The organism is Pelotomaculum propionicicum (assembly GCF_004369225.1).
In the GTDB taxonomy this organism is placed as follows: domain Bacteria; phylum Bacillota; class Desulfotomaculia; order Desulfotomaculales; family Pelotomaculaceae; genus Pelotomaculum_B; species Pelotomaculum_B propionicicum.
Genome location: NZ_QFFZ01000022.1, coordinates 1 through 56,418 on the forward strand (window position 1 = coordinate 1; position 56,418 = coordinate 56,418).

56 protein-coding genes, 2 tRNA genes and 1 pseudogene are annotated in these 56,418 nt (G+C 49.1%); 17 read left to right on the forward strand and 42 right to left on the reverse strand.

All coding sequences use genetic code 11. The features are described from left to right. Positions 1–213: pseudogene (locus tag Pmgp_RS10660) on the reverse strand (hypothetical protein); the annotation flags it as partial. A 337-nt stretch (positions 214–550) separates the two neighbouring features. Between Pmgp_RS10660 and Pmgp_RS10665 the strand changes: the two are divergent. Continuing rightward, positions 551–637: transfer RNA gene (locus Pmgp_RS10665), tRNA-Leu, on the forward strand. A gap of 159 nt (positions 638–796) precedes the next feature. On the opposite strand, the gene Pmgp_RS10670 is transcribed toward Pmgp_RS10665, so the two are convergent. The 4 genes from Pmgp_RS10670 to Pmgp_RS10690 all read right to left on the reverse strand — a co-directional run bounded on the left by Pmgp_RS10670 (position 797) and on the right by Pmgp_RS10690 (position 2,899). After that, entirely contained in the window at positions 797–1,333 is a 537-nt protein-coding gene (locus Pmgp_RS10670; RefSeq protein WP_134214022.1) for a permease, read from the reverse strand. Beyond that, positions 1,320–1,811: a permease gene (locus tag Pmgp_RS10675; RefSeq protein WP_134213970.1), complete on the reverse strand. Its 492-nt coding sequence runs from the start codon at positions 1,809–1,811 to the stop codon at positions 1,320–1,322. Before Pmgp_RS10675 ends, Pmgp_RS10670 begins: the two co-directional genes overlap by 14 nt. Before the next feature lie 219 nt (positions 1,812–2,030). Further along, the gene (locus Pmgp_RS10685) at positions 2,031–2,378 is read right to left on the reverse strand and encodes an ArsR/SmtB family transcription factor (protein ID WP_134213972.1); all 348 of its coding nucleotides are present in this window, start codon (positions 2,376–2,378) and stop codon (positions 2,031–2,033) included. 338 nt (positions 2,379–2,716) lie between these two features. Further along, complete coding sequence (locus tag Pmgp_RS10690; protein ID WP_134213973.1) at positions 2,717–2,899, reverse strand: hypothetical protein; 183 nt, start codon at positions 2,897–2,899, stop codon at positions 2,717–2,719. A 146-nt stretch (positions 2,900–3,045) separates the two neighbouring features. Here Pmgp_RS10690 and Pmgp_RS10695 point away from each other — a divergent pair, with 146 nt between their 5' ends. The 4 genes from Pmgp_RS10695 to Pmgp_RS10710 all read left to right on the forward strand — a co-directional run bounded on the left by Pmgp_RS10695 (position 3,046) and on the right by Pmgp_RS10710 (position 6,099). Next, a complete protein-coding gene (locus Pmgp_RS10695) occupies positions 3,046–3,192 on the forward strand; it encodes a DUF1540 domain-containing protein (protein WP_134213974.1) in 147 nt (48 codons plus the stop codon). Between the two features lie 98 nt (positions 3,193–3,290). After that, positions 3,291–4,271, forward strand: a complete 981-nt coding sequence (locus Pmgp_RS10700) for a patatin-like phospholipase family protein (protein WP_134213975.1) — start codon at positions 3,291–3,293, stop codon at positions 4,269–4,271. 147 nt (positions 4,272–4,418) lie between these two features. After that, entirely contained in the window at positions 4,419–4,724 is a 306-nt protein-coding gene (locus Pmgp_RS10705) for an ACT domain-containing protein (RefSeq protein ID WP_134213976.1), read from the forward strand. 16 nt (positions 4,725–4,740) lie between these two features. Then, positions 4,741–6,099 carry a PFL family protein gene (locus Pmgp_RS10710; protein ID WP_134213977.1) on the forward strand — a complete coding sequence of 453 codons (1,359 nt, stop codon included), beginning with the start codon at positions 4,741–4,743 and terminating at the stop codon, positions 6,097–6,099. A 402-nt stretch (positions 6,100–6,501) separates the two neighbouring features. Here Pmgp_RS10710 and Pmgp_RS10715 read toward each other — a convergent pair whose 3' ends face one another. The 20 genes from Pmgp_RS10715 to Pmgp_RS10810 form a co-directional block, all read right to left on the reverse strand. Further along, positions 6,502–6,906 (reverse strand): secondary thiamine-phosphate synthase enzyme YjbQ, encoded by a 405-nt coding sequence (locus tag Pmgp_RS10715; protein WP_134213978.1) that lies wholly within the window; start codon positions 6,904–6,906, stop codon positions 6,502–6,504. A 128-nt stretch (positions 6,907–7,034) separates the two neighbouring features. Beyond that, positions 7,035–8,435 (reverse strand): [FeFe] hydrogenase H-cluster radical SAM maturase HydG, encoded by a 1,401-nt coding sequence (hydG, locus tag Pmgp_RS10720; protein WP_134213979.1) that lies wholly within the window; start codon positions 8,433–8,435, stop codon positions 7,035–7,037. A gap of 125 nt (positions 8,436–8,560) precedes the next feature. Beyond that, positions 8,561–9,655 carry a [FeFe] hydrogenase H-cluster radical SAM maturase HydE gene (gene hydE, locus Pmgp_RS10725; protein WP_134213980.1) on the reverse strand — a complete coding sequence of 365 codons (1,095 nt, stop codon included), beginning with the start codon at positions 9,653–9,655 and terminating at the stop codon, positions 8,561–8,563. 65 nt (positions 9,656–9,720) lie between these two features. Beyond that, positions 9,721–10,965 (reverse strand): [FeFe] hydrogenase H-cluster maturation GTPase HydF, encoded by a 1,245-nt coding sequence (gene hydF / locus Pmgp_RS10730; RefSeq protein WP_192902894.1) that lies wholly within the window; start codon positions 10,963–10,965, stop codon positions 9,721–9,723. Beyond that, positions 10,962–12,389 carry an aspartate ammonia-lyase gene (locus Pmgp_RS10735; protein ID WP_134213981.1) on the reverse strand — a complete coding sequence of 476 codons (1,428 nt, stop codon included), beginning with the start codon at positions 12,387–12,389 and terminating at the stop codon, positions 10,962–10,964. The genes hydF and Pmgp_RS10735 overlap by 4 nt, the downstream gene beginning before the upstream one ends. Before the next feature lie 30 nt (positions 12,390–12,419). Next, positions 12,420–12,668: a TM1266 family iron-only hydrogenase system putative regulator gene (locus tag Pmgp_RS10740; RefSeq protein WP_134213982.1), complete on the reverse strand. Its 249-nt coding sequence runs from the start codon at positions 12,666–12,668 to the stop codon at positions 12,420–12,422. A 321-nt stretch (positions 12,669–12,989) separates the two neighbouring features. Beyond that, on the reverse strand, positions 12,990–14,711 hold the full coding sequence (locus tag Pmgp_RS10745) for an NADH-dependent [FeFe] hydrogenase, group A6 (RefSeq protein ID WP_243119810.1): 1,722 nt from the start codon (positions 14,709–14,711) through the stop codon (positions 12,990–12,992). A gap of 70 nt (positions 14,712–14,781) precedes the next feature. After that, positions 14,782–16,422, reverse strand: coding sequence for an NADH-quinone oxidoreductase subunit NuoF (gene nuoF, locus Pmgp_RS10750; RefSeq protein ID WP_282432901.1), 1,641 nt, complete (start codon positions 16,420–16,422; stop codon positions 14,782–14,784). A 190-nt stretch (positions 16,423–16,612) separates the two neighbouring features. Then, positions 16,613–17,098, reverse strand: coding sequence for an NADH-quinone oxidoreductase subunit NuoE family protein (locus tag Pmgp_RS10755; protein WP_134213984.1), 486 nt, complete (start codon positions 17,096–17,098; stop codon positions 16,613–16,615). 354 nt (positions 17,099–17,452) lie between these two features. Then, on the reverse strand, positions 17,453–18,748 hold the full coding sequence (gene hemL / locus Pmgp_RS10760) for a glutamate-1-semialdehyde 2,1-aminomutase (RefSeq protein ID WP_134213985.1): 1,296 nt from the start codon (positions 18,746–18,748) through the stop codon (positions 17,453–17,455). Between the two features lie 39 nt (positions 18,749–18,787). Then, entirely contained in the window at positions 18,788–19,255 is a 468-nt protein-coding gene (gene ahbB / locus Pmgp_RS10765) for a siroheme decarboxylase subunit beta (RefSeq protein ID WP_134213986.1), read from the reverse strand. Between the two features lie 9 nt (positions 19,256–19,264). Then, complete coding sequence (ahbA, locus tag Pmgp_RS10770) at positions 19,265–19,720, reverse strand: siroheme decarboxylase subunit alpha (RefSeq protein ID WP_134213987.1); 456 nt, start codon at positions 19,718–19,720, stop codon at positions 19,265–19,267. Positions 19,721–19,725: 5 nt separating this feature from the next. Beyond that, positions 19,726–20,718 (reverse strand): putative heme d1 biosynthesis radical SAM protein NirJ2, encoded by a 993-nt coding sequence (gene nirJ2, locus Pmgp_RS10775; RefSeq protein WP_134213988.1) that lies wholly within the window; start codon positions 20,716–20,718, stop codon positions 19,726–19,728. A 166-nt stretch (positions 20,719–20,884) separates the two neighbouring features. Further along, the gene (gene hemB / locus Pmgp_RS10780) at positions 20,885–21,856 is read right to left on the reverse strand and encodes a porphobilinogen synthase (protein WP_134213989.1); all 972 of its coding nucleotides are present in this window, start codon (positions 21,854–21,856) and stop codon (positions 20,885–20,887) included. A gap of 237 nt (positions 21,857–22,093) precedes the next feature. After that, on the reverse strand, positions 22,094–23,269 hold the full coding sequence (gene nirJ1, locus Pmgp_RS10785; RefSeq protein WP_134213990.1) for a putative heme d1 biosynthesis radical SAM protein NirJ1: 1,176 nt from the start codon (positions 23,267–23,269) through the stop codon (positions 22,094–22,096). Positions 23,270–23,333: 64 nt separating this feature from the next. Beyond that, positions 23,334–24,881, reverse strand: coding sequence for a uroporphyrinogen-III C-methyltransferase (cobA, locus tag Pmgp_RS10790; protein ID WP_134213991.1), 1,548 nt, complete (start codon positions 24,879–24,881; stop codon positions 23,334–23,336). 4 nt (positions 24,882–24,885) lie between these two features. Next, complete coding sequence (gene hemC / locus Pmgp_RS10795; protein ID WP_134213992.1) at positions 24,886–25,812, reverse strand: hydroxymethylbilane synthase; 927 nt, start codon at positions 25,810–25,812, stop codon at positions 24,886–24,888. A 48-nt stretch (positions 25,813–25,860) separates the two neighbouring features. After that, on the reverse strand, positions 25,861–27,183 hold the full coding sequence (gene hemA, locus Pmgp_RS10800; RefSeq protein ID WP_134213993.1) for a glutamyl-tRNA reductase: 1,323 nt from the start codon (positions 27,181–27,183) through the stop codon (positions 25,861–25,863). Next, positions 27,158–27,799: a precorrin-2 dehydrogenase/sirohydrochlorin ferrochelatase family protein gene (locus tag Pmgp_RS10805; RefSeq protein WP_134213994.1), complete on the reverse strand. Its 642-nt coding sequence runs from the start codon at positions 27,797–27,799 to the stop codon at positions 27,158–27,160. Before Pmgp_RS10805 ends, hemA begins: the two co-directional genes overlap by 26 nt. Positions 27,800–27,814: 15 nt before the next feature. Continuing rightward, positions 27,815–28,780, reverse strand: coding sequence for a polyprenyl synthetase family protein (locus Pmgp_RS10810; protein WP_134213995.1), 966 nt, complete (start codon positions 28,778–28,780; stop codon positions 27,815–27,817). Between the two features lie 270 nt (positions 28,781–29,050). Between Pmgp_RS10810 and Pmgp_RS19505 the strand changes: the two genes are divergently transcribed. Then, positions 29,051–29,146: transfer RNA gene (locus tag Pmgp_RS19505), tRNA-Sec, on the forward strand. A 5-nt stretch (positions 29,147–29,151) separates the two neighbouring features. Here the strand turns inward: Pmgp_RS19505 and Pmgp_RS10815 are convergent. Beyond that, a complete protein-coding gene (locus Pmgp_RS10815; RefSeq protein ID WP_134213996.1) occupies positions 29,152–29,826 on the reverse strand; it encodes a protein-L-isoaspartate(D-aspartate) O-methyltransferase in 675 nt (224 codons plus the stop codon). 154 nt (positions 29,827–29,980) lie between these two features. Between Pmgp_RS10815 and Pmgp_RS10820 the strand changes: the two genes are divergently transcribed. The 5 genes from Pmgp_RS10820 to Pmgp_RS10835 all read left to right on the forward strand — a co-directional run bounded on the left by Pmgp_RS10820 (position 29,981) and on the right by Pmgp_RS10835 (position 32,084). Continuing rightward, positions 29,981–30,139: a DUF1540 domain-containing protein gene (locus Pmgp_RS10820; protein WP_345789143.1), complete on the forward strand. Its 159-nt coding sequence runs from the start codon at positions 29,981–29,983 to the stop codon at positions 30,137–30,139. A gap of 80 nt (positions 30,140–30,219) precedes the next feature. Beyond that, positions 30,220–30,984, forward strand: coding sequence for a prolipoprotein diacylglyceryl transferase (gene lgt, locus Pmgp_RS10825; RefSeq protein WP_205078013.1), 765 nt, complete (start codon positions 30,220–30,222; stop codon positions 30,982–30,984). A 57-nt stretch (positions 30,985–31,041) separates the two neighbouring features. After that, positions 31,042–31,272, forward strand: a complete 231-nt coding sequence (locus Pmgp_RS10830) for a hypothetical protein (protein ID WP_134213999.1) — start codon at positions 31,042–31,044, stop codon at positions 31,270–31,272. A 127-nt stretch (positions 31,273–31,399) separates the two neighbouring features. Continuing rightward, the gene (locus tag Pmgp_RS19740) at positions 31,400–31,537 is read left to right on the forward strand and encodes a hypothetical protein (RefSeq protein ID WP_192902895.1); all 138 of its coding nucleotides are present in this window, start codon (positions 31,400–31,402) and stop codon (positions 31,535–31,537) included. 109 nt (positions 31,538–31,646) lie between these two features. Then, positions 31,647–32,084, forward strand: coding sequence for a universal stress protein (locus Pmgp_RS10835; RefSeq protein ID WP_134214000.1), 438 nt, complete (start codon positions 31,647–31,649; stop codon positions 32,082–32,084). A gap of 387 nt (positions 32,085–32,471) precedes the next feature. Here the strand turns inward: Pmgp_RS10835 and Pmgp_RS10840 are convergent, their stop codons facing one another. The 5 genes from Pmgp_RS10840 to Pmgp_RS10860 all read right to left on the reverse strand — a co-directional run bounded on the left by Pmgp_RS10840 (position 32,472) and on the right by Pmgp_RS10860 (position 36,493). Then, the gene (locus Pmgp_RS10840) at positions 32,472–32,903 is read right to left on the reverse strand and encodes a DUF4912 domain-containing protein (protein WP_134214001.1); all 432 of its coding nucleotides are present in this window, start codon (positions 32,901–32,903) and stop codon (positions 32,472–32,474) included. A gap of 90 nt (positions 32,904–32,993) precedes the next feature. After that, positions 32,994–33,854, reverse strand: coding sequence for an NAD(P)/FAD-dependent oxidoreductase (locus Pmgp_RS10845; RefSeq protein ID WP_192902896.1), 861 nt, complete (start codon positions 33,852–33,854; stop codon positions 32,994–32,996). A 270-nt stretch (positions 33,855–34,124) separates the two neighbouring features. Next, entirely contained in the window at positions 34,125–34,994 is an 870-nt protein-coding gene (gene hisG / locus Pmgp_RS10850; RefSeq protein ID WP_134214002.1) for an ATP phosphoribosyltransferase, read from the reverse strand. Positions 34,995–35,101: 107 nt separating this feature from the next. Continuing rightward, positions 35,102–36,115 (reverse strand): FG-GAP repeat domain-containing protein, encoded by a 1,014-nt coding sequence (locus Pmgp_RS10855; RefSeq protein WP_134214003.1) that lies wholly within the window; start codon positions 36,113–36,115, stop codon positions 35,102–35,104. 192 nt (positions 36,116–36,307) lie between these two features. Then, a complete protein-coding gene (locus Pmgp_RS10860) occupies positions 36,308–36,493 on the reverse strand; it encodes an AbrB/MazE/SpoVT family DNA-binding domain-containing protein (protein WP_134214004.1) in 186 nt (61 codons plus the stop codon). A gap of 202 nt (positions 36,494–36,695) precedes the next feature. Between Pmgp_RS10860 and Pmgp_RS10865 the strand changes: the two genes are divergently transcribed. After that, positions 36,696–37,886 (forward strand): pyridoxal phosphate-dependent aminotransferase, encoded by a 1,191-nt coding sequence (locus Pmgp_RS10865; RefSeq protein WP_134214005.1) that lies wholly within the window; start codon positions 36,696–36,698, stop codon positions 37,884–37,886. A gap of 183 nt (positions 37,887–38,069) precedes the next feature. On the opposite strand, the gene Pmgp_RS10870 is transcribed toward Pmgp_RS10865, so the two are convergent. The 4 genes from Pmgp_RS10870 to cwlD form a co-directional block, all read right to left on the reverse strand. After that, complete coding sequence (locus Pmgp_RS10870; protein ID WP_134214006.1) at positions 38,070–38,552, reverse strand: DUF456 domain-containing protein; 483 nt, start codon at positions 38,550–38,552, stop codon at positions 38,070–38,072. 81 nt (positions 38,553–38,633) lie between these two features. Further along, positions 38,634–38,828, reverse strand: a complete 195-nt coding sequence (locus Pmgp_RS10875) for a hypothetical protein (RefSeq protein ID WP_134214007.1) — start codon at positions 38,826–38,828, stop codon at positions 38,634–38,636. Between the two features lie 76 nt (positions 38,829–38,904). Then, positions 38,905–39,843 (reverse strand): methyltransferase, encoded by a 939-nt coding sequence (locus tag Pmgp_RS10880; RefSeq protein WP_134214008.1) that lies wholly within the window; start codon positions 39,841–39,843, stop codon positions 38,905–38,907. A gap of 84 nt (positions 39,844–39,927) precedes the next feature. After that, on the reverse strand, positions 39,928–40,665 hold the full coding sequence (cwlD, locus tag Pmgp_RS10885) for an N-acetylmuramoyl-L-alanine amidase CwlD (protein WP_134214009.1): 738 nt from the start codon (positions 40,663–40,665) through the stop codon (positions 39,928–39,930). 255 nt (positions 40,666–40,920) lie between these two features. Here cwlD and Pmgp_RS10890 point away from each other — a divergent pair, with 255 nt between their 5' ends. Together Pmgp_RS10890 and Pmgp_RS10895 are read left to right on the forward strand one after the other, a co-directional pair. Further along, positions 40,921–41,865 (forward strand): polyprenyl synthetase family protein, encoded by a 945-nt coding sequence (locus Pmgp_RS10890; RefSeq protein ID WP_192902897.1) that lies wholly within the window; start codon positions 40,921–40,923, stop codon positions 41,863–41,865. A 2-nt stretch (positions 41,866–41,867) separates the two neighbouring features. After that, complete coding sequence (locus Pmgp_RS10895) at positions 41,868–42,806, forward strand: prenyltransferase (RefSeq protein ID WP_153189210.1); 939 nt, start codon at positions 41,868–41,870, stop codon at positions 42,804–42,806. Positions 42,807–42,961: 155 nt separating this feature from the next. Here Pmgp_RS10895 and selB read toward each other — a convergent pair whose 3' ends face one another. Further along, complete coding sequence (gene selB, locus Pmgp_RS10900) at positions 42,962–44,878, reverse strand: selenocysteine-specific translation elongation factor (RefSeq protein ID WP_134214012.1); 1,917 nt, start codon at positions 44,876–44,878, stop codon at positions 42,962–42,964. A 16-nt stretch (positions 44,879–44,894) separates the two neighbouring features. Then, on the reverse strand, positions 44,895–46,319 hold the full coding sequence (selA, locus tag Pmgp_RS10905; RefSeq protein ID WP_134214013.1) for an L-seryl-tRNA(Sec) selenium transferase: 1,425 nt from the start codon (positions 46,317–46,319) through the stop codon (positions 44,895–44,897). 259 nt (positions 46,320–46,578) lie between these two features. Here selA and purL point away from each other — a divergent pair, with 259 nt between their 5' ends. The 3 genes from purL (at position 46,579) to Pmgp_RS10920 (ending at position 51,306) form a co-directional block, all read left to right on the forward strand. Then, positions 46,579–49,413: a phosphoribosylformylglycinamidine synthase subunit PurL gene (gene purL / locus Pmgp_RS10910; RefSeq protein WP_134214014.1), complete on the forward strand. Its 2,835-nt coding sequence runs from the start codon at positions 46,579–46,581 to the stop codon at positions 49,411–49,413. Further along, entirely contained in the window at positions 49,413–50,195 is a 783-nt protein-coding gene (purQ, locus tag Pmgp_RS10915; protein WP_134214015.1) for a phosphoribosylformylglycinamidine synthase I, read from the forward strand. Before purL ends, purQ begins: the two co-directional genes overlap by 1 nt. A gap of 430 nt (positions 50,196–50,625) precedes the next feature. Continuing rightward, positions 50,626–51,306, forward strand: a complete 681-nt coding sequence (locus tag Pmgp_RS10920; protein ID WP_243119811.1) for a L,D-transpeptidase family protein — start codon at positions 50,626–50,628, stop codon at positions 51,304–51,306. 44 nt (positions 51,307–51,350) lie between these two features. Here Pmgp_RS10920 and Pmgp_RS10925 read toward each other — a convergent pair whose 3' ends face one another. The 5 genes from Pmgp_RS10925 to speD all read right to left on the reverse strand — a co-directional run bounded on the left by Pmgp_RS10925 (position 51,351) and on the right by speD (position 56,017). Further along, a complete protein-coding gene (locus Pmgp_RS10925) occupies positions 51,351–52,190 on the reverse strand; it encodes a menaquinone biosynthetic enzyme MqnA/MqnD family protein (RefSeq protein ID WP_134214017.1) in 840 nt (279 codons plus the stop codon). A gap of 87 nt (positions 52,191–52,277) precedes the next feature. Next, the gene (locus Pmgp_RS10930) at positions 52,278–53,147 is read right to left on the reverse strand and encodes a UbiA-like polyprenyltransferase (RefSeq protein WP_134214018.1); all 870 of its coding nucleotides are present in this window, start codon (positions 53,145–53,147) and stop codon (positions 52,278–52,280) included. After that, positions 53,137–54,585: a menaquinone biosynthesis decarboxylase gene (locus Pmgp_RS10935; protein WP_134214019.1), complete on the reverse strand. Its 1,449-nt coding sequence runs from the start codon at positions 54,583–54,585 to the stop codon at positions 53,137–53,139. The genes Pmgp_RS10930 and Pmgp_RS10935 overlap by 11 nt, the downstream gene beginning before the upstream one ends. A gap of 105 nt (positions 54,586–54,690) precedes the next feature. After that, positions 54,691–55,452, reverse strand: a complete 762-nt coding sequence (locus tag Pmgp_RS10940; RefSeq protein ID WP_134214020.1) for a polyprenyl synthetase family protein — start codon at positions 55,450–55,452, stop codon at positions 54,691–54,693. A 184-nt stretch (positions 55,453–55,636) separates the two neighbouring features. Next, positions 55,637–56,017, reverse strand: a complete 381-nt coding sequence (gene speD, locus Pmgp_RS10945; RefSeq protein ID WP_134214021.1) for an adenosylmethionine decarboxylase — start codon at positions 56,015–56,017, stop codon at positions 55,637–55,639. Between the last annotated feature and the right edge of the window lie 401 nt (positions 56,018–56,418).

A 56,418-nucleotide genomic window follows, 5' to 3' on the forward strand; every position in this document is an offset into this window, starting at 1 on the left:
CTGGCCGATGACTATTTTCTCATGCTGCAGGAAGGCCGACACCAGGTGAACCGGTTTACCATCCGTTCCGGAGGAGCCACGCAGCGTCTTGCCGTCAACAGCCACCGCCCGGTCCTGTGATTGGGACAGATCGACCATCGCGTTCATTTTCTTTTTGCTGCTCCCATTCTTCCATTGTTTTTTTTCATGTTCACTCAAATGGTCTTCGCTCATTTTATTTTCCCTTCTATACCAGCTTGCTTTCTAATGTTTTCGGCAATGAGGGAAGATTACCTTGACAAATATTTCGACATAAAATGACATTGGGAAATTGGCAGGAAAGGATTTCAGCAAATAAAAATAACCTGGTGTGCTAGTCTTTATGTTTATTTCCAGGTAAAAAAGATAGAAATCTTATTGATTTAGATTTGTACCTATGTTACAATAAACCTTGTCAATTCAAGGACTTCAAAGGAGTGGGATAATAAGATTTTTTTTAACTGTAGATAAGACTGAAATCTTATCACCAAACATTTATAAACCTTATAAGCCTTGAAAACACTATTAATATGCGGCAGTGGCGGAATTGGCAGACGCGCAAGATTCAGGTTCTTGTGGGCGTACGCTCGTGGGGGTTCAAGTCCCTTCTGCCGCACCAAATTAGTAATATCAAGAGGTGTAGGGTTTCTGGAAATAATACGGGAATCTTGCACCTCTTCTTTATTTACAGTAAGATTCTGGTTGCTTCTTATTGACCCTTATGGGAGAAATCCAGGAATTTAAATTATTATCATAATCACTACAACACTCTTGTTGGCTATTTATTTTTACTTCTAATATTATCATAAATCAATTTTTTATCTTTTTCCGTTAGCAACTTTGCGGTGAGATAAGCAATTAATACTATCCCTGGAATATTAACGATAAAACGAGTAAGCATAAATTTCCACCCAATAGCTGACGCTTCAAACAAAAGCATAGGTATTTTCGTTGTTGACCATGCACCAATGAAAATAAGGACATTTGAAAAACTACTGCCTTTCTTCAAGAGTACACCGGCAATGGGAAAAGCTGCATAAAGTGGCCCTGCTGCTGCCGACCCAAGAAAAAAAGCTATAGTACCCCCTAAAAAACCAGATCTATCACCAATCAACTTCATCATGGTTTCACGTTCCACCCATACGTCTAGAAGCCCAAGCAATATAAAAACAGGAGGTATCACTGAAAGCATTTCAAGTGTATTACTCCATGTTATTTTCAACGACTTTTGACCAATAGAGGGATATAATACAACGATTAATGCGTTTATAACTGCAAGTGAAATGAAGGTCCTGTATCTTTTAATTAATTCCATCACCTAATACCCCCCCTATAATCAAAGCTACGATAAATGAAAATATAAAAGCCATAGAGTTTCTTAATATTGTCGTCTTCTTGCCAAAATATTTTATCTCGATGGGTACTGTTACAATTCCGACCATCATTAACGTTGATACAAAAACGGCTATCTGCATTAATCCGGCACCACTTTTTATAAGAGCGGCAGCTAAAGGAAAAGCAATAAAACCTGGTATCAACGTAATTGACCCGATTACAGCAGCGACTGCCATCCCAAGCCACCCCGATTGCTGACCGAATAGTTTTGATATTGTCTCAGGAGTTAATACTGAGAGCATTATGCCAATAAGGATAAAAATTGATAAAAACTGAGGGAGAATGTTTTCAAAGGATTTCCACGCCTTTTTTAATGCCATCTTTGTTTTTTCCTTACTTTTTATAAAAGATATTACTAAAAGAACTATAGTAAGTATAAAAAGTATAATGTTAAACACTTCAAACTCCTTTATCATTGAAAAATATTTGCACAAAACAAAAAGCAGTAATCAAATGCTATTTTGCACAAGAAAACTGCTTTTCTTTTTAAATACAAAGAGTATTTTTTGTCTTGACTGTCGCAAGGGTGATTTTTATCATCACCGTGACACTCTTTAATCTGCTCGTTGCTACATTTTTTTTTATCAATTTTCTTTTCAGGATGTTGGCACTCGCAGTCACACATCAGCGTCATCCTTCTTTCGACAATATTTCGCATCATCCAAAAGATTTTTATGGCAGCTACCTTCACATTTCATGGACTGGGACGCTATTTTTTTTATTTCTTCAGCTGCTTTAATAATAACGTCTCTATCAACCCAATAATGTGTAAAATAACCTTTCTTTTCCCCTCTTACCAATCCTGCTCTACGTAAAACCTGTAAATGCTGAGATATAGCAGCTTCGGACATATTAATCCTTTTAGCCAAAGCCCCCACGCAAAAATCATGGGTCAGTAAAAGATTTAAAATATTTAAGCGTGTCTCGTCTGCCATAGCTTTCAAAATCACCATGATTTCATCCATAAAATAGCCTCTTGTGATTAAGTATTTACTTAAATATATTATAATCAAAAGAAATATTATTGTCAACACTTAATAGAATGCCGCACCAAACCTTTACAAACTGATGAAAATCCCCTGTGTGATAAACACAGGGGATTTTCATTTGTGACGGCAGTATATTCACAAAAACTTCACAATTATATAATAGTTATGACACATATAGCTTTTAAAATAGTGATCGGGTTCGATTCCATCCTTTTTAATTTTTTTTTGCCGGGCAACCCGACTCAAAGGCTAAAGGACCTTTAGGGGCGCGGCGCCTGCCCGGTTTAGCATGGCCCCTGGCCATGATTTTATTTTTAAAGGAAAGACTGAAACAGCCTGGAAACGAAGTATGTGACTGCAGCCAAACACAAACCATAACCAAACAATTTTTCAATTTCCGTGTCATCTTTCTCGAGCCAGCCTAACAGAATTTCTATCACATCATAATCAGTCTTAAAATTTATCATGGTATTTTCTTCTTTCCAGACTCTTTCCATATACAATTCCTCCTCCAGGCGTACATATGTTTGCATATATCTTACGTCCGAACATAGGTTCTGTCAAGTATTATTTTTAATTTTGTTGGCATAATTTAAAAAGTGTCGTTTAAGGAAATTAATCTTAATTTAAGGAGGTGGATTTCATGGCTCAGATTAAATGTACGGTTACCGAATGCAACTATAACAAAGATGTTCTTTGCAGCGCTCCAATGATTGAGGTTACGCGCAACCATATTCAGAGCGCCACCAAGTCCGAGCAAACCAAATGCGAGACATTCAAGAAAAAATAGTAAAAGAAGAACCAGCCGGAAAAAAATGGCTGGTTTCTTTTTTGTCGTCACATTTTAAAAGCCCTCAAAATAGACTATTTAAATGGGGGTGATCAGAATTGACATTGCTGGCTGATGGCATATTTGAAGGCGGCGGTGTAAAAGCGTTTGCCATGCTTGGCGCGCTCAACGAAGCCGAGAGGAGAGGCTACACCTGGGTTAATGTCGCCGGAACCTCTGCCGGGGCTATCATAGCCTCATTTGTGGCGGCCGGCTATACCTCTGAAGAAATCAGAGAACTGGTGTGGGGCCTTGACTTCAGGCAGTTTAAGGACAAGGACTGGCTTGGACAGATCCCCTACTTGGGACCAGCACTGCGGCTGTGGTTTAAAAACGGCCTATATAAAGCCGGGTTTCTTGAAAAATGGGTCAGGGAGAAGCTTGACGCTAAAGGAGTACGCACTTTCAAGGATCTTGTCCTCAGGGACTTCGAAAACGACCCTAAATACCGCTATAAACTGGTGGTTATAGCCACTGATGTATCCAGGCGAAAGCTTTTAAAGCTGCCATATGACATGAAAGATTACAATATCAACCCCGACGACCTTGATGTAGCCGCTGCGGTAAGAATGAGCGCCAACCTGCCATTCTTTTATGAACCATACACATTGACATATTATGAAAACAAAAAATACAAAAGATACAGTTATATTATAGATGGTGGAGTTTTGAGCAATTTCCCGGTCTGGATTTTTGACGGGGAAAAGACGCCCCCCTGGCCTACCTTTGGCTTTAAGATCATCGAACCTGAAGCCAACGCTCCCTCCCGCATCTATAACCCCTTTGACCTTTTCAGGGCAACACTGACGACTATGCTTGAAGCCCACGACAGGGTTTTTGAACTGGACCCCAAGAGCAGCGTCCGGACGATTGCCATACCCTCCCTGGGAGTCAGGACCACTGACTTTGATATTTTAGACATGCATAAAGAGAATTTGTTCCTGTCCGGCGTACAGGCAGCGAGAAATTTCTTTGAGGGCTGGAATTTTGAGTCCTACAAAATGCTCTATTGCAAACCTATCTCTTTAAGACCTGCTTGAGGCAAATAACTAATAAAAAGGTTTGACATTTTTCTGCCCCAAAGTTAATATTATTGCATGAAATACCCCTTAAGGTTACACGTTTATTTTCCCATTACCGGTGAAGCTGCGCGACAGCTTTAATTTTTTTCAAGGGGGATTATGCCAATGCTGTCAAAACTAAAAAAGGAAGAGCCCAAAGGCAACAGGATCATAGTAACCGTTCTGGGACCCGATAAGGTTGGTATTATTGCCGGTGTAGCGCAGGTGCTCTCTGCCAATAAGATCAACATCCTGGACATCAGCCAGACTATTCTTCAGGAATTCCTGGTAATGGTCATGGTCGCGGACATGAGTGAAAGCACCAGTGATATGATTGAGCTTAAAGAGAAACTGGCCGAGAAAGGCCGGGAAATCGGCGTCAGGATTGACGCCCAGCACGAAGACGTGTTTAAGTTTATGCACAGGATCTAACCGGGGAGGTTATTTCATGCTCACACTGCAGGAGATATTAGAAACAGTAAATATGGTCCAGGAGGAAAACCTGGATATCCGAACAATTACCATGGGCATCAGCCTGCGGGACTGCTCCGACCCCAGCCCCCTCTCCGCCAGGCGGAAAATCTACGATAAAATAGTCAGGCTGGCTGGAAATCTGGTTAAAACTGGTGAAAACATTGAAAGAGAATATGGTCTCCCCATTGTCAATAAAAGAATTTCAGTGACACCGCTAGCTATTGTGGCCGAAAGCAGCAATACCGATAATTTTGTGGACTTCGCCAGGACCCTGGACGAGGCGGCAGCCGCCGTTGGTGTTAACTTTATCGGTGGTTTCTCCGCCCTGGTGCACAAGGGGTTTACCAACGCCGACCACAAACTGATTGACAGTATACCCGCGGCCCTGGCCTCAACTAGCCGGGTCTGCTCCTCAGTTAACGTGGCCACCAATAAAGCCGGCATTAACATGGACGCGGTATACCGGATGGGACAAGCCATAAAGAAGACTGCTGAGCTCACAGCAGACCACGACGGGCTTGGCTGCGCCAAGCTGGTGGTCTTCGCCAACGTGCCAGAGGACAACCCCTTTATGGCCGGAGCCTTCCACGGTATCGGTGAACCTGAGTGTGTAATTAACGTGGGTGTCAGCGGACCGGGGGTGGTTAAAAAAGCAGTTGAAACTGCAGGAAATTGTGATTTTGGCGTATTAGCCGAAACCATCAAGAAAACAGCTTTTAAGATCACCAGGATGGGAGAACTGGTCGGCCGCACCGCCGCCAGGAAGCTGAATGTACCCTTTGGCATTGTGGACATATCGCTGGCGCCTACCCCAGCCATAGGAGACAGTGTTGCCGAGATACTGGAATCGATGGGGCTGGAGCGCTGTGGCACCCATGGCACAACTGCGGCCCTGGCGCTGTTGAACGACGCGGTTAAAAAAGGAGGGGCCATGGCTTCATCTTATGTGGGAGGTCTTTCCGGCGCCTTTATTCCGGTCAGTGAGGACGCGGGTATGATCCGGGCGGTTGAAGCAGGCTCATTAACCCTGGACAAACTGGAGGCCATGACTTGTGTATGTTCCGTCGGACTGGACATGATTGCCGTTCCCGGTGATACCTCCGCCGAGACCATTGCCGCCATTATCGCCGATGAAATAGCGATTGGTGTCATTAATAAGAAAACAACAGCTGTGCGTCTAATCCCGGCGGTAAATAAAAAAGTTGGTGATTACGTGGAATACGGAGGCCTGCTGGGCCGGGCGCCGGTTATACCGGTAAAGCCGTTTTCATCAGCGGCATTCGTTTGCCGGGGAGGGCGGATCCCGGCGCCCATAAGCAGTCTAACCAACTAACATTCAATACTAAAAACGGCGCTGAATTCAAGAAGATCCTGGAGGGTCCCTGACAATATGGAGCCGGTTGCCGCACTTGCTGTTGGTTATCAAAACACCAGTGTTGATGCAATCACAAAAGCATCAACCCGCGCACAAGAAGTAGTAACATATGTAAAGTGATATCTATTGGCCTACAGTGCAGACATGGAAGTCCAGGACTAACTGAAAGATAGTATTGAGCAAAAAAGAATGCTGGATATATTGGCTAATAAGATGCAGGTTTGGATTTACCCGTTCAACACTTGTGCGACTGAAGTCGCACCTACATATTTTACGCCTTCTATACGCCCATCTTCCCATATCCCATACATCTAAAATGGTTAGCAAACGTAAGGCCTACGTTTGCTAGTCCCCGATTTGCTAGTCTTCTGTGACTTTGACCAGCACCTGCCTCTGCCGGGGGCCGTCAAATTCGCAGAAATAAAGGCCCTGCCAGGTTCCTAAAAGAAGCCTGCCGCCGGTGATAAAAACAGACAGGGATGCACCCGTAAGAGAAGATTTGATATGGGCAGCCGAGTTTCCTTCCAGGTGCCTGTACCCGTCATTTAAAGGCACTATTTTATTCAGTTCCATGAGCATGTCCTCAACAACGGTAGGATCAGCGTTCTCGTTGATAGTCAACCCCGCGGTGGTATGAGGAGTAAAGATTCGCACCGTGCCCTCTTTAACACCGCTTTGTGACACAATGCGCTCAATTTCAGCGGTAATGTCCACAAGCTGGGTTCTTTGCTTTGTTCTCAGGTCTATGGTAATAATTTTTGCCATGTTATCACCTCACTAACACCAGATTATGTTTTTTATATCACTTGTACCTGTTTATGTCAAAGAAAAATCATCCCCTTTAAAACCAGGATGATTTTACTCGGCAAGCTATTAAGTAAGGAACATTATATTTAGAAGTAACAATCTCTTGTCCCCTGACCAATCTGTTCCAACCTCTGTTCTGCTTTCTGGCGGACCAGCGGGTTATCCACCAGCTGCAGGTGCCGGGCGATAGTTTGCTCACCTATCTGCCTGGTCTCTGGTGTGGCATAATCCATCAAAAACTCTTTAAAGGTAAGGATGGCGTTCGGCTGGCAGACATTTTGAATTTGACCGCTCTTAGCCAGGCTCATAAAACGGTCCCCTGTCCGCCCGCTGCGGTAGCAGGCGGTGCAGAAGCTCGGGATATAGCCGGACTTGCAAACGCTGGTGATAATTTCGTTGATGTCGCGGTGGTCTTCCACATTAAATTGAAGTGTATCTTCTTCCTCACCGTTTTTCGCTTTGCAGTAACCGCCCACGCCGGTGCATGACCCGGCGCTTACCTGTGAGATACCGACATTGATCAGTTCATCCCGGAATTCGGCGCTTTCACGTGTGGAAAGGATCATGCCCGTGTACGGCACGGCCAGGCGCAGGATCGCTATGAGTTTTTTAAAGTCGTTGTCAGAGACCAGGTAAGGAAAGTTTTCAAAAGTAACACCCCTGGCCGGGCGCATGCGCGGCACCGAAATTGTATGCGGGCCTACACCATAGGCTTCTTCAAGGTGGATGGCATGCAGGAGCGTAGCCAGCACTTCGTATTTATAATCATACAGCCCGTAAAGCACTCCAAACCCCACATCGTCAATACCGCCCTCCATAGCCCGGTCATGGGCGCAGGTATGCCAGTCATAATCCCTTTTGGGTCCAGACGGGTGCATTTTTGCGTACGTCGGCCTGTGGTAAGTTTCCTGGAAAAGGATATAGGTGCCGATTTTAGCCTCTTTAAGGCGTCTGTAGTTCTCCACTGTGGTAGCGGCTATGTTTACGTTAACCCGCCTGATGCTGCCGTTTTTTTCTTTAACTGAATAGATAGCTGACAAGGCGTCAATCACATACTCAATGGGGCAGTTTTGCGGGTCCTCCCCGCATTCGAGGGCCAGACGTTTATGGCCCATCTCTTCCAGTACCGTTACTTCATCCTTAATCTGTTCCAGGGTTAGTTTGCGCCTGTTAAATTTATTGTCGCGCCGGTAGCCGCAGTATACGCAGTTGTTGATACAATAGTCACTGATGTATAAAGGCGCAAAGAACACCAGCCTCTTTCCGTAAATCATTTCTTTAATCTGGCTGGCTGTGCGGTAGATCCGCTCCAAAAGAACCGGGTCGTCCACCTGCAGCAGCACCGCCGCTTCACCGGGAGTCAAGCCGTTTGAGAGAGCAGCCTTTTCAATAATTCTTTCTGTCTCTTCCCTGGAAGCATCTTTAGCCTTCTCCAACAGTCCGAAAATCAGCTCGTCATTGATGAAACTGGCTTCTGATACGGCCACAATAAATCACTCCTTTTTATTTTAAATTCCTTCAAGTGTACTAACTGGTTGATATTTTAAGTTCGGATTAATCCGCGCATTTCGTATGAATAAATTCACACCTACATCTTCTCACGTCCCACATCTCATATCTCACGTCCTAAATCCCACGTCCCATTTTTGTCTGCATATTTTTTTTGATAGCGCAGTGAGTGTCCATAACCTTCGCTGATACAGCGTCCAGCATCCTTTACAGCCATAACAGCCCTGTTGTAGCTCTGCGCAGGAGTATCCGCTGTCCCCAGTTTACCCGGGTAAATACAATAGCTCTCCCTGTACCTTTGCGGTGTCATATTCGGCATGATTACATTGGCGCCGCTTTTCAGTGCCTTAACCCTGCCTGAGGGATGAATTGACGCGGCTGAGGTAGTGGATGGCAAATGGGCCCAGGGCATGGCGATCCTGGCAACTGCCAGGGTTTTAAGGGTCATTTCCAGGGTTCCGCCTGAGGCATTTGCCAGAGGTGTTTGTTTGTTCGGGATAAAAGGCCCTATCCCGGCCATTTCCACTTCCAGGTCGCGCATCAGGATTATGTCACCCGCAAGGGTCTCTATGGTCTGCCCCGGCAGGCCTACCATGTTGCCCGAACCTACCTGGTAGCCCAGTTCACGCAGCCATTTCAGCCTTGTTATCCTTCCCTCCAGAGAGGTTCCGGGGCGCAAATCCGAAAAGAGCCCTGCATCGCACGTTTCGTGCTTCAGCAGGCAGCGGTCTGCCCCAGCCTCCCTGAGCAGCGCGTAATCCTGCTTTGACCTGTCTCCCAGGGAAAGTGTTACAGCCAGGTCGAGTTCTTTTTTTATTCTGAAAATAATACCTGCCAGTATTTCCGCCGAGTAAAAACTGTCTTCTCCGGATTGCAGGACGACAGTCCGGCACCCCAGCCGCGCCGCTTCGCGCGCGCCTGCTATTATTTCACCCGCCTCCATCCTGTACCTGGTCAGGCCGGCGTTGTCTCTCCTAAGACCGCAGTAAAAGCAATTTTTAGAGCAGTAATTGGAAAACTCTATGATTCCTCTGAAGTGAACACCATTGCCCATATACTTTAGACGCACCTGATCAGCCAGTCTAAAAAGCACCTTGCTTTCATCAGCATCCGCTCCCAGCAGAGTTATTAAATCTTCCCTTGGCAGGTTTTCAGATTTTCCCGCTCGCGTTAGCGCTGCAGTGAAATCCGTTCTCAACGAAATTCCCCCTAAAACTTATAAACTATTTCTCAATCTGTATAGTTCTTAAAACCACAGCTTTTTCACACTACCTGCTTCTCATCAAACAGACGCAGGATATCCGGGAAAGGTGAAAGAGCCCTTTTGAGAATACCGTGTACATAGGCGATCAGCACACCGTAGTTAACTATAGGCACACCCGCGGCGGCGGCCTGCATAATCCTGTGCAGCATTTCCTTGCGGTTAATCATGCAGGCGCCGCAGTGGACAATCAGTTTATATTGCTCTAAATTACCGGGCAGCTCAATACCGCTGGACCACTCAAAATACAGTTCACCGCCTGCTTTCTGGCGCAGCCAGCGGGGGATTTTCACCGTGCCGATATCATCCGATACCCGGTGGTGAGTGCAGGCTTCAGAGATCAACACTTTGTCTCCCGGCTTCAGGTCATCAACAGCCAGCGCGCCGGCTACCAGAGTTTCCAGGTTTCCTTTGTAGCGGGCAAAAAGTATTGAAAAGGAAGTCATCATAATATCCCTGGGTGTGTCGGCGTCAACCTTTAAGAAAGCCTGTGAATCTGTGATCACTATTTTAGGCTTTTGCGCCAGGCCGGCGAGTGCCTTCTTGAGCTCTCTCTCTTTGACAACCAGGGCGATGGCGTCATTGTCAAGGATATCTCTGATCGTCTGTACCTGGGGCAGGATAATCCTGCCTTTGGGAGCGGCCAGGTCGATCGGCACTACCAGCACGGCGGTGTCACCCGGTTTGATCAGGTCGCCCACTATGGTGGGGGCGGTCCAGTCCTTCGGAGCCGACCGGATCATCTCTTTTTTCAGGTTATCTATACCCTGTCTGGTGAGCGCGCTGACCGGAACAACACTTATGCCAAGCTTGTTTTCCAGTTCTACCGGCTTTACGTCAGGGTTGAGATCAACCTTGTTCAGCACCCCCACTACAGGCACTCCCTGTTTCACCGCCTTGTCGATCAGGTTAAGCTCATACTCTCCCACTTCCTGTCCCGGGTCGATAACCAGGATAATCAAATCAGTTTTATCCAGCACTCCAATAGTCTTTTTAATCCTTAATTCACCCAGTTCACCCACGTCGTCTATGCCGGCGGTGTCAATTATCACCACGGGACCGACCGGCAGGATCTCCATCGACTTGTAAACAGGGTCGGTGGTAGTGCCTGGCACATTTGAGACAATAGCTATCTCCTGGTTGGTAAGAGCGTTGATCAAGCTCGACTTGCCTGCATTGCGCCTGCCAAAAATCGCGATATGGAGCCTGCTGCCTCTGGGTGTTTCATTTAAACTGCCCACGCTCATTGTAATCCCCTGCCCTTCCTAATATTTTTTGCCCCGGCCAGACCCGGTCGGGTAAGCTCGCCGGGAGTGAACAAAGCTTCCAGCTCTTCCCCGGTATACAACCCGGACTCCATGATCAACTGCCTCAAGTTCTTTTTCTCCCGATAGGCCCTCTTGACCAGTTCGGATGCCTGATCGTAGCCAAGGTGCGGCGCCAGCGCCGTAATGAAGCCGTAGCTTTCTTCCAGCCAACGTTTACACCTTTCTTCATCGGCTTCAATATCTTTAACGCATTTTTCCGTAAAAAGATTTACCGCCTTGATTAGCATTTCCAGTGAACTGAGCAGGTTATGGGCAATGAGGGGCATAAATGCGTTCAGCTCAAGCTGGCCGCCGGCCGCCGCGGCGGCGATAACCTGGTCGTTTCCCATGACCTGAAAAGCAACCTGTGTAACCATCTCGGGGATAACAGGGTTGACCTTGCCCGGCATTATAGAGGAACCTGCCTGCACACGCGGCAGCCTGATTTCTGCCAGGCCTCCCAGCGGCCCGGAAGATAGGAGCCTGAGGTCACCGGCAATTTTGGCCAGGTTAACCGCCGCTGCTTTTAAAAGGCCGGAAATCTCCACAAAAACATCGGCGTTCTGGGTCAAATCGATCATGTTCTCCGACCTGGCCAGCCCTATTCCGGTAATAGACCTCAACTCCTCGATAACCGTAAAGATGTATTTGGGATTAGCATTCAGTCCGGTGCCGACCGCCGTCCCACCCAGGTTTACCTGGCGCAGCCTTTCCTCTACTTTATACAGGCGCCAGCGGTCCCTGGCGACAGCCTCGGCAAAGGCGCTGAATTCCTGGCCGAGGGTTACCGGCACCGCGTCCTGCATTTCAGTTCGTCCAAGCTTCAGGATTCCCGCAAACAACGCTTCTTTGTCCTGCAGGGCCGACTGCAGGTCGGCCAGTGTCTCACTAAGTTCAATAACCATGCCGATGGCTGCGATCCGCAGCGCCGTTGGGTAAACATCATTGGTGGACTGGGACATGTTCACATGCTCCAAAGGGTGCACCAGGCTGTAGTCACCTTTAGCCCCGCCGAGCAGCTCAATGGCGCGGTTGGCTATCACCTCATTCACATTCATATTTGTAGAAGTTCCGGCGCCGCCCTGCAGCGCGTCAACAATAAACTGCCCGGCGAATCTACCTGCGGCCACTTCTCCGGCCGCCCGCACAATCGCTTCCCCCGGACGTCGCTCCAGCAGGCCGGCGCTCATGTTGGCCATAGCCGCCGCCTGCTTAACCTGGGCTATGGCCCTGATTAAGGCCGGGTTGGTCATAATGCCAGAAACCTTGAAATTACCGACCGCCCTGACGGTGTGGATACCGTAGTAAGCATCACGGGGCACCTTTAGCTCACCTAACAGGTCTTTTTCCACGCGGTATTCCACATAAACACCCCCAGACAACTCAACTGTGTTTTACTTTGTCACCAGCGCCGTCCTCACCTTAACTCCCTTTAAACTTCCGAGCTTCCCTGTCATAGCGCCGATTTGGTCGGTGGAACCGTCAATGATCAGGGAAATTACTGAAAGCCCGCGCTCCCGGTACGGGATGCCCATGCGTCCGACAATTATTCCGTTATGCTCGCCGATGATACTGTTAATCTTCTGGGCATTTTCCTCCCGGTTTTCAAAAACAATCCCGATCACACCAATCCTCTGTTCCAAAACTGAGCACCTCCTGAATTTTAAAAGCCCTTTTTTCGCAATGCGAAAAAAGGGCTTAAACATGCCGTCATGCCTTCCTCCTTGAGAGCGGGGCAATTCCCTTTTTCGCAGAGTACGTTCAAATTGACCCTTCACGGTGTATGCACACCTGTGTCAGGTATATTTATTGGTTGTTCTTAGTTTACATTATACTCCTTCTTACACTTAAAACAATATGTGTTTAAAAGGTTTTATAAATAATTAAGACAGTGCTGATATGTGTGAATTGTTTAAAAGTCCCCTTCCCAGCGGGCTGGAAAGGGGACTTTTTATCGGCTTGTCTTATTTGTTTACGCCCCTTGGGGTGTAATGAGTGTGCAGCAGCTCGTGGGACTTGTGGCCCAGCGGCTTCTCCAGGAACTCTTCATAAAGGGCGGTAACAGCCGGGTTCTCGTGGGACTTGCGCAGCACCATGCGCTCATCTTCGGTATAGGTGGCGTCAATCCTCTTGAGGCGGATCTCGGTATTGGTCGGGATGGGTGAGCCACCGCCGCCGATGCAGCCGCCGGGGCAGCACATGACTTCAATGAAGTGGTAGTCGGCTTCGCCGGCGCGGATCTTGTCCAGGACCTTGCGGGCGTTGCCCAGTCCGTTGGTGATGGCCACTTTAACGGACAGGTCGCCCACCTGTACCGTGGCCTCTTTAACTCCGGTCAGGCCGCGGCACACTTCGAAGTCTATATTCTCGAGAGTCTGGCCGGTGACAACTTCGTAAACGGTCCTAAGCGCGGCTTCCATAACACCACCTGATGCCCCGAAGATTTCGCCGGCGCCGGTGGAGATCCCCAGCGGCTCGTCGTACTCTTCTTCCGGCAGGTTTGTGGTGTCCAGGCCGGCCTGGATAAACATGCGGCCGAGTTCGCGGGAGGTGAGAACCACGTCTACATCCTGGTAACCGCTGCTGTTCATCTCAGGCCGCCGGCACTCATATTTCTTGGCGGTACAGGGCATAATCGACACGCAATAAATATCTGCCGGGTCAATGCCCGCTTTCTTGGCGTAATAGGTCTTGGCCAGAGCGCCGAACATCTGCTGCGGCGACTTGCAGGTGGAAAGGTGAGCCAGCAGGTCGGGGTAGAAGTGTTCACAGAACTTAATCCAGCCCGGGCTGCAGGAGGTGATCATCGGCAGGGTGCCGCCGGTGGTCACGCGCTGGAGCAGCTCGTTGCCTTCTTCCAGAATGGTCAGGTCTGCTGTGAAGTCGGTGTCGAATACCTTGTCAAAGCCAAGGCGGCGCAGTCCGGCAACCATCTGTCCGGTGAAGATGCTGCCAGGCTCGGCTCCCACCGCTTCACCAAGCTGTACCCTGGTGGCAGGCGCGGTCTGGACGACAACATGCTTCTTGGGATCGGCCAGGGCAGCCCATACTTTAGCGGTATCATCTCTTTCCACGATAGCTCCGGTCGGACATACCAGCGAGCACTGACCGCAGTTGACACATTCCATGTTAGCCAGTTTCTCGTTGAAAGCCGGCGCGATCAGGGTGTCAAAGCCCCTGTTTTCGGCACACAGAGCCTGCACGGTCTGCACGTTGGTGCAGACTGACATGCAGCGGCGGCAGAGGACGCACTTGCGCGGGTCTCTTATTATTGAAGGGCTGGAGTCATCAATTGGATATTCCGTTTTCGCCCCGTCGAAACGAACTTCAGTGATGCCGAATTCTTTGGCCAGATCCTGCAGTTCGCAGTTCTGGTTGCGCAGACAGGTAAGGCACTCCATCGGGTGGTCAGAAAGAATCAGCTCAAGTACCAACTTGCGGGCTGCGATAACCGCCGGTGTGTTGGTGCGGACAACCATGCCCTCAGCAACAGGCGCCACACAGGACGGTATAAATGTCCTCGCCCCCTGCACTTCTACCATGCAAATGCGGCAGGCGCCAATGACGTTTAAGTCTTTTAAATAACAAAGTGTCGGGATTTTTACTCCCACTTTTCGAGCGGCTTCAAGTATCGTAGTTCCCGCTTCTACCGCTACTTTCTGATTATCAATTGTTAAATTTATCATTTTCACATTTTCCCTCCAAACTCCCGTATTTTTCTACATTACCTTTTTCAAAAAGCTGCGGGAGCGGCTTTTATTCCTCTAATTCGCACACGTTGCAGGCGCACTTCTTATCCCTGATGTGCTCCTCGTACTCTTTCCTGAAGTATCTGATAGTGCTCAGAACAGGGTTGGGAGCGGTCTGTCCGAGGCCGCACAATGCAGTGGCTTTAATCGTGGTAGCCAGCTCGACCAGAAGCTCAATGTCTCCTTCTTTCCCTTTGCCCTTGCTGATGTTGTCTAGAATCTCATACATCCGCTTGGTGCCGATCCGGCAGGGGGAACACTTGCCGCAGGACTCGTCCACGACAAAATCAAGGAAGAACTTGGCGATATCCACCATGCAGGAATCTTCGTCCAGGACGATCATACCGCCTGATCCCATGATTGCGCCCAGCGCTCCAAGGGAGTCATAATCGACCGGGGTGTCGAGGTAATCGGCAGGGATGCAGCCGCCGGACGGGCCTCCGGTTTGGACAGCCTTGAACGCTTTCTTCCTGGGAATGCCGCCGCCGATTTCAAAGACGATTTCCCTTAAAGTGGTGCCCATCGGGACTTCGATGATACCGGTATTGTTAATTCTGCCGGCCAGGGCGAATACCTTGGTGCCTTTGCTCTTCTCGGTGCCGATAGCGGCATAAGCAGCTGCGCCTTTAAGAATAATCTCAGGTATATTAGCCCATGTTTCAACGTTGTTAAGAACAGTCGGCTTACCCCAGACACCAGCGTTCGCCGGGAACGGAGGCCTCGGCCTCGGCTCGCCGCGCTTGCCTTCAATGGAGGTCAGCAGGGCGGTTTCTTCGCCGCATACAAAAGCACCGGCGCCAATTCTGATTTCGATGTCAAAGTTGAAGCCGGTCCCTAAAATGTCTTTGCCCAGCAGGCCGTTTTCACGGGCCTTTTGAATGGCATAGTCTAATCTTTCAATGGCCAGCGGGTATTCCGCCCGCACGTAGACATAGCCCTGTTCCGCGCCGATAGCGCGGCCGCAGATGGCCATACCTTCGATAACACTATGCGGGTCGCCCTCCAGAACCGACCTGTCCATGAACGCGCCCGGGTCACCTTCGTCGCCGTTGCAGACCACGTATTTGGGTGACCCGCTGGCCGCTGCTGTGAAGCCCCACTTCATGCCGGTGGAGAATCCAGCGCCGCCACGGCCGCGCAGGCCTGATTTTTTGACTTCTTCAATTATTTCGGCAGGCTGCATCTGGGTGAGAGCTTTACCCAGCGCGGCATAACCGTCATTGGCGATATAGTCTTCAATTGAAGTCGGGTCAATGTAGAAGTTGTTGCGGAGCACAATCTTTTTCTGTTTCGCGAACAGGTCTATATCGGTAACTTTAGGAGTCGGCTCTTTCGCCCCGGGAGCCCTGTACAGCAAGCGCTGTACCAAGTTACCCTTCATGATATGCTCTTCCACAATAGCCTCGGCATCCTTCGGCTTGAGCCTGCGGTAGAAGGTCGCGTCAGGATATACAATGGCTACCGGACCCATGTCGCAGGGGCCCATGCAGCCGGTAAGAATAATCTGAACCTGTTCCGCGATCCCGTTTTTGCTCAGGGCTTCCTTCATTGCGTCTACCACTTCTAGGCACTTGGAAGAAATACATCCCGCGCCGCCGCACATCATAACGTGGGCTTTTTCAGTTGCGGACGGAACTCCCTCGCGAATTTTAAGAGCTGCCCGTCTAGATTCTTTTATCTTTGCCAGTTCGTCCAAAGACTTCACTTAATTACACCTCCGTTTAAATCCTCCAGCCATTTCTGAGGATATCCCCTTCTAGAGCCTTTTGAAAGAAATACTTACTAAATTGCCGGCAACTTACTTGGCAATTGGGATATCAGTAGGATTTCAATTATCACTATGCGTACTGTTCAAGCACTCCGGGGATAATTTCCGGCTCCAGACGTCCGTGCACGTCTTTGCCGTCAATAATCATTGCCGGAGCGAGTCCGCATGCTCCAATGCAACGTACCTGTTCAAGAGTGAACCGGCTGTCGGGAGTAGTCTGGCCTGGTTTAATATCCAGTAACTCTCTTAATGTTTTCAGAACCATTTTTGTCCCTTTAACGTAGCAGGCTGTTCCGGCACAAACACTGATCTTATGCCTGCCCCTGGGAATCAAGGAAAAGAAGGCATAGAAAGTAATAACCCCGAATACCTCCTGAAGCGATACCCCCAACCCTTCTGCTATTTGGATCTGAACCCATTTGGGCAGATATCCCACAAGATTCTGGGCCTTTGTTAAAACCTGGATCAATCCGCCGGGATTCCCTCTGTACGGATCAATAATCTTATCTAGTTGTTTGGTCAGTTCGTCGTCACAACCACAATTGCACGCTACCACAAGTCTGTACCTCCCTTGCTTAATACCTTTAAAATCTCCCAAAAACCCTACAAAAAAAACCCTTACAAACCTCTACCTGAAAATCAAAGAAGACTTTACCGTACTTTTCTAGTTCACCTCCTTATGTCACAATAATAAATCAACATTAAAAGTTAACTTAAAGATTTCTTCATATACAGATTTAATCCTTCTGGTTTTTGAAAAAATTTAAGCCGCTGAACCAAAATTTTTACATGCACCTTGGCTTATTTTTTTTAGATAATTATCAATCTTTTATAATTAATTACTCTTATTAGTTTGTTAGTATTTCTGCTTGTCGACAAATTACATCAGATTATTGAAAATTTTGCATTTTTATTTAATAGACTTAAAAGCATTCCAGGCTGCTTTTATTGTTTGTTCTATTTCATTCTCTCCATGGGCCAGTGAAACGAACAGAGCCTCGAACTGTGACGGCGCGAGGTAGACTCCCTGCTCCAGCATCGACTTAAAAAAGGCGCTAAAACAGGCTGTGTTGGACGAGCAGGCGGCAGCGTAATCATTTACGCTGCTGCCGGTAAAGAAAACGCACAGCATTGAGCCGACCCGGTTTAAATTTGCCTCAACCCCGTTGGCCAGCGCGGCTTCCCGCAGTCCTTGCTCAAGGGATGCTGATTTTCGCTCCAGTTCCTCATATATACCAGGCTGCTTCAATATTTCCAGGGTAGCTATGCCCGCCGTTACCGCCAGCGGGTTGCCCGACAGAGTCCCCGCCTGGTAAACCGCTCCCGCGGGCGCTACGCACTCCATTATTTCGCGTTTGCCTCCATAGGCGCCCACGGGCAGTCCACCGCCTATTATCTTGCCCAGGCAGGTGAGGTCGGGCGTTACCCCGTATAACTGCTGCGCCCCGCCGTATGAAACGCGAAAACCTGTCATCACCTCGTCAAAAATAAGGACACTTCCGTACCTGGCGGTAAGATTTCTCAGCCCCTCCAGAAAGCCGGGCGCCGGGGGAATTACTCCCATATTGCCCGCCACCGGTTCAACAATCACCGCCGCAATATCCTCTCCTTCTAATTTGAACACTTCTTCCAGGTTTGCCAGGTCGTTAAAGCCTGTTACAATAGTGTTCGCCGCAGATCCGGCGGGAACTCCGGGACTGGTGGGAATGCCCAGAGTCAATGCGCCCGAGCCGGCTTTAATTAATAAAAAGTCTGCATGCCCGTGGTAGCACCCCTCAAATTTGACTATCTTGTTTCGGCCGGTATATCCGCGCGCCAGTCTGAGCGCGCTCATAGTGGCTTCAGTACCGGAGCTGACCAGGCGGAGCATCTCCACTGACGGAACAGCCTCAGCAACCATGGACGCCAGTTTGGTTTCCATTTCTGTGGGTGCGCCGAAACTGGTCCCCACATCTCTTAAGCACCTTTCCAGCGCCTCTGCCACGTGCGGGTGCCGGTGGCCCAGGATCAGCGGCCCCCAGGAGCCAACGTAATCAATATATTCGTTGCCGTCTTCGTCATAAATCTTCGCGCCTGCCCCGCTTTTTATAAAAACAGGGTTTAAACCAACCGACTTAAAAGCCCGCACCGGACTGTTGACGCCGCCAGGTATGAATTTTTGCGCTTCTTTAAAGAGCTCGACGGACTTACTAAATCCCTTATGCATGTGGCAGACAACTCCTTTTATTTAAATAATACCGATTTTTTATTCAAAATAACGCATACTGCTTTTCTTTAGCTCGGCAGTACTAAAAAGCAGCTTATAATTTTTTTCGCCTGTAGCTTTTGATATCTTTTCAGCTATCCGGACACACTCCTCCCGGGACAACCCGTGCACCATGGTGAAAAGGTTATAGGGCCAGCCAAGACAGCGCGGGCGCTGGTAGCAGTGAGTTACTTCCTCAAAATCCGCCATCATTAATCCTGTTTCCGTTGCTTTTTCATCAGAAACATCCCAAACCACCATGGCGTTGTACAGGTAGCCCAGGTCCTGGTGACGCACTGCCGCCCCAAAGCGTCTGATTTGCCCTCCTGCAATAAAAGACCTGATCCTCTCTATTAGCCCTTCCTCGGTCATGTTCAGCTTGCCGGCAATCACTTTAAAAGGCCGGCTGACAAGGGGCAGTCCGTTTTGCAGTTCGCGAATAATTTGCTTGTCCTGTTCGGTAAGCATCGAAACACCTCATGCCAGGTCAAAATTTACCTTGATCTTGAATATTTTCTCGGCTGGAAGAACTATTATTTCTTGAATCAGGGGGTGTTTGTTTATTTCACTGATAATCTCTTCCAGTTTTTCTTCGGACTCTGCCAATATGGTAAACCACATGTTATAGTCATGTTCACGCAAATAATTATGTGTCACACCTGAAAAGGAGTTTACCACCGCCGCAACCTGGCTGATGCTGTCACTGTCTGTTTTGACAGCGCAGAGAGCGCCGCGGTATCCCAGTCTTCTGGAGTCAAATATTCCTCCCAGGCGGCGGATTAACCCGCTGTCAACCATATTTTTGATCCGTGCTATGACCTCATCTTCTGTTATTTCCAACGCTTCTCCTATTGCCCGGTACGGCTCCGGCACCAGGGGGAAGTCAGCCTGAATTATTTTCAGCAGTTTTCGGTCAAGACTGTCCAGTTCCATAAGATCTAGTAACCCTTTCTTCCATGGTAGAGGCACCACGGTTCTTCAGCCATATAATCACCGTGGTAAAAATACGCGCGCGCCCGGCAGCCGCCGCAAATTTTTTTAAAATTGCAGGTCCCGCAGCCGCCCTTATACTCCTCTGTACGCAGGGTTTTAAATATTTCAGCGTCCCGCCATATGTCAACAAACGAACTTTCCCGGACGTTGCCGGCGGGTATATTCAGATAAGCGCAGGGCTGGACGATGCCTTTAGGACTGATGATACAATATGATAGGCCGGCCAGGCAGCCCTTGGAAAACCGTGTTTTGACTCCCAACTGAGCGGCTATGCGCATGAATTGAGGAGCACAGGTAGGTTTTAGCTCAATTTTTGTTTCAGCTTGCTTTCTCATAATACGCTGGAGCAAATCCTCATATTGCTCCGCTCTCAGGGACTCGGCTTCTATATTTACCGCACGCCCGGCAGGCACCAGGAAAAAGATATGATGCCCAACCGCCCCTTCTGCCGCCGCAAAATCAGTTAATCTTTCAACCTCCTGCATATTCCAGTCCATCACCGTGGTATGGATTTGAAAAGGCAGTCCGGCCTCACCGCAGGCGCGCATTCCCTTTACAGCTCCGCTCCAGGCGCCTGGTGCCGCCCTGAATTCGTCGTGTTTGGCCGGGTCAATGCTGTCCAGGCTGATCCCCATGGCCATGGCTCCTGCCTCTTTTAAGCGCCTGGCTACATCAGGTGTGATCAGAGTGCCGTTAGTCCCGAAGACAGGCCGCAGCCCTCTGGCCCTGGCGTGTTTTACCAGGGTAAAGATATCTTCACGCATCAGGGGCTCGCCGCCGCTGAAAATCATGATCTTAAAGCCAGCGTCCGCGATTTGATCTATCAGTTTCACACCTTCCGCAGTGCTCAGTTCTTCCTCTGCCTTTGCCCCCGCGTCACGGTAGCAGTGTTTGCAGTACATATTGCACGCGTTAGTGGTATTCCAGGAAATAATCACTTTTATCACCCCTGTATTGGAAGTGGGCCGTGGGAAGTGGGATACGGGCATTCCCATCGGTCTTTTTACCCCTGAGACTGTCTTTCAGTCTCACTTCTTACGTCTCAAATCTCACGTCTCAATTCTCACGTCCCACTTCCCAATTCCCACTTCTCAATTCTCACGTCTATTTCAGCCACCTGGCCGCGTCCAGGGCGTGGTAGGTGATGATTATGTCCGCGCCGGCTCGTTTGATGCCGGTCAGAGACTCCATAACGATCCTTTTTTCATCCACCCAGCCATTTTGGGCAGCGGCTTTTACCATGCTGTATTCCCCGCTTACATTATAAGCGGCTAACGGGCAGTTAACCTCATCCTTGACCCTTCTGATAATATCCATATAAGCCAGGGCCGGCTTAACCATAATGATATCGGCGCCTTCGTCTATGTCCAGCCAGACCTCGCGCAGGGCTTCATCCGCATTGGCCGGGTCCATCTGGTATGACTTCCTGTCACCGAACTGCGGCGCGGAACCCGCGGCTTCGCGGAAAGGGCCGTAATAAGCGGAAGCGTATTTGGCGGAATAGGACATAATGGGCACGTTGATAAAGCCGTTCTTGTCCAGCGCGCCGCGTATCGCCCCTACCCTGCCGTCCATCATATCCGACGGGGCGATTATATCCGCGCCGGCAGAAGCGTGGGAAACAGCGGTCCTGGCCAGTAAATCCAGAGTGGGATCATTTAACACATAACCATCCTCGATCACACCGCAATGACCGTGGCTGGTATATTCGCAAAGGCAAAGGTCGGTGATTACCAGCAGTTCCGGGTAGGCTCTCTTTACAGCCCGCACGGCCTCCTGGATAATGCCTTTATCATCGTATGCCTCGGAGCCGGTTTCATCCTTATAAGCAGGCACGCCAAATGGAAGTATACCGGGTATATTAAGCTTGACCGCCTCTTCCAGGTGCTCCAGAAGTTTGTCTATGGAAAAACAATAAACACCCGGCATTGCTTCCACCGGCCGGGCCAAACCGCTGCCGTGCCCAACAAACACCGGATAGATCAGGTTATCTACCGACAGGCTGGTTTCCCTCACCAACCGCCGTATATTTTCATTACTCCTCAGGCGCCTCGGCCGTTGTACTGGAAAAGACAAGTCTCACACCTCCAAAAAATTAAAACAATTTGACAGGATTTACAGGATTAATAACGATTAACAGGATTTTAATAAATATATAAAAAATCATATATTTGCATAGTGGATTGAACTGTACTTAACCCTAATAACTTTTAAAAAATATAAATACTTTAAATAAATTACTTTATTATATTAATCCTGTTAATCCTCTTTAAATCCCGTTAATCATGTCAATTTGTTTTCTCTGTTCGTCTTCTAGCTCAAACCAATCTCCTCATCGGTCAGGTAACAAGCGGGGTCTGACTCCCAAAAATCTCCTGTTACCGCTTCCGCTCTGGCCCTGAAATTGCCGTTGCACACTTCCAGCCACCTGCACGCTGCACACCGGCCTTTTAATAGCGGCTTCCTGTTTTTTAGGCCGGCCAGGACCGGCTGGGAAATATCGGTCCAGATATCACCGAATTTTCGCTCCCTGACATTGCCGAAGGTATGGTTCTGGGTGAACTGGTCGGGGTGTACGTTGCCGTACCAGTCTACAGCGCCGATGGCTATCCCGGTGCGGTTCCCGCCGTTTAGGCTGAGCAGCTTCAAAATATTGTCCGCCAGCGCGGGATTTTCTTTTTTCACTTTCAGGTAGATATAGACACCGTCGGCGTGGTTATCCACAGTAAGTATTTCCTTGTTCAGACCCCGCCGGTGAAAATCAAGGGTCCGCTCCACGATCAGGTCCAAAGCTGTCCTCGCTTCACCGCGGGTGATATCTTCCTCCACCATTTTGCTGCCTCTGCCGGCATAAACCAGGTGGTAAAAACAAACACGCGGAATATTCTCTTTCTCTATCAGGTCAAATATAGCGTTCAGTTCCCCGTAGTTATGCCTGTTGATGGTAAAGCGCAGGCCTACCCGCTGGTCAATCGCGATGCAGTTTCTGATCCCTGCCAGCGCATTCTCAAAAGCCCCGCTGCGCCCGCGAAAACGGTCATTATTAGCCCCGATGCCGTCCAGGCTGATCCCGATATAGCCCACTCCTATACTTTTTAAAGATGCGGTAAGCTCAGGAGTCAGCAGGGTGCCGTTGGTGGAAATGGTCGGCCTGATGCCTTTACTCCGGGCGTAGGACGCGAGTGTCAGCAAGTCTTCTCTCAGGAGCGGTTCACCACCGGAAAAGAGAAGGACAGGCGTCTTGAATTCCGCCAAGCTGTCAATAAAACGCAGGGCTTCTTCCGTGCTGAGCTCGCCTTCATATTTTTTTGACTCTGAGCTTGAATAACAGTGGATACATTTGAGGTTGCAGGTGCGGGTGCTGTTCCAAACTACTACCGGGCCTTGGCCCGCGACTGCTCCATGCGCCTGACCCCGCGAACCCTGGTTGTAGCGCAGTGAGTCCCCGTAATTTTCGCTGTCACATAAAAGCTTGGTAACACTGATCAATTATAACACCCCCGCAAGATACTTTTGCTGCCTGACTGTTTGGTGCAGGTGAGACAGTTTCTGATCAGCCTGCCGTGTGGTGCCGGCGGGCCTGCTTAAAATACTCCAGCATGGCCTTAACCAGTCCTTCTATGGTATATTCCTCTGCTGTCACATCAACCTTGAGGCCCAGTTCCCTGGCGGTGTCTGCGGTAACCGGTCCGATGCAGGCCACAATCACTCTCTTAAGCAAGTTTTCAAGGTCAGGGTAATCAAGCATTTTTGCAAAGTTTAACACAGTGGAGGAGCTTGTAAAGGTTACCGCGTGGATTTCTCCATTTAGTAGCTTCTTCTTAATTTCAGCGCTGTCGCCCCCGCCCATAACTGTGCGGTAAGCGGCGACATCAGTCACCAGCGCTCCCATGCCGGTCAAGGCCTCCGCCAGAACTTTTCTGGCGATATCAGCACGAGGCAGGAGCACCCTGTCCCCGGCATTTACTTTGCCCTGCAGGCCCGCCACGATTTCTTCAGCGCGGTACTCCCCTGGGACGTAAGCCACAAGCAGCCCGTATCTCTCCAGCGCCTCTCTCGTTTTAGGGCCGATAGCGCAAATCCTGGCTCCCGCCAGTTCACGTATATCTTTATTGCGGCGGCGCAATCTGTTAAAGAAGCAGGCTACACCGTTTACACTGGTGAAGATTACCCACTTAAAAGCGGCCAGCTCGTCTATGGCCTGGTCCAGCGGCTTATAATCCAGCGGCTCCGCCACACCAATGGTCGGGAACTCCAGCGGCTCGCCGCCAAGGTCCTCTATGGCTTCAGACAAAGCGCTGGCTTGCTCGCGGGAGCGGGTAACCAGCACCCTTTTGCCAAAAAGAGGCTTTTGCTCGTACCAGCTAAGTTTTTCACGCAGGGAAACCACTTCTCCGACAATAATTACCGCCGGATTGCTGAAACCTGCCCAGGCGGCTTTTTCACTTATATCCCCTAATGTGCCGGTCAGCGTCTGCTGTTCCGGCCTGGTACCCCACCTGACAAGCGCCGCCGGTGTCTGCGGCGGCCTGCCGTTCTCAATCAGGCGCCTGGTGATGCTGGGCAGGTTGGACATGCCCATAAGGAACACCAGGGTTCCCACCCCGGTGGCCAGCTTATCCCACTGGATGCTGGAATCTTCCTTCAAGGGATCTTCATTGCCGGTAATGATGGCCATGGTCGAAGTAAAATCGCGGTGGGTCACCGGAATGCCCGCATAAGCGGGAGCGGCAATAGCCGATGTCACACCCGGCACTATCTCAAAGATAATGCCTGCCTCTGACAGCGCCTCGGCCTCCTCACCGCCACGTCCGAAAACAAAGGGGTCCCCCCCTTTAAGCCGTGCCACGGTTCTTCCCTGGGAAGCTTTTTCCACCAGCAGCTTATTTATTTCGTCCTGTTTTAAAGTGTGGCGGTCAGGTGATTTACCAACATAAATAAGCTCGGTCCCGGGCCTGGCAAACGTGAGCAGGCGGTCGCCCGCCAGCCGGTCATACACTATTGTATCTGAATTTTGCATGCATTCCAGCCCTTTTACTGTAATCAGTTTTGGGTCGCCCGGACCCGCTCCGATCAGGTAAACGATTCCTTTTTTACTCATGCGTCTATTCCCCTCGCATTTCACGCAATATTTCGCCCGCGCCGGTGCAGAACAGCCTGTCCGCCAGTTTGGCGCCAATTTCAGCAGCTTTTGCAGCGTCCCCTTCCAGGTAAGAGCGGACTAGCTGTTTTCCGTCCAGCGAAGCCACAACCCCATCCAGGCGCAAACAATTGTCCTTAACCGCGGCGTGGGCGCCGATAGGCACCTGGCAGCCGCCCTCCAGCTTTTTCAGAAAAGCTCTTTCAGCGCTCACGGCCTGACGTGTCGCCAGGTGGTCGATTTTACCAACCAGGGCCTGTATATCTTTGTCGCCGTCGCGTATTTCAATCCCAACCGAACCCTGCCCGACCGCGGGCAGACAAATTTCAAAGGGAATAATCTGACTGATCCTGTCATCCAAACCCAAACGGTGGATACCCGCGTAAGCCAGAACAGTGGCGTCAAATTTTGCTTCATCCAGCTTTTTTAGCCTGGTTTGCACATTGCCGCGCAGGTCTGTCATTTTAAAATCAGCGCGGTAGTTAAGCAGTTGAGCGCAGCGCCTCAGACTGCTGGTGCCGATCACCGCCCCGGTAGGGAGTTCCCAAAGTTTCATTCCGTCCCGCGCAATCAACACATCACCCGGGTATTCCCTTTCGCATATAGCTCCGATAGAAAGTCCTTCAGGCAATTCTGTAGGCACATCTTTCATACTGTGTACGGCCATATCGATCTGACCGCGCAGCAAAGCATATTCCAGTTCCTTGGTAAAAAGCCCTTTATCACCTATTTTGGACAGGGCCACATCCAGGATGTTGTCACCCTGGGTGCGTATACCCGCGATACGGTAGCTGCATTCGGGATTGGCCTCAGTCAGGCGTTCAACCACCCAACAGGCTTGCCACATGGCAAGCCTGCTTTCTCTTGTTCCTACAATAATCTGCCGTTTCATAAACATGTCTCCTGGAAAATCTCAAATGTATAGAGTCTATTAACCCTCTTATGCTATTGGCTCTTCCTCATTCTCCGGCACAAATATTTTTTTGGGTTTTTGACCGGGCACTTCCAGGTCGAATAAATTTTGCAGAATCTCAGTATAAAGGTGGCCTTCCACAGTTAGAGCATATTTTTTTAATTGAGCCACCGGCGTGTGCAGGATCTGGTTTACTATTGAATTGGCAAGTGAGCAAACTACTTTCCGGTCGTGCTCGGACAGCTCGCCCAGGCGGTTTAAGGCCCTGTGCAGTTCCTTCTGCTTTATTCCATCGCCCCATTTTTTTAAGGCGGAGATAGTGGGCACAACAAACTGTGTGCCATGCCATTTCATAAATTCCTCAAGTTCTTCTTCGATAATCTTCTCAGCTTTGTTGGCCGCTCTTTTTCTCTCAGCCAGGTTTTGATCTACCACATTCTTCAGATCATCTATATCATAAAGTGAAATGCCTTCTAAATTACCCACTTCAGTTTCAATATCCCGCGGCATGGCAATATCTATCATAAATATTTTTTTGCCGCGCCTTAAGTTCATGACGCGCTCCATTTCCTCATACCTGACCACACAGCGTGCAGCAGCTGTACAGCTGATTACGATATCGGCTGTTTCCATATGCTTGTACAGCTCATTAAATTTGACCGCCCTGCCCCCGAACTGCGCCGCCAGCACTTCAGCCCGGTCAAAAGAGCGGTTTGAAACAATAACACCCGAAACACCATTGTCCACCAGGTGCTTGGCTGTCAGCTCACTCATTTTGCCGGCGCCGATGATCAGCACGGAACGTCCCGCCAGGTTGCCCAGGTGCTGCCTGGCCAACTCAACAGCGGCATAGCTTATGGAAACCGCGTTCTGGTCAATACCGGTCTCATTGCGGACTCTCTTGCCCACGGTGAGGGCAAGTTGAAAAAGTGTATTCATGACCCGGTTGGTAGACCCATATTCAGCCGCGAGCTGGTAGGCAGTCTTAACCTGCCCTAAAATCTGGGTTTCCCCCAGGAGCATCGAGTCAAGGCCGGATGCGACACGGAAAATGTGGCGTATGGTGTCATAGAGAGTGTGACAGTAAGTATAATTCTTTATTTCGGAGATATCCACCCCGGACCAGCGCGAAAGAAAATCCCAGATAGCGTTCAGGCCCTCGTCCATTTCCAGCGAGGCGGCATATATCTCGGTCCTGTTGCAGGTTGACAGGATCACACAGCTCTCAATTACCGGATATGAATTTAAGCGTTTCAGCGCACCTTTCATGGTTGGTCCGGTAAAAGACAGTTTTTCCCTGACCTCGACAGGGGCTGTCCTGTGGTTAACGCCCACTACCGCGATAAGCACTGACTAACATCTCCTTTACCAAGTCCAAGTGTCCTTCTTTTAATAAACTGAGAATTTTTTCGTCAACAAAGCTTTCCAGCATCCTTTTTTTCTTTTCCGGCTCTGATATATTAGCAATAGTTTCCTGTCTGAAAACACCAAGCATGTCCAGGAATTCTCCATACTGTTCGCCGTAGGTTTTTTCTAACTCCTCTCTGATCTTCCTGGCCAGCAGCGGGCTTTTACCCCCGGTAGAAACGGCAATTTCAAGCGCACCGCGCCTGACTGTGGCCGGAACAAAAAAATTGCCTTTATTGGGATCGTCAACAATATTGACTATAAGGTTACGGGATAAACAGTCATCCGCGACCTGCCTGTTAACATCTTCCCGGCCGCTGGCGCCGATAACAAGAAACATACCCTCCAGATCAGAGCTTTCGTAACACCCTCTCCTGTGTGAAATCTTGCCCTGCCGGGCCAATTCTTCAATCAGTGGTGTAACCTCCGGGCTCACAAGGTGTACAAGGGCGCCGCACTCCAGCAAAGTCACCGCCTTACGCTGGGCAACACTGCCCCCTCCCACAATTAAGCATCTTTTGTTTTCTAAATCCAGGGAAACAAGATACCGTCCTGACATAACATCGCCCTTGCTTTAAAATTTCCTTATACCCACAAAATCCGCCGCCATACTGAGGGTTACCCTGGTGGGGATATCCGGCAGCGCTTTTAATTCAGCTTTTGCTTTCAATATAAACTTCCGGGCAATTTCAAAAGAACGATCGATCGCCCCGCAGTTTCTGACAAGATCAAGAGCTTCTTTGACTTCATCTTCACTTTTGTCAACTTTACAGACAAGTTCAACCAGCCGGTCCCTTTTTTCACAACAGGCCAACGCATAAATTAAAGGCAGCGTAATAATTCCCTGGCGCAGGTCCCCGCCGATGGGTTTGCCGAGCTTACTTTGCTCAGCTACCATGTCGAGAATGTCATCAGTAATCTGAAAGGCCATACCAATATTGTACCCGTAACGGCGCAGGGGCAGGTGGATCTGCCTTGGCGCCCCGCAGGCAACCGCGCCAAGCTGCGCGCTGGCGGCTATAAGGAGAGCAGTCTTCCTTTTAATCCTGTAAAAATAATTTTTCAGGCTCTGGTGGATATCAAATGAAAACGATATCTGCTGAATCTCACCCTCGCACATTTTTACGCTGGTATCGGATAAAACTTCAGAAATCAGTGGTATATCTTTGTATTCAGCAATAAGCATGAGCGACTTGGCGAACAGGTAGGAACCAATATGGGTTGAGATACCGTTGCCCCAGATAGCCTTAACAGTAGGTTTACCCCTGCGGGTCAAAGAGGCGTCTACAACATCATCGTGTACGAGTGAAGCCATGTGGATCAATTCCAGGGCGACAGCCAGGGGTAAAACTTTAGCCAATTCAAATTTTTGAAACTTTGCGCTGAATAAGACCAGCGCAGGCCTGAGCCGCTTCCCTCCCGCATTCAGGAGGTGAGTGGAAGTCTCCGTCAGGAGTTGAGAATTTGTCTGGACCACTTCTCTTAAACCGTTTTCAACTGCTTTCAGTTCATCTCTTATATCATGGAAAAGTTCCAACATATTACTATTTCACCTGCTTGTGCATTTAAGAGAAACAATATAAAACATTGAAAAGTACAGGTAAAGCAAGTGTATAATTGTTTTAATAGAGCTTCGCTTACTTTGTGGGATATTCCTTTAAAGTATAATATAATTTTAAAAAAAAGCAAGAAAGTAAAGTTATGCGTCGAATCAGCAACTCTCCCGCTGCATTTGCGCATAATATACTTTCTTGCCTGAAAGCAAGTGTAGTGTTATAATGTTTTTTGCTTGAGTGTTTGCCTTTTACGCGGGGGTGGATGGTGCCTGGTGGTGCCCCCAGTCTTCAAAACTGGTCGTTGGGCTGATGAGGTCCATGGTGGGTTCGATTCCCACACACTCCCGCCAAACTATTATTCACTCCAGCCTTCTTTTCCTATCAGCGGCACAAAAACTACCGTGCCAATACTTTCACTGTGAATTTCCCCGGCCGCGTCTTTTTTCACCAGAGTTAATTGCTGGTAGCTTTTTGGTCCCGCGGGAATTACCATCCGTCCCCCGGGCTTCAGTTGTTTAATTAGGGAATCAGGTATGCCCGGCGCCCCCGCTGAGACCAAAATCCCGTCAAAAGGAGCTTCTTCCGGCCATCCCTTGCTCCCGTCACCAATACGGACTTTTATATTATCGTACTTCATTTCATTAAAGCGGGCTTGCGCCTGCCTGGCCAGGCTCTCACAGCGTTCAATGGTGTAGACCACGGACACCAGGCGGGACAATACGGCAGCGGCATAGCCGGACCCCGTGCCGATTTCCAGGAAACGGTCAGCCGCCTGAGGTTCCAGAACTGCCGCCATCAGGGCCACGATGTAGGGCTGGCTTATGGTTTGACCTTCACCTATGGGCAGCGGCCCGTCCATATAAGCCATACTCTGGTGAGAAGCCGCCACAAAACGGTGGCGCGGCACCTCAAGCATACTTTTTATTACACCGCTGTTGTTGATACCGCGTGTGATTATTTGTTCACGCACCATTTGCTCACGTTCGGCCTGCCTGTCAGATATTGTTTCGTCGCAATGAGAATTACCCATGTCTTTATCTCTCCATAAAACATCTCTATCGCCTGATTGTTTTTAAAACATTAACATATTATGCAGGCTTGTGTACAGACTTTATATTAAAAATTGGTAATATAAAGAATATAAATACAAAATTCCGGCTAGAATAAAAACAAACTTATTGGAGGTGAATTTATTGCCCAATATTAAATGTTCAGTAACCGAGTGCAAATGGAATAACGACGTAGTGTGCCACGCCCCGATGATCCAGGTGGATAGAAACGGCTCCAGTACGGCGGATACCTCTGACCAGACTAAATGTGAAACATTTAAAATGAAATCCTAATTAGCAAAGAAAGACTGGTTGAAAAACCAGTCTTTCTTTACTATGATTGGTATAAATGTGTAATCCGGAGGTAGATCATGATTGACCCTGTGGCTTTTCAAATCGGGCCGGTAGCTGTCCGCTGGTACGGTATCATTATCGACACAGCTTTTATCGCCGGCACTCTGCTGGCCTACTATCATGCTGTAAAAAGCAATGTCCGTACTGATCACTTGCTGAATCTAATTATTTTAATAATTCCTTCCGCCCTGATCGGGGCAAGGTTGTATTATGTGATCTTCAACTGGCATGAATATGTTTACAGCCCATTGGAAGCACTGGCTATCTGGCACGGCGGCCTGGCTATTCACGGCGGGTTGCTGGGCAGTACCCTGGCCGGATATTTTTATATAAGAAAACACAAGCTTGATTTTTGGCAGTATGCTGATGTTTTCGCGCCCAGTGTCATCCTGGGGCAGGCCTTGGGACGCTGGGGCAACTTCATTAACCAGGAAGCCTACGGCACCCCGGTTACGAGAGATTTCATCAGCCATTTTCCCGCTTTTATCCAGAAGCAGATGTTTATCCAGGGTCAATACCGCCACCCTACATTTTTGTATGAGTCCGCCTGGGACTTTCTCGTGTTTTTATTCCTGCTTTTTTTCTTCAGGCGCAAGCGCTTTCCCGGCCAAATCATGCTCTTATACCTGGCTTTATATTCTTTGGGAAGGTTTTTTATTGAAGGGCTGCGCACTGACAGTGAGATGCTCGGGCCAATCAGATTAGCCCAACTGGTAAGTCTGATCCTGATCACCCTGTCTTTCTTCATTTACTATAAAAAAACTACAGCCAAAAACCAGACATAATTTAGCCCGCCACGCGCATACTTAAAATGCCCGATACTACTATAAAGAGGTGATCTTATGCCGCTTTTTGCGGGGCTTTTTGAGCACCGGGGCAATGAAATGCTGGTGCGCGAGCAGGCTTCTTTCTATATCCGGGAAGCGCAAAAAGGCATGATGGAAATGGGGGCACTACTGCAGCAAATTAGCCAGGCAGGTCACTCTGATATTGCGCCTGACTGTGCCCGTCTCCAGCAGATCGGCGCACAGGTGGGGAAAGCTCTGGAACAGGTGCAGATATCTCTCAAGTAACACCAGGACTCAACTAGTCCTGGTCTTCTTTTTTAAAGATTGGCCACGTGTATGGTTGATGATCTGTAACAGAGCACTCTATCGGATCATATTATACAAAAAATGTTTTAACAAGGAGGTAAAAAACATGGCTTTTGGTACTGGCGGTGGTGCTGCGGGCGGCGTTTCCGGGGGCTTTTCCAGCGCTTTTTCAGGTAGCTTCTCCTTCTTCTTCACCTTTTTCTTCTTCATTTTCATCGTCTTCTTCTTATTTATATTCATCTAAGCAATATTTGCCAAAGGGCCGGTTATTTTAAGCCGGCCCCTTTTATTTTTAGGAAGATTTTTGTTATAGTACAAGAAAGTATATTTAATAATCCAAAGGAGGTAGGCATTTGTATAAAAAGATTATGGTTCCGGTGGACGGATCAGAAAAAGCGGCAACGGCGGCTATACACGGTGCGGAACTTGCCTCCAAGCTTGGCTCGGAACTGCTCCTGTTCCATGTAGTACCCTCACTCCCCCCCTACGTGGACCCGTCTCCTGACCGTCTCAGCAACATCCAGCAGGTGATCATAGACGAGTTCAGCAAGCATGGCCGTGAAATCCTGGATAAAGTTAAAGATGATCTTGAACCATACGGCCTGAATATTATCACTGATATTGCCGTGGGGCATCCCGCTGAAGAAATAGTGAAAAAAGCAAAAGAGGCGGAATGCGACCTGGTTGTTATGGGCAGCAGGGGGTTAGGTGAAATCAAGGGCTACCTGCTGGGCAGCGTCAGCAACAGGGTGACCAGGCACGCCGCCTGCCCTGTACTGGTGGTAAGATAATTTAAAAATAAGGAATAAAACAATTTGACAGGATTTTTAAGGACAAATAGAATACAGGAGTCAGGAGACTGAATATATAAGATCTTTTTTATTTCTGATTTTAGACTTTTGACTTTAAACTTCTGACTACTGAATTCTGAATTCTGAATTCCTTAAACTATTATCCTGTAAATCCTTATAATCTTGTTAATCCTGTCAATTTGTTTGTTGACAGAAGACTTACAAGACTATCTTAAGTTGTACTGATTAAAAGGAATAATCATAATTACCTTTATCAAACAATATCATTTAAGGTGTCCTATAAAATCCCGTTAATAAAATTCTTATAATCCTGTTAATCTTAATAAATCCTGTAAATCCAGTCAATTTTTTTTGTATTAAACTTTTTTATTTTTTATCCTGGTAAAATACCTTTGAGCTTTTGAGAGAATCGGGGGTAGAGCTTAAATATCCACCCTCTTTAATCTGTGTGTCCAAAGGAGACTGCTCATTGGGAGCGGTTGCCGGATTAGAACGCAAGAGCGGGAAAAACTCATTCCTGTTATTTAAGGTGCCGATTTCACAATTATAAGTCAGTCCGGGCTGTATGTTTTCAAAATAATAGCTCTTTTTCAAAAGGTCAATATCACAGATCTGACAAATGCCTTTTCCTTCGATGTTCAGCCTGATCTGAATTCTCTTTTTTTCACTAAAAGTGTTTTTTAATCCCGGCGACAACTCCCAATAGGCATACAGTACTCTGGGGCTTTGCACCATTAAAAACAGCGCGTTTTCCTGGTATTCAGGCGGCAGTGAGCCTGGCATTTTGTAGTCTTCCACAAGTATCACTCCTCGTATAGACTATTTGACGCCAGCCGAAATTATCCTTCCAATATAAGTAATTTATTTCAAATCAGCCCATTGCAGGAGTTACCGCTCCAGGAATTTTACCGCGTTTAATGCGGCAATTTGTCCCTCGCCCACCGCCTTGGCCAGCTGGTAAGGCTTTCCTGTGCAGTCGCCGGCCGCATAGATACCTTTGATATTGGTCGCAAAAGCCCGGTCAACCTGAATGTGATTATCAATTACCGTTAAACCGGGCACCAGCCGATCGGGCAAATAAGTCTCCCTGTAAATAAAAACACCGTCCACAGGTAAATTTTTCCCTTCAATTTTTACGCCCGAAACAAAACCGTTGCCTGTAATCCCCTGCACGGATCCGGCTTCTATTACTTCAACTTCTGGTTTTAAACCCTCAGTCGAAAGACCGCCCCCGGCAATCAAATAGACCCTGCTGCAAATCTCCGCTAAAAAATTGGCGTCTTCTATACCCTCCCTGGTATAAGCAATAACAGCCACGTTTTTTCCCCGGTACAGCGGGCCGTCGCAGGTGGCGCAGTAACCCACTCCCTTCCCCGCATATTCTTTTTCTCCTTTTATCAGATTTTGCACTGTAACACCGGTAGCAAGGACAAGAGCCCTCGCTTCAAACAACTTGGCGCCTGCTGAAACTGTAAATCCACCTTCCCCGTTCTCCTGAACTGAAGTAACTCTGACCTGGTGCACGGGGATACCGGCCTTTCGCGCGTGATCCAAAAACTTATCACGCAGTTCCCGCCCGTTTATTTCAGGCAGGCCCAGGTAGTTATTCACCAGTGTTGACTGCTGCAGCTTTGGCGCACATAACTCTCCTCCCAAAAGAGCCACAGACCTTTTCCTGATCCCCGCGTTCACTGCGGCGGAAAGCCCTGCCGGGCCACAGCCGATAATAGCAATATCCAGTCTTTCCATCTATGGAACACTCCTCATATTTTCTTTACTTAACATTATGCCCGGCACGCTGTTCTTCAAGCTGGAATAAAATGAAACAAAAGGAGGAGGAGCTGTTATAAATATCAATATTTTAAAATTGCGGATGCAGCTTAATATTTTGCGCTGGCTGATTAAGAGATTGATAACCTCTGCTCCACTATTTTACCGTAATCTAAACTGGCAGATGATTTTAAGAAAGCTGCTGCAGAGGATCTAAAAAGCGCTGTGGTTTTCACAGCGCCTGTCTTACTACGGTATAACTTTTTTCAGGGGGTACTCTATTATGTCCTGCGCGCCGGCCTTCTTTAAGGCTGGGATAAGGTCACGCACCTGTTTTTCATCAAGGATTACCTCAACCGCCACCCAGTCGCTGTGAACCAGCTGTGAGACCGTTGGCTGCTTCATCGCAGGTAAAACATCGAGTATTTTATCAAGGTTGTCACCAGGCACATTCATCTTCAGGCCGACCTTGGACCTGGCTCTGAGCGCGCCCTGAAGAAGGACCGCCATATTTTGCAGCTTCTCCCTTTTCCAGGGGTCTGCCCAGGCATCCTTATTGGCGTGAAACCTGGTGGTTGACTCCAGAATGGTGGCTATAATGCGCAAATTGTTTGCTTTTATTGAACTGCCGGTTTCGGTAATATCAGCTATAGCATCAACCAAATCAGGCACCTTTACTTCAGTAGCACCGTAAGAAAACTCCACAGAAGCTTCAACACCGTTTTCTTTCAGGTATTTTTGTGTTACCCTTACCAATTCCGTGGCAATTCTTTTACCCTTAAGATCTGAGACTTCTTTTATATTGCTGTCTTTGGCCACAGCAATTACCAGCCGGATGGGGTTGGAGGTGCTTTTGGCATAAACCAGATCGGCTACCTCTACCACGTCCGCTTCATTCTCCAAAATCCAATCCAGCCCGCTGATGCCGGCGTCAAGCACCCCTTCATTGACATAGCGGGGGATTTCCTGTGCCCGCATTAAAACTACTTCCAGTTCGGGATCGTTAACTGCCGGAAAATATGAACGCGAGCGAATAGTAAAATCAAACCCGGCCTGTTTAAACAAATTAAAAGTGGCTTCCTGCAGGCTTCCTTTAGGCAAGCCCAACCTTAACTTCAAATCTATTACCTCCTCTGTATGATTCACTGGGTCATGCTTACAATGTTAAAGTATACCTGCAGGTTTTCCAGGTGTCAATACAAGTGTCAAGGTTCATCCATCGCAATTCATTTTACTGTCCCGGACAGCAGCCAGACCTGAAGCCCTCCGTCAGCGGTGCCTATACCCAATAGGCCTTCGCTGCTCAATGACATGCTGTTTACCGGACGGGCCACCCGTACCGCCCAGTCCGGGGAACTGCTTTCAACCGGTGAGGGAAAACCAAACAGGTAACCCTCCGGGGTACCTGCAACCAGCGTAACTGTATTTTCTCCCGCCAGGCGGCCTGCTATTAAAGCAGGTATGCTGCTTCCTAAATTATTGGTGGTCAGCAGTGTTGCCAGCTGGCTGACCTCCATTATGCGCACCGAGCCGTCTGCGCCTCCCCAGGCCAGTTCCTCCCCCGGCTCCCTTCTAAGATCACCGGCGGCCATAGAGGTTACTTGCGCGGGCAGGCTCTCCAGAGCCGGCCCCTCCATTAGTCCCCTTTCCGTATAAGTCAGCGTAAGCAAACCAGAGGTACTGTCGTTTTTGTAAGCTGCAATAATCAGCGGTAAACTCCCAGCGGGGCCAGGCACAGTAGTCACTTTCTGGGCCGGACCTGGCAAGATCCTGATTGCCAGGATCTCAAGCTGCGGCGCAGCGGCTGTTCCTTCAACCTGCCTGTATATATAAAGCGCGTCCCTGCCTGCGGCGGCGGCTATGACTTCTTGCCGGCCATCACCGTCTATATCCGCCAGGTTGAGGTCAACAAAACGGGCGCCTGCTTCCGGCTCAGTCTCCCATAATTCAGTCAGCACACCCTGTCTTAATCCGTATACAACCAGTCTGTCTTCAAGGCCCAATACGATAAACTGCGGTGGCGCCGCTGACAATCCCACAGCAAGACTCAGCGCCTCAGACCTGACCTTAACTGTCTGGGTAAGAGCATATCCCGCGTTGGATGGATTGAAAAGATACAGGTTTTGACCTGCCGCAGCAACCAAATCCGGTTTTTCCCCTGTTAAATTGCCCCATCCCACCAGCACAGGGCCATCCAACCCTTCCCAAAACCAAACTATTTCCACGACAGACAGCGGCATCCCGAATCATTCCTTTTTATTTTAATGTATACTACTGTCTGAAAGATTTAAAACGTAATAACGAATAAAAAATGTTTGGTATAAGGCTATTAGTTATTTATCATTTATAATCATTATTGGGAACTATTACCATTATAGTAAAAAGCGGCTCACAGAACCGCTTTTTGTACTCAATCAATCATAGAACCCCGCTTACCCGACTTTGTAAATCAAATCTTCACAATTATCTTCATAGGCAATTTCAATTTTCTTTAAAATCAGGCGTCCGTTTTCAACTTCAATTAATATGTCATTTCCGTGGTTTATCCCCAGAGTTTTCATAATAGAGCGCGGGATCGTAACCTGACCGTCGGGAGTGACACAAGATAATTTCACCATTTAATCTCCCCTTGTTGCTGTATTATCCGCCGGCTTTTTTATTATAATTGGCCTTATAATTATTATCCAGGGGGTTTTATTGCAAGGTTATGTCGCTCTTTGCCGGGCCCTAGATAAATAAGAACTTTACAGCTTGAATTTTTTTTGAAATGATGTAAGATACGAACAGTGGTAATTATTCATTGGTTAGGAGTGAGTTTAATTGGTAATATCCGGCAATATTCAAAAATTTCTGGCCAAGGCCTCTTGGATTCGTAAAATGTTTGAAGAAGGGGAACGTCTTAGAAAGATATACGGCAACGATAAAGTATACGACTTTACCCTTGGCAACCCTGATGCAGAGCCTCCCGCAGCCTTTAAAAAAGAGTTGAAAAGGCTGGCCTTAGAGCCGGTCCCGGGGATGCACCGCTATATGAGCAACGCCGGTTATCCCGAAACCCGCCAGGCAATTGCTGAAGTGCTGGCTGAGCAAACCGCACTGCCTTTTGACAAGAATAATATTGTCATGACCTGCGGCGCCGGCGGAGGGTTGAATGTGGTCTTAAAAACCCTTCTGGACCCGGGCGACGAGGTGATCATCCTGTCACCTTACTTTGTTGAATACAAATTCTATATAGACAACCATGGCGGTGTTGTCAAAGAGGTGCCCACAACATCCGAATTCCAACTGGACAACAACGCCATCAGCCAGGCTATCACTTCCCGGACCAGGGCGATCATTATCAATAGTCCCAACAACCCTACGGGTGTGGTTTATGACAGTGCTTCCCTGGAAGAGCTCGGAAAAGCAATTGCGGCCAAAGAGACGGAACTGGGAAATCCTGTCTTCGTCATTTCGGATGAGCCTTACGCTAAAATAGTATACGACGGCATAACAGTGCCCAGTGTTTTTAAGTATATCAAAAACAGTATCGTAGTGACTTCCCACAGCAAGGACCTGGCCCTGCCCGGTGAGCGCATAGGATATATCGCCTTTTCACCGCTGGTAGAGGATCCCTTGCTATTGATGGAGGGTTTGGTTTTCTGCAACCGTACTCTTGGTTTTGTGAACGCGCCAGCACTGATGCAGCGTATTGTGACCGGCCTGCAGCGGGAGAGCGTGGACATTGGCATGTACCAGGATAAAAGAGATCTTCTATATAACAGCCTCACCGCATATGGTTTCAAGATGGTAAAGCCGCAGGGCGCGTTTTACCTGTTTCCCGCCTCCCCTATCCCAGATGATGTGGAATTTGTCATGGCCGCGCAAAAACATAATATCCTGCTGGTGCCGGGCAGCGGCTTCGGAGCACCCGGCTACTTCCGGATCTCTTACTGCATCGATAAGCAGATCATTATTAACTCCCTGCCGGCTTTTAAAACACTGGCCCAGGAGATGGGCATGATCTCCTGACCTGATTCTATTAAAAGAAAAATACTGTGTCCCGGGCTTGATAACCCGGGACGCTCAGTTGGTTTTCAACATCATGGACTTAGTGTTATCAATATTTGTCGACAGCCTGAGCGCCCCGGGTTTTATACCGCGGGGCGCTGTATTTTCATCATACTTGGACTTGGCTGTTCTTTTGTCTCAGTATTATCTCGACACGGCGATGAAAAACCATATGATCATAACTGCCTCTATAGACAGCTTAAGAATAACTCCGCCCATAAACCCGATAATCGTGCCCATGCCGACCCGGAAAGCTTTTTCAAGCGGCCGCTTGTTATAAAGCTCCCCTGCCACAGCCCCGATAAACGGCCCGAAGATCAGGCCGAAGGGACCGAGTATTATTACACCAACCAGCCCGCCGATTACACTGCCCCAGGCAGACTCCCGCGAACCGCCGTAGCGGTTGACTCCCCACACACCAGCCAGGTAATCGATCAGAAATATTAATGCCACCGCTAAACCCTGACCAAGAAAAAATGTCCACGGGAGGTTGTGGAACTTTACCAGCAGTCCATAAAAAAACATGCCCAGCCAGATCAAAGGCGCTCCGGGCAACGCCGGCAGAAGTGTGCCGATAACTCCTGCTGCCATGAAAATAATGGCTATAATCATTCCCAAAATGGACATAGTACTAACCTCCTATTTTGTATATATGTATTATACGACAGAAAAGACCACTTAAGTGGTCTTTTCTTCATTATTATTTCATTAAATTACATCATTTGTTAAATCTATATTTATATTTCTTCTCCTTCGGATAATCCCTTCCATCCTGCCGGCCACTTTTCTGGAGTAGCCAGCTGATTCGCCGCCGCGGTTCCTGTAATGCCGGCTTATTTTTGACAAAGCTATAAACGCCAGCGCAGCCGCGCCAAAACCGGCAATGGTCCTGTAAGACAACATGTTAAACGCCCCCTTTCCCTCTCTTAGCTATATGTTTTCCCCGGGCGTTATAACTATGCACAAAAAGATCTCCGTATTATTTCTTCCATGCCGTTAAGATCTGCCTGCCGCCGACCTCATTAAGTTCCGGGCTGCTGAAACCGGCATCGCCCAGCCATGCGCCATACTCATTTAAAGTCCAGGTACCGCCGTTTTTAGTGTTAACCAGCATGTTGACGCCAAAAACAGCAGCCATCGCCGTGGTACCCCTGACAAAATCCACAATGGTAATCTTGCCGCCAGTCTTAAGAACAGCAGCCACCTTTTTGAAAAGCTCCCTGTTTTCTCGCTCGCCGAATATATGGCAGATGTTGCCCAGGAAGGCCAGGTCAAAAACATCAGGCGACAGGACCACGTTAAAATCACCGGGAAACATTTCAATATTTTCATCCTCATTTAAAAACTTCGACATATAGTCAACAACATTGGGCAGGTCCTGCACGGTGACCCTGGCGCCGCCTGCCGCGAAAGCTCTGGCATAAGTCAGCGGGCCCCCGCCGATATCCAGCACCTTTGGACTGTCCCCCAAACCAGTCAGGCAGAACCCTGCAACAGCCCGGGCATGCTCTTTCGCGCTGTGTCCCATCGCCGCCATAAAATATTTGGTGTTCTCGGCAGCGTCCTCCCGTGGACTGGGTTGACCTGATTTGATCACTTCAGGCAGGTGGGTCCAGGAGTTTGTGACATTATAGCGGTGCATAAAAGAAAAACCTGTGAAATTGGGAGATTCCGTATTGTATAACATGTCCAGGGCTTCTTCGCTAAGCCGGAGCATGTTTCCGTCCTTTGACAGGTATCCCAGCGCCTCCAGCGCTTCAGTAACCACCCATAGCGCCCTGCTGTCCGCACCTATGGCCAGGGCCAATTCGTCAATGGTCATGGGCTTCGCGGATAGTTGTTCTATAATACCGGTTTTTACCGCAGCACCTATAATCAAAAGTTCCTGCGGCGCGATTAGTGCTTGTTGGTTGGGCATTTATAAGCACCTCTTTCTCTTTTAACCTGTTTAAAATATCATAACACCGAGTTTTTCTCTTTGTCTACTTTAAAACAAAATCGCCTATTTATCGACTCCGTTGGCCCGGGCCAGGTAACGGGCTATACCGGCGTGAATGGCCCAGGCAATTTTATTCTGGTAAACGGGATCCAGCATTAATTCTTCCTCCTGTGGATTGCTGATAAACCCTATTTCCACGATGACACTGGGCATTTTTGTCATCCTGTTGGCAAAATAATCTACCTGCTTAGGTTCACGTCCGGGATTTTCCAGAAAACGGTTTAGTTCCTCTTGTATGGCTACAGCCAGTTTTCTGCTCTCTTCCGAGCCTGGCTGGGAAAAAGTCTGCGCGCCGTTCTCCCGCCTGTCCGGGAAGCTGTTTACATGGATGCTGACAAAAAGGTCGGCGTTATTATTATTAGCTAACTCCACCCGGCGGGTCAGGTCCTGGACCTTTATTTTATACAGGTTTTGTAAGTCTTGATCGCTTAAATCACGGTCACTTTCTCTTGTGAGCAGCACCTGAGCGCCAGACTGGCGCAAGGTTTCGGCCAGTTTTTTAGAAACCTCCAGGACAATATCTTTTTCATGGACACCAGAGTGGCCAGGCGCCCCAGGGTCCTCTCCCCCGTGCCCGGGATCAACCACTATCAGCTTACTGGCAAGCACCCAGGACAGGGCAGCAATGGAACGCTCCTCATAACGTGCCGCGACAGTCCGGTAAACAAACAAAAAAAGCAATAAAAAAAACAATAAAAACAGACCGTTCTTTTTTCGCAAAACAACAGTGCGGAAAGGCATATCCTTTAACCATCCTTCCTTTAAAATAATTCGAGATAGTCTCATTTTTGAATCTATACCTGTTATTTTAGAAAAGTATGCCGGTCAAGTTTAAAATATGTGCACCCTGTGGCAGCTGTCCATCTTGTCTGAGGATCTCCTCCCCCTGAAAAATCTCATATTATATCGCATAGTGATTGGAATATCCGGCACAATATAGATATTATGCAAAATACCGCCGAACAACAGCAATTTTTACCGTTTGAGAACAATAGCTTGTGGCTGGATTTGACTTACAAGCCCATAAGAAAGGAATTAGCAGACCTTGAAAAAGAAATTGCCGGGGTTTGTGAAATACCGGATCTTCGGCCGTTCCCGAAGGGCGGTAAGAGGCTGCGTCCAGCCCTGGTCTTACTCTCCTCTTGCTTTGGCAAAGGTCCTTGCGGCAAAGTCACCAGGCTCGCTGCAGCAGTTGAAACACTCCACCAGGCAACCCTGTTGCATGATGACATTATTGATCAGGCGCAAAGCCGCCGTGGTGAAGACACCTTTAACAAAGTGTTCGGTGAGAGCACTGCCCTGCTGGTCGGGGATTACCTTTACGCCACTTTTCTTGAAAGATCATCTGGCTTGGGGCAAACCGCGCTGCAAAACCTTGCGGCAGTCTTAAAAGACATGATCCAGGCAGAATTTGCTCAACAAAAAGATCTTTTTAACTGCGCAATTGATGAGAAAAGCTATCTCCGGCGCACTTTGAAAAAGTCTGGATCTTTCCTCGCCTGCTGCTGTAAACTTGGCGCTCTCCTGGCCGGGGCGCCGGCGAAAACTGTCTTTGCTTTAGAAAAATTCGGCCTTCACGCTGGAATATCATTTCAGATTACTGATGACCTGCTGGACTTCAAGGGAAACTCAAACACCCTGGGTAAGCCGGTCGGGCAGGACATAACCCAAGGCTTACTTACCCTGCCAGTGATCCATGTCCTGGCCAACAGCCCGGCCAATAGTACAATACGCGGCTTAATCGAAAAACGCGACCTGCATCCGGCCAGTATTGAATATATTGTCGACGCCATGCGGGATGCCGGATCGCTTTCGTATACGGCTGTTGTGGCAGAGCGTTACACCTGTCTGGCCGGGCGTGTACTTGCGACTCTGCCGGGCGGGGCCGCCAGAGACAGTTTAAATGCTCTGCTTGAGTTTATTAAAACAAGGGAATGTTGATATTGAATGGCTTTGTGCTGAAACCTGAAGTTACAGGGCTGATCAGGATATTAAGAATAATGCCTGTCATAGCTTCAACGGTTGGCTCTTTCGCCCTTGGTTTCGGCCTCGCCTTGGGGGCAAAAGGTTTTGCTGTGTTTAACCTGAAACATGCCGCGCTGATTTTTGCGGCGGGACTGACGTTGCACAGCGTCACCGGCCACGCCTATAACGAATTACAGGACTGGCGTTCCGGCACAGACAAGTTAAGTCCCGGCATATTATCAGGCGGGGCTGGTGTTATTGAAGATGGTCTTTTAGATGAAAGGAAACTGCGGCTGGCCGCGCTGGCAGGAATACTGTTGCCGCTGATGGCGAGCTTGTACTTTAACAGCCTGCGGGGCTATTACGTTCTTTTTTTCTTGCTGGCCGGGCTATGGTCCAGCCTGGCCTACTCGATACCGCCTTTCAGGCTGGCGTACAGACCTTTAATGGGTGAATGGCTGGCATTGTTTCCCGGATTTTTAGCCTGTACCACAGGCTCCTTTTACATTCTTACCGGCGCCCTCAACTGGCAGGTTGTCACCGCTGGTACAATCCACGGCCTGCTGACACTCGGCTGGATTATGCAGCACCACCTTCCCGACATAGGGGCTGACCTTATGGCCACACCAGCTAAAATTACCACCCCCGCTTTTGTTTATAAGAAATGGGGGCCGGACGCAGTCCGGCTGGTGCCGGCAGTATACTTCTTCCTTGCGGCGCTGGCGGGCGCCGCAGGTGGCTTTTTCTTTAAAACAATTTTCTATCTGGCCATAGTACCATCATTGTTATGTGCCTACCTGTCCGTAACCACTGACCCGTTTTGTGTGAAATCAATTACGATCAGGGAAAAAAGAATGATTAATATTTCTACCTGCTTCGCTTTGGTCATGGCTCTGCTGGTGGGTTTGGGTTTTTAAAGTAGAAGATAAAGCACCAGCTATGCAGGTTCGATTTCAATCGAACAAGGCGCTTTAGCGCCGAACTTGTTTGGAGTCATTGTAACATTGTGCGAATAAATTCGCACCTACAATAACCAGCCCACATAATAGCTTATTACTCCACAAATGCCTGACTAAATAGCTCGTCCCGGCAGGCGTTTATCTCCTACCCGGCGGGTCAGTTTTTCGCGGTCGAAATATTCAAGCAGGGGCAGGGCGTACTTGCGTGAGGTTTGCAGCAGGTCGCGCACTTCGCCCACGGTGATTTCTCCTTTCTCGCGCAGGTAACCTATGACTTTTTCCTTCGCCTCATCCAAAATTACTTTTAGAAAATATAAGTCCTCGGTGATCTTTACCAGTTCTCCTGTCCGCAGCAGAAATTGCAGCAGCTCGGCGCCGGAAGCTTCACTAAGACCGGCTGACTTGGTTAAATCAGTCCAGGATGGTGGCTGAAAAACAGCTTCCTTCATCATCCCTCTGATTCTCTGTATGGTTGTATCCAGATTATGATCAGGACCGGGTTTAAAAGACTTAAGAGCGACAGACTGCGGCATTACCAGCAGAAAACCGTCCCTTTCCATTTCCAGCAGCAAAAGCTGAAAAGCCTTGTTGTTGATGGCCTGAAATCTCCTGGAGCGCAGTTCCTCTTTCGGGTAGCCCTCTCTTAAGGGAAATTCACTGTGGTAGGAAGCGAGCAGGTCTTTGATCTGATCAGCCCAGCGGGTGTAAACATCTATTGAGATCAGGTAAGTTTTCCCTTCCCCTGTGATTTGTTTAATTTTGTTGTCCCGGGCCAGTTCGGCTGCTGCTTCCTCTACTTCTTTTTCTTGCAGGCCCGTGCCCGCGGCCACAACAGCGGGTACGGGCAGGTCCGGTGAGCCCTGGAGATAGTGCTCCAAGATCTCAGACGGCGTGCCTCTCTCGCGGGTTTCCAGGGCGCCCAGCACATCCTGGCGAAAGCGCTTGTGCTTACGCCTGGGCAAGGGGTCGATCACAGTCCCCCCGCCTATGGTGCGCATCGGTGAATAAGAACGTATCACAAAACGGTCGCCTTTGGACGCTACTGTAGCCTCTTCCAATTCTATTTGGGCGTAAGCCAGCGAGCCCGGCGCCAGTTCCTCCCTGTCCAGGAGGACCACCCGCCCCAGAGTTTCCCTGGTGCCAAGGTAAAAACGCACCCTGGCTCTGTTCTTCAGTGTCCGGACAGCGCTTTCTAAAAGCAGGAGCCTTACGTCCAACCGAGTCGAGGGTATGACCCCTTTGGGCCCCACCACCACACTGCCCCGCTCTATTTGTTCAACTTCAAGCCCGGCCAGGTTTACCGCAACCCTTTGACCTGCCTGTGCCTCGTCCACTTTTTGACCGTGCACCTGGATCGAGCGCACTCTTGATGTCAGCCCCTGAGGCTGCACCTCAACGACTTCACCGGTATGGAGGGAGCCAGAGTTAAGAGTCCCTGTCACTACCGTACCAAAGCCGGTTATGGAAAACACCCTGTCCACCGGCAGCCTTGGCAGACCGATACTAACCCGGGGCTGGGTTTCTTCGGCAATTCGATCTATGGCTTCCAGCAATAACGGGATGCCCTCGCCTGTTACTGCTGAAACTGTGATAACAGGCGCGTCAGCCAAAACCGTGTCCTTTAAAAAATCACTGACGTCTTCTTTAACCAGGCCAAGCCATTCCTCATCCACCAGGTCGCACTTGGTCAACACCACAACTCCTTTTTTCACCTGGAGAAGCTGGATGATGTCAAGGTGCTCCCGGGTCTGCGGCATTACCCCTTCGTCCGCGGCAATTACCAGCAGCACCAGGTCAAAACCACCCGCGCCGGCCAGCATGTTTTTGATAAACCTTTCATGCCCGGGCACGTCAACGATGCCGGCGCTGCGCCCGCTGGGCAGGGTAAGTGAAGCAAAGCCCAGCTCTATCGATATGCCCCGCTCTTTTTCTTCTTTTAAGCGGTCGGTGTCAACCCCGGTCATAGCCCTGATCAGGGCTGTTTTACCGTGGTCAACGTGACCCGCCGTGCCAATTATAAGGTGTTTCAGATCCGGCGCCTCCCGTTTATTTGTTTAATACTTCCTGCACGGCTTCGGCCAGCAATATAAACTCGTGGTGTCCTATCGTGCGTACATCCAACAGGAGCCTGTCCTCCTGGACTCTGCCCAGCACTGCCGGCAGCCCTTGCCGCAGCCCGGCCTGCAGGTCTCCCGCGCTCATTGCCAGAGGGGATACCGCCACTACCGCCGTCGGCAAATCCGCCAGCGGCATAGCTCCGCCGCCTACTGCCGAGATTCCCCTTTCCACCTTGATCTCCGCTTTTTCTCCAGTTCTGCTTTGCAAAACAGCTGACAATTCATTGGCTTTTTGTTCCAATTCGTCCACCGGCAAGGTCAGCATCTTTAAAGTAGGAATTTCTTTAATAGCAGCGGCCTCATCCAAATACTCCCGCAAAGTTGCTTCCAGAGCCGCCGCTGTCATTTTATCAATGCGTACAGCCCTGGTGAGAGGATTTTTTTTCATTTTTTCAATGAAATGCTTTTTACCGGCGATAATACCAGCCTGCGGGCCGCCAAGCAGTTTGTCGCCGCTGAAAGTGACCACATCAGGACCGGCCTTTACAACCTCTTGTACCGTTGGTTCCGGGGGCAGCCCGTAACCGCTGAGATCGACCAGGAAGCCGCTGCCCAGGTCAGACATGACCGGCAGGGAAAATTGTCGGCCAATCTCAACCAGTTCACTTACAGTAGTTTCTCTTGTAAATCCTATGATCCGGTAATTGCTGGTGTGGACATGTAGCAACAGTGCTGTTTCCCCGCTTATGGCCTTGACATAATCTTCCGGATAAGTTTTATTGGTGGCGCCGACCTCCACCAAGCGCGCACCGCTCTGCGCCATTACCTCCGGCACCCTGAATGAACCGCCTATTTCCACCAGCTGCCCCCTTGACACAATAACCTCCCGGCCGGCGGCCATAGTGCTTAAGGCCAGGAGGACCGCCGCCGCGTTGTTGTTTACCACCAGCGCAGCCTCAGCCCCTGTGAGTGAAGCTATTAAAGGCTCCAGCGGCGCGTACCGCGACCCCCTCCTGCCGGTGTCCAAATCCAGCTCCAGGTTTGAATAGTTGGCGGCAACCTCACTGACAGCCCTGCTGGCCCGCTCACTCAGAAGGGAGCGTCCCAGGTTGGTGTGCAGCACCACACCCGTGGCGTTGATCACCCGCCGGAGTTTAGGCCGGACTGAAAGCTGCACAGCGTCAACGGTTTTTTTAACAACCAGCGCAAGATATTCAGACTCTTCCGCTGTAAGGTTCTCCGGCGCCTCTCCGGATAAAATCTCCGACCGCTTATCATTCAGAGCTTCGCGTACAGCCTCAACTACAACCCCACGGGGTGACCTGGCCAGGAGCTCTAAAATATCTTCATGCCTGAGCACTTCATCTACTGAAGGCAAAAGCCTCAATTTACTTTCACGCGACGGGTTGCCCATATAGCCTCCAATACAAATTTTTTTCGACTTTAACTTTTTTAAATTATATGGCAGCATTTAGTCAAAAGCAAGAGTTACCCAAAGATGACGCGCACTCCCTGTCTAGCCGCGTGAAGATACCTTTGCAAAGAACCCCGCGTTATATATAATAATAGAAGTAAAACACAACAAAATGTTTTGAATATTTTAAACCTCATAAACGCTCCTGCCGCATTTATATGTTTTAGGTACCATTGCAGTTTTTGAAGGAGGTTAAAGGATGATCCAAGAGGTGCGGGTGATAGCAAAAGACGGTATCCCCGACAGTAAGGGCGAGGAAGTCCTCTACGAAATAAACCAGGCCCTGGGTATTAAAAGTGTGGAAAAAGTAAAAACCGCCCGTGTTTTCCGTTTTGAAGGCGTCCAAGAGGAGCAGGCGGTTTTACTCGCTGAAAAACTGCTTGCCGAGGATGTTTTTGAGTTTTTTTCGGTAAACAAACCGGTATTCAGTGACGCTCCCTTTGTACTGGAGGTGGCCTACAAGCCCGGCGTGATGAACCCGGAGGCCGCTTCTTTACTGAAATCAGCTTCTGATTTGGGCATAAACGGCCTGCTCGCTGCAGATTCAGCCTGGCAGTATGCTTTTTATGGGCACAGGATCAGCCAGTCCGACATTGATCGCATCATCAACAGCCTGCTTGTTAACGCCACTGTTGAATATGTGGTAAAAGAAAGCCCCGCGACCCTGCTGATCCAGGGTACGCCCGGCCAAACCACGGTTGTGCCGCTGCGGGACATGAATGATGATCAACTGCTGGAGCTTAGCCGGGACAAGCTATTCTTAAATTTACAGGAAATGAAGGTTATACAAAACCACTTTAACCTCCTCGGCAGGGACCCCACTGACTGCGAAATAGAGATTATCGCCCAAACCTGGTCTGAGCACTGCGGCCACAAAACTTTTAAGGCCAAGCTCATTGTAGACGGGAAAGAGAAAAGACCTCTTTTAAAAAGGCTGAGAGATACAACTGAAAAATTAGGTCACCCGCTGGTCTTATCAGCCTTTGTGGATAATTCCGGTGTGATGGATTTTTACGAAGGAATGGCCATTTGCGGCAAGGTGGAAACCCACAATTCTCCTTCCGCCATAGAACCTTACGGCGGGGCAATGACCGGGAGCGGCGGCGTCTTTCGCGATATTGCCGGCACCGGGCTTGGCGCCAAGGTAATAGCTTCGACAGATATGTTTTGTTTTGCGCCGCCGGACCTGCCGGAAACGGAAATACCGCCAGGCTGCCTGCACCCCCACTACCTGCTAAGGCGGGTGGTAGCGGGCGTCAGGGACTATGGCAACCGCATGGGCATCCCTACCAATAACGGGTCAGTCCATTTTCACAGTGATTTTCGCGCCAAGCCTACGGTTATTGTCGGCGCCTACGGTATACTGCCGGCCCAGGCCTGCCGCAAAGGCCAGCCTCAACCCGGCGACCTGGTTGTTGCCATGGGCGGGCGGACCGGGCGTGATGGTATCCACGGCGCCACTTTCTCAAGCGGTGAGATGACTGACAGGACTATTGAAGTTAATGCCAGCGCGGTGCAAATCGGGCACCCTATAGAAGAAAAGCGCATGTTTGACGCGATCCTGACCGCCAGGGAAGATGGGCTGATCAGGGCCATAACTGATTGCGGGGCGGGCGGGTTCGCCTCCGCGGTAGGTGAAATGGGCTCTGAAACAGGAGCGCGTATTGCCCTGGACCGGGCGCCTTTAAAATATCCCGGGCTTGCGCCCTGGGAGATACTGCTGTCTGAAAGCCAGGAAAGGATGGTTCTGGCGGTGGCGCCTGAAAACGCAGGCCGCCTGTTTGAGATCTGCCGGGGTTATAACGTTGAAGCCACAGTCCTGGGTGAATTCACCGGCGACGGGTACTTCTCAGCCACTTACCATGACCGGGAAGTAATGCGCCTGTCAATGGAGTTTTTACATGACGGCCTGCCCCAGCGGATAATGAAGGCCGCCTGGCAAAAGCCATCCTTTGCGGAGCCTGAAATTGAGCCGGCATCTGACTGGAACAGCCTGTTCCAAAGAGTTCTCAGCCAGTTGAATGTCTGCTCCAAGGAGCCCATAGTCAGGCTTTATGACCACGGCGTGCAGGGAACAAGCGCGCTGCCGCCCTATGCCGGCGTTAACTGGGACGGCCCGAACGATGCCGTCATATTAACCCCGCTGCTGGGCAGGACATATGGTATGGTCATATCGCACGGCCTCAACCCTGTTTTAAACCAGATCGACCCGTATTTCGGCAGCCTTTGGGCAGCGGCGGAAGCTGTTGCCAACGCGGTCGCCGCGGGCGCTGACCACCGTGAGATGGTTTTGATCGATAACTTTATCTGGCCCTTCCCGGACGAAGAACTGCTGGGAGCGCTCGACCTGGCTGTCGATGCCTGCGTTGACTTTTCCAGCGCGACCGGCATGCCTTTTATATCCGGTAAGGACAGCCTCTCCAGCACTTACCGCGGCAAGGACGGCTCGGTCATAAAAATACCGCCTGTCCTGTGTGTATCGGCATTTGGCCGTATTCAGGACGTCAGCCTTACTGTATCCACTGATTTCAAAAAGGCGGGCAGCCAGATAGTTCTGGTAGGTTTCAGAAACACAGCCGAAATGGCCGGCAGTGTCTATTATCAAATACTGGGGTACACAGGTAATAACCTGCCCAAACTCAACCCGTCTTTGCTGAACGAAGTTTTCACAGCTGTGCATAAAGCCGCGGCCTCCGGCATCCTTCAGGCCTGCCACGATATCAGCGAAGGAGGCCTGGCCGCGGCTCTCGCGGAAATGTGTTTTGGAGGCGGCCTGGGGGCCAAAATTACTGTGCCGGGCGGCGAGCAGGCTGAGCAGTTCTTTTTTAACGAAACAGCAGGCTGCTTCCTGGCAGAACTGCCCGCCGGGGCGAACCCGGGTTTGATTTTTGGTCAGGTTCCCTGTACTAAAATTGGTGAGACTATTGATGCGTGTGAAATCAGCGCGACAAGATCTGGTGATTTGTTGTTCAGCCTGCGCCTTGATGATTTGAAACAGGCCTGGCAGCGGCCGATGAAGGAGGTTTTCCGTTAATGAAAAAGCCAGGTGTTTGTGTACTCAGGACGGACGGGATCAACTGCGATGAGGAAACCTTCTACGCTTTTGAAAAGGCCGGCGCCGCTTGCAGTATGGTCCATGTCAACCAGCTCAGGAGCGGGGAAGAAAAATTGTCTTCCTACCATATTCTTGCCCTACCCGGCGGTTTTTCGTACGGGGACGACGTCCACTCGGGCAAAATTTTGGCTGTGGAGCTGACCTCCTTTTTAAAAGACCAGTTAAGTGCTTTTGTTGACTCCGGCAAGCTGATTATCGGCATCTGCAACGGTTTCCAGGTGCTCGTCCGGACCGGCCTCCTGCCGGACCGCAAACTTGGTGAAATATCCACCACTCTGATGTTTAACGACAGCAGCCATTTTGAATGCCGCTGGACCAACCTGCTGGTTGAACATACCAACTGTGTCTTCACCAAAAACCTGGAGGGCAGCGTGATCAGTGTACAGGTAGCTCATGGCGAGGGTAAATTTTACACTGACAGGGATACGCTGCAGGAGATTGAGAACCGGGGCCAGGTTGTTTTCCGCTATGTGGGAAACGACAACAGCCCAACAGTTCTTTACCCGGCCAACCCCAACGGATCGCTCAATGCCCTGGCCGGCCTGTGCGACACTACAGGCCGCATCATGGGTATGATGCCCCACCCGGAGCGCTATGTGGAAAGGACCCAGCACCCTAACTGGCGCAGGATGCCCGGCAATACTGTACCGCACGGGTTTGCCATATTTAAAAACGCAGTTGCGTACGCCAGAGAAATGTAATAAAAAATATGATTATTCCTTTTACTCAGTAACATTTTAAGATTGTCTTGTAAGTCTTCTGTCAATAAACAAATTGACAGGATTTACAGGATTATAAGGATTTACAGGATTTTATAAATAAATGCAGACTTATAATGATTATTCCTTTAGCATTGAAACCTTTAATGTTAGCTTGAAAAAATTTTTGTAAATAAGAATTTTAAATAAAAATTTGATTTTACAATCCTGTCAATTTTCTAAAATCCTGTTAATCCTGTCCATTTGTTTTATCTTTACTGAGCCAACTACACAATCATCATAAAAATTAAAGAGCCCTGTGCCGATCCGGCCGGGGCTTTTTTTCGTGAGCTTCAAATATATAGGATAAGGGGGCATTCAAAGAGGGAGAATAGAAATAAATAATGTAACGGGGGAATTTCTTTTGTTTAATATGCGCCTGACTATTGCCGCTGCTTTTTTGCTCTTCTCAGTATGTTTTGCCACAAATACGGCTTTTGCCTATGTGGGTTTAAATCCTGACGTTGACCCGGCCACAGTGCCGGAAAGAGTCAAGATTATAATCGATATGGACAGACTGACCTTAACTCTGTTTGACGGCACGGAACCTTTGCGCCAGTACCCGGTTGCCATGGGTAAATACGAAACTCCCACTCCAGTCGGCAACTGGGAGATTGTAAGCAAAGATATTAAGCCGGCGGAAATATTGGGTACCAGGTGGCTGGGTCTGGATATCCCATATGGCATGTACGGGATTCATGGAACCTATGCCACCCACAGCATAGGGAGCTTCGCCAGCCATGGCTGCATCAGGATGTTCAACAACGATGTTGAGGAAGTATTTCCGATGGTTGAAAACGGCACACCTGTAATCATTGTCGGGACCCCTTTCGGGGCGCCAGGTACTCCTCCTGCTGTTCTGAAGCTGGGTGACAAGGGGCCTGATGTCCTGGAAGTGCAAAGAGTTTTAAAGAGGCTTGGTTACCTGAAATGGAATCCTGATGGCTTTTGGGGACAGGGCACCGAAAAAGCAGTGAAAAAACTGAGAGAGGAAAACGGGTTAAAGGGACAGGTTGTTGTTGACGACGCGGTCTACAAACTTTTAGGGTTTTAAAATCAGAGTTCTCCGCCTGTCCTGTAGTTTTTGTTTCAAGCGTATTACTCGCCCCAGATGCGGATTTTGACCCTATCATCGACTAACCCGCTTTTATAAGCATAGTCGTAAAAGGTGAGCAGCGCTCTCTTGTTTTCCGCATCAAAGTTATAGGTTGTGGCATTAAAATATTCTTCTATAAGATGGCGGGGCAGGCCGTATTCCTTTTGAGCCCTGTCTATTATTTCAGGCATCCGGCTCAGCCCGGCCTGCCTGGCCTGAATCAGGGTCTTGCAGACAAGCTCAACTGCCTGGGCATTGCTGCCGGCATACTCTGTCCCAACCACCCATAACGCGCAAACAGGCTTCTCCCCGCTAAACTGCTGCCAGGCCTCGCCAAGATCAGTAACAAAGTATGGCAGGCCGGCATCCTCAATCCACAGGCGGGCGAGCATCGCTTCAGACCCAACCAGAAACGCCCCGTCAGCCTTGGCCATCATCCTGTCTATACCAGCGGAAGTGGTTTTATACTGGACATCAACCTGGTAGTAGTGGTCTAAAAGGACTTTCAGCAAAGTGACGCTGTCAGCTGAAGACCTGCTAAGAAAGACTTTTTTCCCTTCCAGTTCAGTCACCGGAACCTTGCTGAACAACAAGAAATCCCCCGCACGCCCGTCCGAGCAGATGGACAAATCGGGCAGTATCAGGCAGCGTTCCGCATTGCGGGCATAATCAATGGAGGACATCAAAGTAATATTAAGTTTTCCAGAAAAGAAAAGCCTGTTCAACCTGTTTGCCGGCCCCCTGACCAGTTCGGCCGGCAGGGACAGCAGTCCCTCTTCCAGGGCGTGATATACCGGCAGGCAGTTAATGCAGTCTACTCTCCCCATGCGTATTCCGACCACCAGATCCCTCCTCAATAATACCGACAAGAAATCCCGCTGTAAAAGTACCCGTCCCGCCTTTTTAAATACTATTACGGTATCTGTTAGTTAGAATAGGTGCGAAGGATATAACACATCTAAAATTGTGAAAATAAAAATAACAATGCTTAAAACTCCGTTCATGTTGAAAAAGGCCACCCCGGCCCGCGACAGGTCGTCTGGACGTACCAGCGTATGCTGGCGGAAAAGTATTATTATGGCTATACCTAAACCCACCAGATAGAAAATTCCAAGATGCAAAACCAGGCCGGAGGCCAGAAAAAGAAGCGGGGCTACAACATGAAATGCAGTTGAAATCAGCAGGGCATTTTTAATCCCAAACCGGGCAGGAATGGAGTATACTCCTTCCCTACGGTCAAAATCATAATCATCACAGGCGTAAATAATATCAAAACCGGCCACCCAGAACATTACTCCAAAAGCAATCAGCACCGGCGCCAGGTCAAACTTATTGGTCAGGGCAATCCAGCTGCCCAGGGGCGCCAGCCCCAGGGCCGCCCCTAAAAACAGGTGACAGGTCCAGGAAAAACGCTTCATAAAAGAATAAGTCGAGAGGACCAGCACGGCGACAGGAAACAGCCGGAAAGCTAGCGGGCTGAGCTGGTGGGCGGCATATAACAGGAGAGTGAAAGAGAGAAAAACATAAATCCAGACCTCCGCTACACTCAGCAGCCCTTTAGGCAGTGCCCTCCCTGCCGTGCGCGGGTTTCTGGCGTCAATATGACGGTCAATGATCCGGTTCAGTGACATGGCGGCGGTGCGTGCTCCCACCATAGCCAGGGTAATCCAGAGCAGCCCGCGCCACTCAGGCATCCCCTTTTCAGTAAGAAACGCACCAACATAAGCAAACGGCAGGGCGAATATGGTATGCTCAAACTTAATCATTTCAAGAAAAATTCTTACCTTCTTAAATACCATACTTACCCCACTTTGCATCAACCAGCTTTTTCACTTCTTCACTCATTATTATATCTTCGGGCCATTCCCGCGCATGTCCCTCAGCAGCCCATTTGCGGGTGGCGTCGATACCCATCTTGCTGCCCAGGTGCGGCATGGGAGAGGAATGGTCCAGGGCGTCCAGCGGCCCGTCAACCATCATAACATCCCGTTTGGCGTCAATATTGTTGAACACCCGCCACATTACTTCCGAAAGGTTTTGCACATCCACGTCTTCATCCACCACAATGATCAGTTTGGCCAGCATCATCAGGCCCATTCCCCAGAGCGCCGCCATTACCTTTTTGGCCTGGCCGGGATAGCGTTTTTTAATTGACACGATCACACAATTGTGAAACACACCCTCAGGCGGCATGTTGATGTCCAGCACCTCAGGCAGCTGAAGTTTCAGCAGGGGCAAAAAGATGCGTTCGGTGGCCTTGCCGATAAAGGCGTCTTCCATAGGAGGCCTGCCAACGATTGTAGCGGGATAAACCGGGGCTTTCCTGTGTGTCACGCAGGTCAGGTGAAAAACAGGATACATGTCAGCCAGTGAATAATAGCCTGTATGGTCGCCAAAAGGACCCTCAAGCCTTGTCTCGCCGGGCTCCACATAACCCTCAAGAATGATTTCAGCCTGGGCTGGCACTTCCAGGTCGACTGTTTCACATTTTACCATCTCTACCGGTTCCTTGCGCAGGAAGCCGGCGAAAAGCATTTCATCAATGCCCGCGGGGAGCGGCGCGGTAGCGGAAAAAATCACCGCCGGGTCGGCGCCGACAGCAACTGCCACGTCCATCCTGCCCCTGTTTTGGTCCTGTCTCCTGCGGTAGTGCTCAGCCCCGTCTTTATGGATATGCCAGTGCATGCCGGTAGTGATTTCATCATAGACCTGCATCCTGTACATACCCACATTGCGCCGGCCTGTCTCAGGGTCCTTTGTGAACACCAGGGGCAGTGTGATAAATGGGCCGCCGTCATCAGGCCAGCATTTTAAAACCGGAATATTAGCCAGGGAAGGATTGTTTTTATTGATTACCTCTTTACAAGGCCCGGTCTTAACGTTCCTGGGAAGAAATGATGACAGCCGGGCCAGTTTGGGCAGAGTCTTGATCTTGTCCAAAAATGTGGCAGGCATTTCGTCGGGCTGGATGATCGCCAGAAGTTCATCGCCGATCTGGTCCAGATCAGTCACACCAAGCGCTAATTCCATCCTCTCCAAAGTTCCAAAAAGGTTGGTCGCAACAGGCATTGTATAATTCTTAACGTTTTCAAACAAAAGTGCCGGGCCGCCTGCCTTGACAACCCGGTCACTGATTTCAGTGATTTCCAGGTTGGCGTCCACCTCTGTCTTGATCCTTTTCAGCAGCCCTCTCTTTTCTAACTCAGCGATATAAGAACCTAAATCCTTAAAAGCCATCGTACCTTACCTCTCACTAGTAGGATATCTGCCTATATCTACATAAACAGTGCGAATAAATTCGCACCTACAACGTCTCACGTCCCATTTCCCACGGCTCATTTCTCAGATCACCATCCGCGTGGCGGCAAGGCCTGAGCCTGATAGTTTCTGCACGATTTGTTCAAATACAGACTTATCCGCCCGGGCGGGTATGCCGGCCAGGTGTGCCAGCGCCTCTTTGCAATAGGAAGTCACATAGCCGGCAGGGCCACCCTGTTCCAGCAGGCCGTAAGCCATACCAAAATTCAAGCCAAAGCGTCTCATAGATTCCTGTTCCCGCTCTGTCGCTCCGGCTAAACTGGCGCCCAGCCAGCAGCTGACGGCAAAAAGCTCAGCAGTCTCTTTTCGTATAATCTCTCGCGGGTCTTGCCCTTCACTTTTCTTGCTTAATATGCCCCCTTCATGAATGGTGCACACTAATTCAGACAATGTGCCTAAAAAGTTGAGTTGGCCGTCCCTGCAGAGAAAATAGAAAAACTTGCCATACAGATAATCACCGACCAGTACGGGGAACTGTGAACCATCCCTGGGATCGGTATTGCCGCGTATATAATCGGAATCTTTTTCAGAAATCGCAGCATGAACCTTTGAGGCCATATAAATAAATTGGATAACACAGCCCATAGGCACAGCTTTTTCCGGGTTGCAGCCGAAAAGCCTGGCGGTAAGAATCAATAAGGCCGGCCTGATGGACTTGTTCAAGGGGGGGAATTCCAGGTGGGCAAAGGATTTGAGATTGCCTGACTTGATCAGCAAATGCTTCTCAATTTGATTGTTAACAGCTGTAATTTCTTTTTCAATTGGTTGAATAATACTGCTTAACATATTTGGCCCCCCTTTACCTGACCTTTATTATATTCGGTAGAACCGAACTTTTTCCTCCCGCAAACAAAGTTATAACTGTTAATGCCAGCTTCAGAATCCGTGTAAGAAATTAGCGAGCCCTGCTCATTCATACAGTGCAGGGCTCACTAATTTCTTATTCTGTTGGTACTAATAAATATCCCCCCTATATATTTACCGCTTCCTTCAGGTAACTTTCAGGCATCATGCCCCGTTTTAACTCTTTAGCTATCATGTGTTTGGCGCAGAAGTGGTCAGACAGGTAATTGCAAGCGTCCCAGGGATTTACTTTTTCACCGCAGGTGAACACATCTACAGCTGCATAACCCAGTTCCGGCCAGGTATGGATAGCAAGGTGCGATTCAGAGATTACTACAACCCCGCTAACCCCTTGAGGGCTAAATTTATGGAAAACACATTCTCTTACCTCGGCTCCCGCGGATAACGCCGCGTTAACCATAAGCTCCTCTACCTTTTTGATGTCATTGAGAATATTAAATTCACATCCACAAATTTCAGCCAACACATGGCGGCCCAAATGTTTCATTTATCTGCCTCCTTTTTTAGACATATTTTTTGGAATTAACAAACCCTTAATGCAATTAAAGGATCGGTTAATTCCAACCAAGTTCAATTTTAGCATAATATCTAATCTTGTCAACAAAATTTTGAGGCTAAGAGCCATAATCTTTGAAATTGTCTCTTATTTCAAGAATTAGGGCTAAAACCGCCTCATATTACTTCTGACCCCGTTGTTTAGGACACCAATCCCTTCGATTTCCACCTCAACTTCATCTCCCGCCACAACAGGTCCAACACCGCCGTTGTTTTGCAACTAAATAACTAGAAAACATTTCTTTAAGCCCGATATTACGGGCTATTTTAATGTCAATATTTTTGGATTTTAGTGTTGTATATTGTTGTGTATTGTAGTATAATACCTATATA

Bases quoted from the DNA above. Each gene is read 5' to 3' on its own strand.
- Pmgp_RS10670 (WP_134214022.1), bottom strand. From the start codon at position 1,333: ATGGAATTAATTAAAAGATACAGGACCTTCATTTCACTTGCAGTTATA.
- Pmgp_RS10685 (WP_134213972.1), bottom strand. From the start codon at position 2,378: ATGGATGAAATCATGGTGATTTTGAAAGCTATGGCAGACGAGACACGC.
- Pmgp_RS10690 (WP_134213973.1), bottom strand. From the start codon at position 2,899: ATGGAAAGAGTCTGGAAAGAAGAAAATACCATGATAAATTTTAAGACT.
- Pmgp_RS10695 (WP_134213974.1), top strand. From the start codon at position 3,046: ATGGCTCAGATTAAATGTACGGTTACCGAATGCAACTATAACAAAGAT.
- Pmgp_RS10705 (WP_134213976.1), top strand. From the start codon at position 4,419: ATGCTGTCAAAACTAAAAAAGGAAGAGCCCAAAGGCAACAGGATCATA.
- Pmgp_RS10710 (WP_134213977.1), top strand. From the start codon at position 4,741: ATGCTCACACTGCAGGAGATATTAGAAACAGTAAATATGGTCCAGGAG.
- Pmgp_RS10715 (WP_134213978.1), bottom strand. From the start codon at position 6,906: ATGGCAAAAATTATTACCATAGACCTGAGAACAAAGCAAAGAACCCAG.
- hydF (WP_192902894.1), bottom strand. From the start codon at position 10,965: ATGAGCGTGGGCAGTTTAAATGAAACACCCAGAGGCAGCAGGCTCCAT.
- Pmgp_RS10745 (WP_243119810.1), bottom strand. From the start codon at position 14,711: ATGATAAATTTAACAATTGATAATCAGAAAGTAGCGGTAGAAGCGGGA.
- hemL (WP_134213985.1), bottom strand. From the start codon at position 18,748: ATGCATAAGGGATTTAGTAAGTCCGTCGAGCTCTTTAAAGAAGCGCAA.
- ahbB (WP_134213986.1), bottom strand. From the start codon at position 19,255: ATGCTTACCGAACAGGACAAGCAAATTATTCGCGAACTGCAAAACGGA.
- ahbA (WP_134213987.1), bottom strand. From the start codon at position 19,720: ATGGAACTGGACAGTCTTGACCGAAAACTGCTGAAAATAATTCAGGCT.
- cobA (WP_134213991.1), bottom strand. From the start codon at position 24,881: ATGAGTAAAAAAGGAATCGTTTACCTGATCGGAGCGGGTCCGGGCGAC.
- hemC (WP_134213992.1), bottom strand. From the start codon at position 25,812: ATGAAACGGCAGATTATTGTAGGAACAAGAGAAAGCAGGCTTGCCATG.
- Pmgp_RS10805 (WP_134213994.1), bottom strand. From the start codon at position 27,799: ATGTCAGGACGGTATCTTGTTTCCCTGGATTTAGAAAACAAAAGATGC.
- Pmgp_RS10810 (WP_134213995.1), bottom strand. From the start codon at position 28,780: ATGTTGGAACTTTTCCATGATATAAGAGATGAACTGAAAGCAGTTGAA.
- Pmgp_RS10815 (WP_134213996.1), bottom strand. From the start codon at position 29,826: ATGGGTAATTCTCATTGCGACGAAACAATATCTGACAGGCAGGCCGAA.
- Pmgp_RS10830 (WP_134213999.1), top strand. From the start codon at position 31,042: ATGCCGCTTTTTGCGGGGCTTTTTGAGCACCGGGGCAATGAAATGCTG.
- Pmgp_RS19740 (WP_192902895.1), top strand. From the start codon at position 31,400: ATGGCTTTTGGTACTGGCGGTGGTGCTGCGGGCGGCGTTTCCGGGGGC.
- Pmgp_RS10845 (WP_192902896.1), bottom strand. From the start codon at position 33,854: ATGGAAAGACTGGATATTGCTATTATCGGCTGTGGCCCGGCAGGGCTT.
- Pmgp_RS10855 (WP_134214003.1), bottom strand. From the start codon at position 36,115: ATGCCGCTGTCTGTCGTGGAAATAGTTTGGTTTTGGGAAGGGTTGGAT.
- Pmgp_RS10860 (WP_134214004.1), bottom strand. From the start codon at position 36,493: ATGGTGAAATTATCTTGTGTCACTCCCGACGGTCAGGTTACGATCCCG.
- Pmgp_RS10870 (WP_134214006.1), bottom strand. From the start codon at position 38,552: ATGTCCATTTTGGGAATGATTATAGCCATTATTTTCATGGCAGCAGGA.
- Pmgp_RS10875 (WP_134214007.1), bottom strand. From the start codon at position 38,828: ATGTTGTCTTACAGGACCATTGCCGGTTTTGGCGCGGCTGCGCTGGCG.
- Pmgp_RS10880 (WP_134214008.1), bottom strand. From the start codon at position 39,843: ATGCCCAACCAACAAGCACTAATCGCGCCGCAGGAACTTTTGATTATA.
- cwlD (WP_134214009.1), bottom strand. From the start codon at position 40,665: ATGCCTTTCCGCACTGTTGTTTTGCGAAAAAAGAACGGTCTGTTTTTA.
- selA (WP_134214013.1), bottom strand. From the start codon at position 46,319: ATGGGCAACCCGTCGCGTGAAAGTAAATTGAGGCTTTTGCCTTCAGTA.
- purL (WP_134214014.1), top strand. From the start codon at position 46,579: ATGATCCAAGAGGTGCGGGTGATAGCAAAAGACGGTATCCCCGACAGT.
- purQ (WP_134214015.1), top strand. From the start codon at position 49,413: ATGAAAAAGCCAGGTGTTTGTGTACTCAGGACGGACGGGATCAACTGC.
- Pmgp_RS10920 (WP_243119811.1), top strand. From the start codon at position 50,626: ATGCGCCTGACTATTGCCGCTGCTTTTTTGCTCTTCTCAGTATGTTTT.
- Pmgp_RS10930 (WP_134214018.1), bottom strand. From the start codon at position 53,147: ATGGTATTTAAGAAGGTAAGAATTTTTCTTGAAATGATTAAGTTTGAG.
- Pmgp_RS10935 (WP_134214019.1), bottom strand. From the start codon at position 54,585: ATGGCTTTTAAGGATTTAGGTTCTTATATCGCTGAGTTAGAAAAGAGA.
- Pmgp_RS10940 (WP_134214020.1), bottom strand. From the start codon at position 55,452: ATGTTAAGCAGTATTATTCAACCAATTGAAAAAGAAATTACAGCTGTT.
- speD (WP_134214021.1), bottom strand. From the start codon at position 56,017: ATGAAACATTTGGGCCGCCATGTGTTGGCTGAAATTTGTGGATGTGAA.